This window comes from Nonomuraea sp. NPDC049750 (assembly GCF_040659625.1).
Taxonomy (GTDB): Bacteria; Actinomycetota; Actinomycetes; order Streptosporangiales; family Streptosporangiaceae; genus Nonomuraea.
Genome location: NZ_JBFANB010000014.1, coordinates 227,559 through 285,229 on the forward strand (window position 1 = coordinate 227,559; position 57,671 = coordinate 285,229).

General features: G+C 67.6%; 48 protein-coding genes (2 of these 48 cut by a window edge). 22 read left to right on the plus strand and 26 right to left on the minus strand.

The window, feature by feature from the left end; all coding sequences use genetic code 11:
- The 6 genes in view from brxD to AB0J16_RS32470 are tightly spaced (at most 17 nt apart) and all read right to left on the minus strand, a layout consistent with a single transcriptional unit that may run on beyond the window.
- Nucleotides 1-924 carry the 5' portion of a BREX system ATP-binding protein BrxD gene (gene brxD, locus AB0J16_RS32445; RefSeq protein ID WP_358546245.1) on the minus strand. The gene continues 420 nt to the left of window position 1, outside the view, so the window shows 924 of its 1,344 coding nt (coding positions 1-924); it begins with the start codon at nt 922-924; the stop codon falls past the left edge of the window.
- A complete protein-coding gene (locus AB0J16_RS32450) occupies nt 921-2,369 on the minus strand; it encodes a hypothetical protein (RefSeq protein WP_358546248.1) in 1,449 nt (482 codons plus the stop codon). The genes brxD and AB0J16_RS32450 overlap by 4 nt, the downstream gene beginning before the upstream one ends.
- A 1-nt stretch (nt 2,370) precedes the next feature.
- A complete protein-coding gene (locus tag AB0J16_RS32455) occupies nt 2,371-3,228 on the minus strand; it encodes a protein phosphatase 2C domain-containing protein (protein ID WP_358546251.1) in 858 nt (285 codons plus the stop codon).
- A 17-nt stretch (nt 3,229-3,245) separates the two neighbouring features.
- Nucleotides 3,246-3,923, minus strand: coding sequence for a VWA domain-containing protein (locus tag AB0J16_RS32460; protein WP_358546254.1), 678 nt, complete (start codon nt 3,921-3,923; stop codon nt 3,246-3,248).
- Nucleotides 3,924-3,933: 10 nt separating this feature from the next.
- Nucleotides 3,934-4,431 (minus strand): hypothetical protein, encoded by a 498-nt coding sequence (locus AB0J16_RS32465; RefSeq protein ID WP_358546257.1) that lies wholly within the window; start codon nt 4,429-4,431, stop codon nt 3,934-3,936.
- Nucleotides 4,432-4,448: 17 nt separating this feature from the next.
- Nucleotides 4,449-6,053, minus strand: coding sequence for a hypothetical protein (locus AB0J16_RS32470; protein WP_358546260.1), 1,605 nt, complete (start codon nt 6,051-6,053; stop codon nt 4,449-4,451).
- 311 nt (nt 6,054-6,364) lie between these two features.
- Here AB0J16_RS32470 and AB0J16_RS32475 point away from each other — a divergent pair, with 311 nt between their 5' ends.
- The 3 genes from AB0J16_RS32475 to AB0J16_RS32485 are packed head-to-tail and all read left to right on the plus strand — an operon-like array spanning nt 6,365 to nt 19,565.
- Complete coding sequence (locus AB0J16_RS32475) at nt 6,365-12,589, plus strand: protein kinase (protein ID WP_358546263.1); 6,225 nt, start codon at nt 6,365-6,367, stop codon at nt 12,587-12,589.
- Nucleotides 12,589-15,459 carry a DEAD/DEAH box helicase gene (locus AB0J16_RS32480; protein ID WP_358546266.1) on the plus strand — a complete coding sequence of 957 codons (2,871 nt, stop codon included), beginning with the start codon at nt 12,589-12,591 and terminating at the stop codon, nt 15,457-15,459. The genes AB0J16_RS32475 and AB0J16_RS32480 overlap by 1 nt, the downstream gene beginning before the upstream one ends.
- Entirely contained in the window at nt 15,459-19,565 is a 4,107-nt protein-coding gene (locus tag AB0J16_RS32485) for a DNA methyltransferase (RefSeq protein ID WP_358546269.1), read from the plus strand. The genes AB0J16_RS32480 and AB0J16_RS32485 overlap by 1 nt, the downstream gene beginning before the upstream one ends.
- A gap of 252 nt (nt 19,566-19,817) precedes the next feature.
- On the opposite strand, the gene AB0J16_RS32490 is transcribed toward AB0J16_RS32485, so the two are convergent.
- Entirely contained in the window at nt 19,818-20,021 is a 204-nt protein-coding gene (locus AB0J16_RS32490; protein ID WP_358546271.1) for a DUF397 domain-containing protein, read from the minus strand.
- An 11-nt stretch (nt 20,022-20,032) separates the two neighbouring features.
- Complete coding sequence (locus AB0J16_RS32495) at nt 20,033-20,839, minus strand: helix-turn-helix transcriptional regulator (RefSeq protein WP_358546274.1); 807 nt, start codon at nt 20,837-20,839, stop codon at nt 20,033-20,035.
- A 402-nt stretch (nt 20,840-21,241) separates the two neighbouring features.
- Here AB0J16_RS32495 and AB0J16_RS32500 point away from each other — a divergent pair, with 402 nt between their 5' ends.
- From AB0J16_RS32500 to AB0J16_RS32525, 6 genes are all read left to right on the plus strand, one after another.
- Complete coding sequence (locus AB0J16_RS32500) at nt 21,242-21,733, plus strand: hypothetical protein (RefSeq protein WP_358546277.1); 492 nt, start codon at nt 21,242-21,244, stop codon at nt 21,731-21,733.
- A 117-nt stretch (nt 21,734-21,850) separates the two neighbouring features.
- A complete protein-coding gene (locus tag AB0J16_RS32505) occupies nt 21,851-22,390 on the plus strand; it encodes a hypothetical protein (RefSeq protein WP_358546279.1) in 540 nt (179 codons plus the stop codon).
- Nucleotides 22,387-22,671 (plus strand): hypothetical protein, encoded by a 285-nt coding sequence (locus AB0J16_RS32510; protein ID WP_358546281.1) that lies wholly within the window; start codon nt 22,387-22,389, stop codon nt 22,669-22,671. Before AB0J16_RS32505 ends, AB0J16_RS32510 begins: the two co-directional genes overlap by 4 nt.
- An 80-nt stretch (nt 22,672-22,751) precedes the next feature.
- The gene (locus AB0J16_RS32515) at nt 22,752-23,159 is read left to right on the plus strand and encodes an ATP-binding protein (protein WP_358546283.1); all 408 of its coding nucleotides are present in this window, start codon (nt 22,752-22,754) and stop codon (nt 23,157-23,159) included.
- Between the two features lie 67 nt (nt 23,160-23,226).
- The gene (locus AB0J16_RS32520; RefSeq protein WP_358546284.1) at nt 23,227-24,063 is read left to right on the plus strand and encodes a hypothetical protein; all 837 of its coding nucleotides are present in this window, start codon (nt 23,227-23,229) and stop codon (nt 24,061-24,063) included.
- Between the two features lie 73 nt (nt 24,064-24,136).
- Nucleotides 24,137-24,415: a hypothetical protein gene (locus tag AB0J16_RS32525; protein ID WP_358546286.1), complete on the plus strand. Its 279-nt coding sequence runs from the start codon at nt 24,137-24,139 to the stop codon at nt 24,413-24,415.
- Between the two features lie 120 nt (nt 24,416-24,535).
- Here the strand turns inward: AB0J16_RS32525 and AB0J16_RS32530 are convergent, their stop codons facing one another.
- Nucleotides 24,536-24,682, minus strand: coding sequence for a hypothetical protein (locus AB0J16_RS32530; RefSeq protein ID WP_358546288.1), 147 nt, complete (start codon nt 24,680-24,682; stop codon nt 24,536-24,538).
- A 48-nt stretch (nt 24,683-24,730) separates the two neighbouring features.
- Here AB0J16_RS32530 and AB0J16_RS32535 point away from each other — a divergent pair, with 48 nt between their 5' ends.
- Entirely contained in the window at nt 24,731-25,939 is a 1,209-nt protein-coding gene (locus AB0J16_RS32535) for a hypothetical protein (protein WP_358546291.1), read from the plus strand.
- A 74-nt stretch (nt 25,940-26,013) separates the two neighbouring features.
- Here the strand turns inward: AB0J16_RS32535 and AB0J16_RS32540 are convergent, their stop codons facing one another.
- The 3 genes from AB0J16_RS32540 to AB0J16_RS32550 all read right to left on the minus strand — a co-directional run bounded on the left by AB0J16_RS32540 (nt 26,014) and on the right by AB0J16_RS32550 (nt 27,131).
- Entirely contained in the window at nt 26,014-26,403 is a 390-nt protein-coding gene (locus AB0J16_RS32540; protein ID WP_358546294.1) for a hypothetical protein, read from the minus strand.
- Between the two features lie 112 nt (nt 26,404-26,515).
- A complete protein-coding gene (locus tag AB0J16_RS32545; RefSeq protein ID WP_358546296.1) occupies nt 26,516-26,893 on the minus strand; it encodes a hypothetical protein in 378 nt (125 codons plus the stop codon).
- Between the two features lie 82 nt (nt 26,894-26,975).
- Nucleotides 26,976-27,131 (minus strand): hypothetical protein, encoded by a 156-nt coding sequence (locus AB0J16_RS32550; RefSeq protein ID WP_358546298.1) that lies wholly within the window; start codon nt 27,129-27,131, stop codon nt 26,976-26,978.
- A gap of 160 nt (nt 27,132-27,291) precedes the next feature.
- Between AB0J16_RS32550 and AB0J16_RS32555 the strand changes: the two genes are divergently transcribed.
- Both AB0J16_RS32555 and AB0J16_RS32560 read left to right on the plus strand, forming a co-directional pair.
- Nucleotides 27,292-29,439, plus strand: coding sequence for a UvrD-helicase domain-containing protein (locus AB0J16_RS32555; protein ID WP_358546300.1), 2,148 nt, complete (start codon nt 27,292-27,294; stop codon nt 29,437-29,439).
- A gap of 128 nt (nt 29,440-29,567) precedes the next feature.
- The gene (locus tag AB0J16_RS32560; RefSeq protein WP_358546303.1) at nt 29,568-31,535 is read left to right on the plus strand and encodes an N-6 DNA methylase; all 1,968 of its coding nucleotides are present in this window, start codon (nt 29,568-29,570) and stop codon (nt 31,533-31,535) included.
- Here the strand turns inward: AB0J16_RS32560 and AB0J16_RS32565 are convergent.
- On the minus strand, nt 31,522-33,012 hold the full coding sequence (locus AB0J16_RS32565; RefSeq protein WP_358546305.1) for a serine/threonine-protein kinase: 1,491 nt from the start codon (nt 33,010-33,012) through the stop codon (nt 31,522-31,524). The genes AB0J16_RS32560 and AB0J16_RS32565 overlap by 14 nt on opposite strands.
- Nucleotides 33,013-33,083: 71 nt before the next feature.
- Between AB0J16_RS32565 and AB0J16_RS32570 the strand changes: the two genes are divergently transcribed.
- Genes AB0J16_RS32570 through AB0J16_RS32585 form a run of 4 tightly spaced genes read left to right on the plus strand, consistent with a single transcriptional unit; the run spans nt 33,084 to nt 42,365 of the window.
- The gene (locus tag AB0J16_RS32570) at nt 33,084-34,706 is read left to right on the plus strand and encodes a PD-(D/E)XK nuclease family protein (protein ID WP_358546307.1); all 1,623 of its coding nucleotides are present in this window, start codon (nt 33,084-33,086) and stop codon (nt 34,704-34,706) included.
- A complete protein-coding gene (locus tag AB0J16_RS32575; protein ID WP_358546309.1) occupies nt 34,696-35,844 on the plus strand; it encodes a hypothetical protein in 1,149 nt (382 codons plus the stop codon). The genes AB0J16_RS32570 and AB0J16_RS32575 overlap by 11 nt, the downstream gene beginning before the upstream one ends.
- Nucleotides 35,837-39,409, plus strand: a complete 3,573-nt coding sequence (locus AB0J16_RS32580; protein WP_358546311.1) for a hypothetical protein — start codon at nt 35,837-35,839, stop codon at nt 39,407-39,409. The genes AB0J16_RS32575 and AB0J16_RS32580 overlap by 8 nt, the downstream gene beginning before the upstream one ends.
- A gap of 7 nt (nt 39,410-39,416) precedes the next feature.
- Nucleotides 39,417-42,365: a DUF3962 domain-containing protein gene (locus tag AB0J16_RS32585; protein WP_358546314.1), complete on the plus strand. Its 2,949-nt coding sequence runs from the start codon at nt 39,417-39,419 to the stop codon at nt 42,363-42,365.
- A gap of 56 nt (nt 42,366-42,421) precedes the next feature.
- On the opposite strand, the gene AB0J16_RS32590 is transcribed toward AB0J16_RS32585, so the two are convergent.
- Complete coding sequence (locus AB0J16_RS32590) at nt 42,422-43,399, minus strand: hypothetical protein (protein WP_358546317.1); 978 nt, start codon at nt 43,397-43,399, stop codon at nt 42,422-42,424.
- Nucleotides 43,400-44,058: 659 nt separating this feature from the next.
- Here AB0J16_RS32590 and AB0J16_RS32595 point away from each other — a divergent pair.
- Nucleotides 44,059-44,358 carry a hypothetical protein gene (locus tag AB0J16_RS32595; protein ID WP_358546239.1) on the plus strand — a complete coding sequence of 100 codons (300 nt, stop codon included), beginning with the start codon at nt 44,059-44,061 and terminating at the stop codon, nt 44,356-44,358.
- Nucleotides 44,359-44,512: 154 nt separating this feature from the next.
- Here AB0J16_RS32595 and AB0J16_RS32600 read toward each other — a convergent pair whose 3' ends face one another.
- Nucleotides 44,513-45,736, minus strand: a complete 1,224-nt coding sequence (locus AB0J16_RS32600) for an oxygenase MpaB family protein (RefSeq protein WP_358546320.1) — start codon at nt 45,734-45,736, stop codon at nt 44,513-44,515.
- 180 nt (nt 45,737-45,916) lie between these two features.
- Between AB0J16_RS32600 and AB0J16_RS32605 the strand changes: the two genes are divergently transcribed.
- Nucleotides 45,917-46,564: a TetR family transcriptional regulator gene (locus tag AB0J16_RS32605; protein ID WP_358546416.1), complete on the plus strand. Its 648-nt coding sequence runs from the start codon at nt 45,917-45,919 to the stop codon at nt 46,562-46,564.
- A gap of 93 nt (nt 46,565-46,657) precedes the next feature.
- On the opposite strand, the gene AB0J16_RS32610 is transcribed toward AB0J16_RS32605, so the two are convergent.
- The 6 genes from AB0J16_RS32610 to AB0J16_RS32635 all read right to left on the minus strand — a co-directional run bounded on the left by AB0J16_RS32610 (nt 46,658) and on the right by AB0J16_RS32635 (nt 51,127).
- The gene (locus tag AB0J16_RS32610; protein WP_358546323.1) at nt 46,658-46,990 is read right to left on the minus strand and encodes a hypothetical protein; all 333 of its coding nucleotides are present in this window, start codon (nt 46,988-46,990) and stop codon (nt 46,658-46,660) included.
- Entirely contained in the window at nt 46,987-47,397 is a 411-nt protein-coding gene (locus AB0J16_RS32615) for a GNAT family N-acetyltransferase (protein ID WP_358546419.1), read from the minus strand. Before AB0J16_RS32615 ends, AB0J16_RS32610 begins: the two co-directional genes overlap by 4 nt.
- 327 nt (nt 47,398-47,724) lie before the next feature.
- A complete protein-coding gene (locus tag AB0J16_RS32620) occupies nt 47,725-48,465 on the minus strand; it encodes a sulfite exporter TauE/SafE family protein (RefSeq protein WP_358546326.1) in 741 nt (246 codons plus the stop codon).
- 99 nt (nt 48,466-48,564) lie between these two features.
- A complete protein-coding gene (locus AB0J16_RS32625; RefSeq protein ID WP_358546422.1) occupies nt 48,565-50,172 on the minus strand; it encodes an AMP-binding protein in 1,608 nt (535 codons plus the stop codon).
- A gap of 116 nt (nt 50,173-50,288) precedes the next feature.
- Complete coding sequence (locus AB0J16_RS32630) at nt 50,289-50,663, minus strand: hypothetical protein (RefSeq protein ID WP_358546329.1); 375 nt, start codon at nt 50,661-50,663, stop codon at nt 50,289-50,291.
- A gap of 53 nt (nt 50,664-50,716) precedes the next feature.
- Nucleotides 50,717-51,127 carry a hypothetical protein gene (locus tag AB0J16_RS32635; protein ID WP_358546332.1) on the minus strand — a complete coding sequence of 137 codons (411 nt, stop codon included), beginning with the start codon at nt 51,125-51,127 and terminating at the stop codon, nt 50,717-50,719.
- A gap of 241 nt (nt 51,128-51,368) precedes the next feature.
- Between AB0J16_RS32635 and AB0J16_RS32640 the strand changes: the two genes are divergently transcribed.
- Nucleotides 51,369-52,457 carry a hypothetical protein gene (locus AB0J16_RS32640; RefSeq protein ID WP_358546335.1) on the plus strand — a complete coding sequence of 363 codons (1,089 nt, stop codon included), beginning with the start codon at nt 51,369-51,371 and terminating at the stop codon, nt 52,455-52,457.
- An 8-nt stretch (nt 52,458-52,465) separates the two neighbouring features.
- Here AB0J16_RS32640 and AB0J16_RS32645 read toward each other — a convergent pair whose 3' ends face one another.
- On the minus strand, nt 52,466-53,551 hold the full coding sequence (locus AB0J16_RS32645) for an alpha/beta hydrolase fold domain-containing protein (RefSeq protein WP_358546338.1): 1,086 nt from the start codon (nt 53,549-53,551) through the stop codon (nt 52,466-52,468).
- Between the two features lie 51 nt (nt 53,552-53,602).
- Nucleotides 53,603-53,872, minus strand: a complete 270-nt coding sequence (locus AB0J16_RS32650; RefSeq protein WP_358546341.1) for a helix-turn-helix transcriptional regulator — start codon at nt 53,870-53,872, stop codon at nt 53,603-53,605.
- A gap of 88 nt (nt 53,873-53,960) precedes the next feature.
- Here AB0J16_RS32650 and map point away from each other — a divergent pair, with 88 nt between their 5' ends.
- The 3 genes from map (at nt 53,961) to AB0J16_RS32665 (ending at nt 55,941) form a co-directional block, all read left to right on the plus strand.
- Entirely contained in the window at nt 53,961-54,740 is a 780-nt protein-coding gene (gene map / locus AB0J16_RS32655) for a type I methionyl aminopeptidase (RefSeq protein ID WP_358546344.1), read from the plus strand.
- A 120-nt stretch (nt 54,741-54,860) separates the two neighbouring features.
- Entirely contained in the window at nt 54,861-55,223 is a 363-nt protein-coding gene (locus AB0J16_RS32660; protein ID WP_358546347.1) for a hypothetical protein, read from the plus strand.
- Between the two features lie 19 nt (nt 55,224-55,242).
- Nucleotides 55,243-55,941: an endonuclease V gene (locus AB0J16_RS32665; RefSeq protein WP_358546349.1), complete on the plus strand. Its 699-nt coding sequence runs from the start codon at nt 55,243-55,245 to the stop codon at nt 55,939-55,941.
- A gap of 22 nt (nt 55,942-55,963) precedes the next feature.
- Here the strand turns inward: AB0J16_RS32665 and AB0J16_RS32670 are convergent, their stop codons facing one another.
- From AB0J16_RS32670 to AB0J16_RS32680, 3 genes are all read right to left on the minus strand, one after another.
- Nucleotides 55,964-56,335: a hypothetical protein gene (locus AB0J16_RS32670; protein WP_358546352.1), complete on the minus strand. Its 372-nt coding sequence runs from the start codon at nt 56,333-56,335 to the stop codon at nt 55,964-55,966.
- A gap of 209 nt (nt 56,336-56,544) precedes the next feature.
- Nucleotides 56,545-56,715 (minus strand): hypothetical protein, encoded by a 171-nt coding sequence (locus AB0J16_RS32675; protein WP_358546355.1) that lies wholly within the window; start codon nt 56,713-56,715, stop codon nt 56,545-56,547.
- Between the two features lie 236 nt (nt 56,716-56,951).
- Nucleotides 56,952-57,671: the 3' portion of an HAD-IIB family hydrolase gene (locus AB0J16_RS32680; RefSeq protein ID WP_358546357.1), read on the minus strand. 78 nt of this gene lie beyond the right edge of the window; 720 of the gene's 798 nt are visible here — the last part of the coding sequence; its start codon lies off the right edge, out of view — the gene reads right to left on this strand; the stop codon is at nt 56,952-56,954.

A 57,671-nucleotide genomic window follows, 5' to 3' on the forward strand; every position in this document is an offset into this window, starting at 1 on the left:
CTGTGCCAGCGGGGCGCTCTGCTGCACGCCCTTGGAACCCTCGAAGAAGGCGGGGGTTCCGGTGATGACCAGGTGCAGGCCGGGGAACCTGCCCTTGTCGATCTCGTCGATGAGCTGCCTCAGCGTGTTGAGGCTCTTCTCCCGCGAATCCGAGCGCATCCGTTGCAGAGTCTCGATCTCATCCAGGACGACGAGCAGTCCGGGATATCCGCAGTCGCGCAGCACGACCAGCAGGCCGCGCAGGAAATCGAGCGCACTGGTGGAGTCGATGTCACCTCGGAGGTTGGCGTAGCGGCGGATCGGTGCCGCGACGTTCGGCTCACCACCGGTCCAGGCCAGCAGGCCGTCTGCGATGTCGTGCTCCCCTGTGAGCCGAGCCCGGCGATAGCCCCGCAGGGCCGCGGCGAAGGCCGGCGACGTCTTCGAGACCTCGGCGAGCCTGCGCTCGATGAGCTGGTCGACCGCATCGGCCACGCCCGCCCGGTCATGCTTGTCCATATCGCCGGTGGCCAGCACGGCGTCTTCGAGCGACAGCAACCAGGAGTCGACGACCTCTCTGAACGCACTGTGCTGGCTGCTCGCGGTGGACAGAGCGCCGATGAGCCTGCGGTAGACCGTCTCGGTCTTGTACAACGGCGTCTCGGTCTCGGAGATCTGGATCTCGCTGGTCGCCATCCGCATGCGTTTGGCGCGCTCGGCGAGCCAGCGCGCGAAGAAGGTCTTCCCCGAGCCGTACTCGCCGCGCACGGCCTTGAAACCGCTCCCACCAGTAGTGACGGCGGCGAGTTCTTCGTCGAGGCCCTTCTCGAACCGGTCCATGCCCACCGCGAACAGGTCGAGACCCAGCCGGGGGACAGTCCCACGGCCAAGGGCATCGATGATCTCGCGCCGTTTGGCGCGGCTGACCTTTCTGGTCGCCGTCATTCCTCGTCCTCCAGAAACTGCTCCGCGACCAACGCGATGTTCAGGTCGAGCATCCTGTCACCGTCCTTGAGCATCAGTACGGAGATGCCGTCGACGTCGAGAAGCTTCCTGGCTTCCCCGATCAGCAGCCGCGTGCGGTCCTCGGGCTCGGCGATCAGCCGAGCCGCCTGCTTGACCGGCAGGACGCCGGCGGCATGGTCAAGGCCGTCGAGCAGCAGCGTGATCTGCTCATCGGTGATCTTCGCAGCGATGCTCGCCCGCTGCTCGGCGTATGTGGCCGACGCGACGACCTTCCCCCCGAGCCCGATCCCGCCAACTGGAACTGGGACAGGTTCCGAGACACGCACCATGTTGCTCGGCTGGGTGGTCCTGGCCTGAGGAACCGGCCGGGCGGCCCGGGTCTCGCCGGCCGGCCGGGGAATGGCGCCGGGCGGAGAGACCGGGATCCATTTGCGCTCCGCAACAGGCGGTGGGGCAGGGAACGGCGTTCTCCCCGTGATTCGTGGCAGCGTGGGCTGACTGGAACGCTGCTTCGGTGGCGAACTGGCATCCGCACCAGGCCTGGGCCGGACGGGCGGCCGTGACACGGCGATCCATTCACGCCCCTCGATGGCCCGCACCCATTCGCGGGCGGACGGCCTGGTGCCGGCTGGGCTCGCTGCTCGCGCGAACGTGGACCGCACCCGTCCCGCGAGGTCGTCCGGCAGCCCGGCGAGAAGCGGCAGCTCGCCACCGGGCCGCACGTAGGCATTCCTGGCCAGGATTCTGCCGATCAGCATGGCAAGCTTGTAGCGATCTGTATCGAGGTCCGGGCCCGTTGGCGGCTCGAGGGGGTCCTCCCAGTCGGGGCTGTGCGCCTGCTTCAGCACTGATTCCGCGCCGAGGCGGCGGAAGCCATCGCAGTCCAAAATGTGGACCTTATACGGCTCCTGGGCAGACCAGAGCAGGTTCCGCGCGGAGACGTCACCGATCACGTACTGGTGTCCGTGCAGGAAATCGACCAGTTCAGCGAATCTCCGCACCAGTTGGATCCGCCCCCTGAGATCCGGCAGGCGCAGGTCCTGCCAGGCTCGCTTCTGCGGGAACAGCAGGAACTGCAATTCGACCAGGCGCGGCCGACCCTGAATGAGGTCGTGGAAGTCGTCGGGAACCTCGGGCATGAGGAAGCCCACCGCCCTGTTCCCTTCGACGACCCGTGCGATCGGCCAGGCACAGGAGGAGAACAGACGCTCTTGGTCATCGCGCGGCAGCCCTGCTCCGAACTCGACCAGGTCCGCCAGCGCCTGACCGTTCACAGTCCCTGCCGACTTCAGGTACTCCTTGTACACCACGTCTTGCGGGCCGATCAGGCGGGTGACCACCCCCTGCCCGCCGTCGTTCAGCGGCACGGGTTCCAGCTGAAGCGAGGAGCGCGGGCTATCCAGCGGGTGCGGAACGAAGGCCACCTCAGACGCCCCACACGCAGATCGCGGTCCGGTCGTCGTCATGGGTTTTGACCCGGAAGCTGAGCTGCCACAGGAACTCCGTCAGCGACGGCGGCGCTTCCTCTCCCCACCATGCGGCCAGTTGTTCCCTCACCGCCTGACCGGCCATCGGCTTGGCCAGCCCGTCCGTGCAGAACAGCAGCATGTCTCCGGGGGTGAGGACGCACGCGGTGACCTCCACGCGTGCCGCGTCACCCGGCAACGCGTACGTGGCCGAGGAGGCGAGGGTCTGGTCGTTGTCTTCTGAGAAGCAGGAGGTCCACACCCCACGGTGTAGCTGCATGGCGGTACTGTCGCCGACGCGCATGATCTGGCATAGGTGGGCGCCCCTCCGCGCTTGAATGTCGATCACCGCGACGGTCAACGTCGTGGCCATTTGCGCCGCCGCGATGCCCTCGTCCCTGGCCAGGTCCGTCATCGACTCGGCGACCGCGGTGAAATAGGCCACTGGATCGGAACGCGTTTCATAACCGTCCAGCAGGCTCGCGGGAAACTCCTCGAACGCGGCCCGGCAGGCCTCGGCCGCACCGAGATGCGACATGTCCCGGCTTCCCAGCCCATCCGCCACCGCCACCAGAACATGGGACTCCCCCAGCTTCCTGATCAGCATGGCGTCCTGCCGGGGCATTCCGTCGTAGCGATGGGAGTCACCTCGTACCGACGCGCCGCGGATGACGAGTCCGTCCAGGTCGGCACCGTCGATCTCGGTGTCGGGGCCCGGCCGGTTCGCCGTGGTCAGAGGACCGGGCGCGGATTGCAGTCGAGGAGTCTTGCCAATGATCAGCGGCTCCGGGAAGCGCGGCGTCATCACCTTGTCCACGTGTGAGTTTCTCCAGGTCAGACCGGGTCGGCAGCTAGCACGGTGAAGCCTGGGACGTTCTCGTTGGGCAGAACCAGTTGTGGGGCGTTGGCTGGGTTCGAAGCCGAAAGAGTCGCTGAACGGACGATCGACTTGGTCAGTTGCCGGGCGAACTCGGTGAGGGCCTGCGCAGGCGACACGCCGGCTTGGGCGACGAACGCCTTGAAGGTCGCAATGCGGGTGAGCGTCTGCTGTTCGACGTCTCCGAAGCCGAAGGCCAAAATGTGCGGCCGGGCGGAGAACCCCGGAGAGACGAGCTCACCGTAGGCGTCTTCCCAGCTGTAGTCGTTTGGCTGTCCATCGGTCAGGAAGAAGACCGTCGGCCGGAACGGTGTGTGCCCAGCCTGCTTGAGTTCGGCGATGTCGGTAGTGATGGTCTGCTTCAAGACCGAGAATGCCGCGCTGTACGAGGTGAGCCCCCGTGAGGAGAGCATCGGCAGACGATCGATGTCGCCCAGGTCGGTCAGGGGGAGCAGGACTTCCGCGGTGTCGCTGAACCCGATGATGGAGAACCGGGCCTTGTCGGCGACGATCGGGTTGCTGGAGATCTCCTGGTGGATCTTGGGTAACTCGTTGTTGATCGCGTCAAGAGGTTCACCGTGCATGGAAGCTGACTCGTCACAGACCAGGTAGAAGGGCAGTACCTGCTCGCTCATCTCATCCTCATCACTTGTCGGCGCAGCCTTCCGTCACGAAATAGATCTCCATGGAGATCGATCCGCTCGGAGCTGCGAGGTCATGGAAATTGCGAGTCGCGGCGGCCTTGAAGACGCCGGGGTAGGCTCGCCGCGCTGCCTCGTTCACCCGGCCGGCCAGCTGCACCCCATCGCCTGTGGCGCCGTTCGCGCCGAAAGTGAGGACCATGCCCGCGTGCCGCCCGGCCAGCCGACCGTTGTGTGTCCGCAGTGCTGTCTTCACCTGGGTGACAAGTTGCCTCCCACTCGCCGAGGGATCGACCCGGAACGAGATCTTCAAGGGTTTCGAACTCACCCCGGCGACGCGTACGGCGCATCCTGACGAACTCGGGGACGCGGAAGGCGAGGCTGCCGGCTCCGGGGACGGCTCGGGGGACGCCGGTGCGGCCGCTTGCGCTCCGAGCATGATGATGGTCAGACCGAGCAATAGATCCGCGAAGAGCCAACCGGCCAGCGCGATCAGAGACATCGATCCGCGGCGGGGCTTCACACCGAATCCCTTCCGTCGCGAACCGCGCTCGCGGCGACGACCTCACCGACCTGATCCACCGCGTTCTGCAAGCGACCGATGGCCTGACTCAGATCGATGAGCTCGGCCTCCGTCGCCTTCCTGATCACAGGCGAGATCTCGGCCACGGTCATCGAGACCGCCAGCGGGAGCTGGCCGACGGCGCTACGCAGATTGTCCAGTTCGACACTGGTGACGTCGCGGATCGAAGCAGGAATTTCCTCGATCGCCTCGGTGAGGGCGGCGGGCAGTTCGCGCAACTCCTCCAGGAGCCGCACCGTCCTACCCGAGGCGTCAGAGGCGATCTCGATGCGGGACGCGTGATCCCCGACCGCGTTTGCCCAGCCCTCCAGTGCGTGGCGCACCTCCTCACCGGTGTCGCCAAAGGTGCGGGTGAAAGCACTGGTCGTGTCATTGAGCGTTCCCGTGATCTGCTCTCCGACCTGGTTCATCGTCGCCTGCGTCATGGAGGTGACATCCGCCACGGCGCGATGCAACCCGTCCAGCGCGGACGAGATGCCGTTGCCGACCGCGGCCAGCTCACCTACGCGTTCGGTCAGCTCCCCGACATGCCCGTCCAGTTCCCTCGTGGTGTCACGAACAGTCGCGCCCGCCCGGGTGGTGGCCTCCTCCATCGCGGCCCGGACCCTGTCCGTCGAGTCGGCTACGAGGACGCCCAGACGATCCCCGACCTGGTCCATGGCCGATTCCGCTTTCTCCCCCACCTTGTCGATGGCGTACGTCGTCCTATCGACGGTCTGGGTGAGATCTGCGGTGGCGGCGGTCACGGACGCCAGGTGCTCATCGAGCTTCCACGCCGCCGCCTGGACGTCGGCCGTGGCCTCCGTCAAGCTCTCCATCGCCTGTCTGGTGCTCTCCAGGGATACTTCAAGGGATCGCACCACTTTCTCCTGAAGCTGGCGCAGGGTCGATCCGACCTCGCTGATCTCGATGGCGCTCTTGGTGAGCTCTGCCTGGAAACGGGCAGGGCTCGCGAGTCGTACCTGCCTGAGGGTCAGGGTCGCCTCCGTCAACGCGGCCCGTAACTTGATACGAAGCTCCTCGGCCCGCAGTTCGGCCCTGTTCTCCTCCCTATGCCGTAAGAGCCGTTCAAAAAGAGTGACAGTGATGAGAAGGATGATCGCCGTCAGTGTGGCCAGCGCTACGCTGTCGAATTGCCAAATACCGGACAAACGCCCATCAAAACCCTGCTGCCACATCTCCAGAAAGGGGCGGCGGGCAGTCTCAGCTCCACCGGCTTTGATGGCCTCACCGTAAGCAGTGGTGGCGCGCTGGAGCCCGAGCCAGGTGATCACAATGGGCAGGAAAACCAGGACAGGCTGCACAAGGTCCATGACGCTCAGCAGGCCCGCCCACCTGGACCCATGGGACACAGGCCGGACCGTTTCCTCGGGAGGGAAGGCGGCGAACAGGTCCACCTCGCACCAGCGCTTGCCCTCGGTCGATTCCTCGATCGACCCAGCTAGAGAACGGAGCTGGTCGGCACGTGCCTTCAAGAACGGTTCTGCGGCAAGCTTCCGGAGCTCCGCAGCGAGCGCATGATTCATCACGAACAGCCGCATCCTTTCTTGACAGGGCGGTGTCCACAAACGTCAGAAAGGCCAGTGGATCGATCCAGCGAATGGCACCCGTCATTACCAACGAGACAGGAAGTGTGTAGCGTAATAGATGAGCAAGCAGGTGTCATTATCGGACAATATTTAGCCTAGGATGATCACCCGCGCTTCAAGCCAGCCGGACAACTCTCGACCAGAGAGCCCCGGCCCCCATCACCATATCCGTTGACTCTGTTAACACTCAACCTATATCCAAGCCAGGGCAATGCGTGTACGGTGGCGCTAGTGATCATCGCGCACAGGGCGAGGAGCTTACGGTGAACGTAGACGTGGTTGCGGACCGGTTCCGGCTGCTGGCTCCCCTCGGCAAGGGCAACATGGGAGAGGTCCACCGGGCGCAGGATCTCGATGACGACAACGCCACCGTCGCCGTCAAGCTGATCCTCCGCAGCAGGTCTGGAACGGTCCTGAACTCACGTTCCGATGCCAAGGCCGTGCAGCGGTTCGACCGCGAGGTACGCATCATGCGCAGGCTCCGGCACCGCAATCTGCCCCGGACAATCGCCGGAGGCGTCGACTCCTCCGGTCTGCCGTACCTGGCGATGGAGCTCTTCGACGGCGAGTCCCTCAGCGACCTCATCACCGAGCATCCACAACTCCCCGTCTCATGGGCCGCAGCGTTGGGCGCACAGATGGCGGACGCGCTGTCCGCCGCTCATGCCGTCGAAGTCGTCCACCGCGACCTCAAGCCCAGCAACGTGATGCTGCTGCGCGGTGGCCTGGTCAAGGTCCTCGACTTCGGCGCCGGCCGGATCATCGGGGACATCGAGCACAGCAAGATCACCAGCACGGGTGTCACGGTCGGCAGCGCCCGCTACATGGCCCCTGAGCAGTTCCGCGCTTCGACCGTCACCCCGGCGGCCGACCTGTACGCCCTGGGCTGCGTGCTTTTCGAAATGCTCACCGGCGTCCCACCGTTCCACAGTGAGTCCGCCTACGAACTCGCCGAGAAGCACCAGACAGAACAACCGCCGCCCATCAGCCTGCTCCGCTCCGACGTCCCGCAGGACCTCACGCGCCTGGTGGAGCGGTTACTCGCCAAAGACCCGGCCGACCGGCCCGCCGACGCGGTCACCGTCCGGGAAGCGCTGCTGCCGCTCATAGAAGGGGCGGCGAACGTCCCCGGCTGGTCGGACTTCGACCCGGTGGCCTGTCTCAAGGCCAGGCCGGCCGATCGGGTGCAGGCTCCCGCCCCGGCAGCGGAGCCCCGCCATGCGGGCTCCGGCATGGACGTTTTCGGTGTCCACCAGCAACTGCTCAAGGACTACAGGGCGTTCACCGAGGGCGGCACGATCATCCGCGACGGCCGGATCGCGGCCTTCGTCGAGAACGACCTGGACGCCAAATCGCAGTGGCCCGACCCGTGGGTGTCGCTGAACCCGTTCTTCAAGTCGGGCGGAACGGTGCTGGAGGCGTCCCAGAACGGGACCCTGCACCCGGAGTGCGCCCGCATCTTCCAGGTCGGCAAGACCGAAGACGGCGCGGAGTGCGATGGCCGGCCGCTGACGCTCCACCAGCACCAGCTAGAAGCCATCAAGACCGCACAGTCCGGCAGCTCGTACGTGCTCACGACCGGCACCGGCTCCGGCAAGTCACTGGCCTACATCGTGCCGATCGTCGACAGAGTGCTCAGGCAGCGGGACCAGGAGGGCCCGAAGGCACGTAAGCGCGTGCGCGCGATCATCGTCTATCCCATGAACGCCCTGGCCAACAGCCAGCTCAAGGAGCTGGAGAAGTATCTGAGAGACGGTTACGGCACCGGCCGGGAGAAGGTGCGCTTCGCCCGCTACACCGGTCAGGAGGACGAGGCCGCCCGCAAGAAGATCCGCGACGATCCGCCGGACATCCTGCTCACCAACTACGTGATGCTGGAGCTGATGCTCACCCGGCCCGAGGACCGCAGGTCGCTCATCAGGATGGCCGAGGGGCTGGAATTCCTGGTCTTCGACGAGCTTCACACCTACCGCGGCCGGCAGGGCGCCGACGTCGCCCTGCTCATCCGCCGGGTGCGCGACGCCTGCCGCGCCGTAAGCCTGCAGTGCATCGGTACCTCGGCCACCATGGCCACCGAGGGCACGGCCCAGGCCCGCCGCGACGAGGTGGCCCGTATCGCGACGACGCTCTTCGGCACGGCCGTTGACGCCTCGAACATCATCGGCGAGACGCTGGTCCGCGCCACCGGGGAGCCGCCACAGACGGTTCCAGTCGAACGGCTGACCGCGCCGGGGGCGCCCCGCGCGTACGAGGACCTGGTCAAGGATCCGCTGGCCCGGTGGATCGAGACCCGCTTCGGGCTCACCGTCGACGAGGAGGGGCGGCTGGTCCGGCAGCAGCCCGCCAAGATCGAGGAGGCCGCGACCGAGCTGGCCGAGACGAGCGGCCTGGACGCGGAGACGTGCGTCGAGGCGATCCGGGCCACGCTGAAGGCCGGTTCGGAGGCGTGCCATCCGCTGACCGGCCGCCCGCTCTTCGCCTTCCGGCTGCACCAGTTCCTGTCCAAGGGCGACACGGTACACGTCACGCTCGAGGACGAGTCGAGCCGTCACCTGACCCGTGACTACCAGCTCTACCAGCCGGACACCGACGGCAAGATCCTGCTGCCGCTGGCCTTCTGCCGCGAGTGCGGTCAGGAGTACCTGACCGTGTGGCGCTCGGAGAAGAACGGCAAGGTGGTGTACGAGAACCGCCGCGAGACGGCCGCCACCGGCGGCAGCGGCGAGGACGGCTACCTTTACGTCGACTCCACCCATCCGTGGCCGTCCACCGTCGAGCAGGCGATGAAGGATCGCCGGCTGCCTGAGTCCTGGCTGGAGTTCGACGCGCATGGCGAGGAGATGGTGCGGGACTCGTACCGGCCGAGGATCCCCCGCCTCGTGACAGTCGACCCGTACGGCGTGGAGGGGCAGGGCGAGCTGAAGGCCGCGTTCATCCCGGCGCCGTTCCTGTTCTGCCTGCACTGCGGGGTGAGCTACGAGCAGGTGCGCGGGAAGGACTTCGCCAAGCTGGCCCGGCTCGACCAGGAGGGCCGCTCCTCGGCGACCTCGCTCGTCTCGGCCTCGATCGTCCGCTCGCTCAAGAAGGTGCCGGCCGAGGCGTTGAAGAAGGAGGCGCGCAAGCTGCTGACGTTCGTCGACAACCGGCAGGACGCCTCCCTGCAGGCGGGGCACTTCAATGACTTCGTCCAGATCACCCAGCTTCGCAGCGCGCTCTACCACGCGGCGACGGCGGCGGGCGAGGAGGGCATCCGGCACGAGGACCTGGCCTCCCGGGTCTCCGGAGCGCTGGGGCTCAGCCCTGCCGACTACACATCGGGCGATGACCCGCCGCCGATGATGGCCGCGAGCGCGGCGAAGACCCTACGGGACGTCATCGCCTTCCGCCTCTATCTGGATCTGCAGCGGGGCTGGCGGGTCACCATGCCCAACCTGGAGCAGACGGGTCTGCTGGTCATCGACTACGCAGACCTCGACTGGCTGGCCAACAGGGACGAACGGTGGAGCGACGCCCGTCCCGAACTGCGCCAGGCCGAGCCGGGGCAGCGCGCCGAGATCATGCGTGCGCTGCTGGACGAGATGCGCCGGTCGCTGGCCATCGACGTCGAGTACTTCCGGGAGGATTTCGACAGCCTGCAGCGCGCGAGCGAGGAGCGGCTGAAGGATCCATGGCGGCTGGCCGGCGGCGACCGGCCGAAGGTGAGTACCGCCTACCCGCAAGGGTCCCGCCCCGGCGTTGATCGTTCGGGGTTGTTCCTGTCCGGGAGGGGCAAGTTCGGCAAGTACCTGCGACGGATCCACTTCCCGCAGGTGTCGGCCGACGATGCCCAGCGGATCATCGCGGACCTGATGAGGGTGCTGGCCAAGGCATACCTGCTGACGACGGTCGAGGTCGCGCCACAGCGGGCCGGCCGCTACCGCCGCCCTTCCGGGCCGCCCGTCACCGGTTACCGCATCGCCGCCGCCTGCCTCATCTGGCGGGCGGGCACCGGCGAGAGCGGTACGCACGATCCACTGACCCGCACCTACGCCAGCGGCGACGGTCCACGCGTCAACGTCTTCTTCCGCGACCTCTACCGCGACACGGCCGCCGCTCTCGCAGGCCTGTCGGCCCGCGAGCACACCGCGCAAGTGTCACCGCAGGACCGGGAGCAGCGCGAAGAGGACTTCCGCAAGGCGGAGCTCAAGCTGCTCTACTGCTCCCCCACCATGGAGCTGGGCGTGGACATCTCCGAGCTCAACGCGGTCATGATGCGCAACGTGCCGCCCACTCCCGCCAACTACGCCCAGCGCAGCGGCCGCGCCGGTCGGCAGGGGCAACCGGCGCTGGTCACCACCTACTGCGCCACCGGCAACAGCCACGACCAGTACTACTTTCGCCGCTCCGACCGCATGGTGGCCGGGGCGGTCCGTCCGCCACGGCTGGACCTCGCCAACGAGGATCTGGTCCGCTCGCACGTTCAGGCCATCTGGCTGGCCGAAAGCGGGCTCAGGCTGGGCAACAACATCCCGACGCTCATCGACCTGAGCTACGACGAGGGTGCCCGCCGCCCCAACCCTGATCTGCTCCTGCACGCCTACGTCGAAGCCGACGTTCGTGATCAGGAAGCTCGTCGGCGCGCGGTGGCGGCGGCCCACAATGTGCTCGCCGGGGTGCTGCCCGGTTTCGGTGAACCGCCCACCTGGTGGCACGACGAGTGGATCGAGGAGCAGGTGCGCCGCGCTCCCGAGGGGTTCGACCGATCCTTCGACCGCTGGCGCGACCTGTTCAGGGCGGCCCTCGCCGACCAGGCCGAGCAGAACCGACGGCGCCTGGACCACACGCTCACCGACCGCGACCGCAAGATCGCCGAGCTGCAGCGCAAGCAGGCCGAGACCCAGCTCGACCTCCTGAAGAACGAGAGCGTGGACAGCCGCTCGCTGCTGTCGGACTTCAACCCGTACCGCTATCTGGCCAGCGAGGGATTCCTGCCCGGCTACTCCTTCCCCCGCCTACCACTGGCGGCGTACATCCCGACGACGGGGCGGCGCTACGGCGACGGTGACTACCTGCAGCGTCCCCGGTTCCTGGCGATCAGGGAGTTCGGGCCCGGTGCGCTGATCTATCACGAGGGCAACCGCTACCAGGTGGACCGCATCCAGCTGCGGCCCGACGCCTCGGGCGAGGTGGTGACCACCGAGGCGCAGCGCTGCGCCGGCTGCGGCTACCACTATGACTCGGCGGACCGAGCTGACAAATGCGACGTGTGCGACGCGGCACTGCCCACGCCGACGCGCGGCCTGCTCCAGCTGCACACCGTCTACACCCGGCGGCGCGAGCGGATCTCCTCCGACGAGGAGGAGCGGCGCCGTGCGGGCTTCCGGCTGGTGACCTCGTACCGCTACAACGATCACGGCCAGCGGACGGGCCGCCGTGACGCACTCCTGGCCGACGCCGCCGGGAAGCTCGCGACGCTCTCGTTCGGCGACTCCGCCACCGTACGCATCTCCAATATGGGACGCCTGCGCGCCAAGAAGGACGAGCCTGACGGTTTCTGGCTCGACCCGGCCGACGGCCGCTGGCTCAACGAGCAGGCGGCGGCCGACGCCTCCGGCGACTCCAGCGAGATGCCGGTGGTCGACGCCGACGGCAACGAGAAGCGTCAGCGCAAGCGCGTCATCCCGTACGTGCAGGACACCCGTAACATCCTGGTGCTCAAGCTCGATGAACCCCTGCCCGTGCCGGTCGCGCTCTCATTGATGTACGCGCTGGAACGCGGCATCGAAGCCGCCTTCGAGCTGGAGGACTCGGAGTTGACCAGCGAGCTGCTGCCGCCCAACGAGGGGCCGCGGGATCGCATGCTCTTCACCGAGGCCGCGGAGGGCGGCGCCGGTGTGCTCCGGCTCATGCAGTCGGAGCCGGGCGCGCTCGCCCGCGCCGCCGCCGAGGCGCTGGAGATCTGCCACTTCGCCCCTGACGGCACCGACCGCGGCGGCCCTCGCCCCGACCGGAAGTGCGCCCGCGGCTGTTACGACTGCCTGCTCACCTACGGCAACCAGCTCAACCACACCGACATCGACCGGCATTCCATCCGCGACCTGCTGCTGCGCCTGGCCGCCGCCGAGGCTAGGCCGACCGGGCGTGGTGAGAGCCGTACCGAGCAGCTGCACCGGCTGTCCGGCCAGTCGGAGAGCGGGCTGGAGCGCGACTTCCTCGCCTGGCTGAAGCAGCAGGGGCTGCGTTTGCCCGACGAGGCGCAGACGTTCATCACCGAGGCGCTGGCCAGACCCGACTACGTCTACCGGCTGCCCGGCGTCAAGCTGGCGGTCTTCGTCGACGGCCCGATCCACCAGGACGCGGTGGTCGCCGAGCGGGACACCGAGGCCGAGGAACGCCTCTTCGACCAGGGCTGGGACGTCATCCGCTTCTCGCACGACGCCGACTGGGCGGCGGTCGCGACCCAGAACGAGCGCTACTTCGGAACCATGACGACACGAGGAAACAGCTGATGCCCGCCTACTCCGCCGGTTCCCTGGTCTCAGCCAGGGGCCGCGACTGGGTGGTGCTCCCCGAGAGCGCCTCCGACATGCTGGTGCTGCGCCCACTCGGCGGCTCCGACGACGACGTCGCCGCCGTCTTCCCGGCGTTCGAGGACGTGGTCAGCGCCACTTTCGCGCCGCCCTCCCCGAAGGATCTGGGCGACCAGCACGCCGCCGGGCTGCTGCGGTCGGCGCTGCGCATCGGCTTCCGCTCCGGCGCTGGGCCGTTCCGGTCGCTGGCGGGGATCGCGGTGGAGCCGCGCGCGTACCAGCTGGTTCCGCTGATGATGGCGCTGCGACAAAGGACCGTCCGCCTGCTGATCTCAGACGACGTGGGCATCGGCAAGACCGTCGAGGCCGGGCTGATCGCCTCCGAGATGCTCGCCCAAGGCAGCGCGGACCGGCTGGCCGTGCTCTGCTCGCCGGCACTGGCCGAGCAGTGGCAGGAGGAGCTGCGCACGAAGTTCGGCATCGACGCGGAGCTCGTCTTAGCCTCCACGGTCTCCAAGCTGGAGCGGGGCCTGGACCTGGGGCAATCACTCTTCGACCGGTACCACAAGGTGATCGTCTCCACGGACTTCATCAAGTCCACCCGGCACCGCGACGACTTCGTCCGCCACTGCCCCGACCTCGTGATCGTCGACGAGGCGCACACCTGCGTCGCGTCCGACGACACCACCTCCACCCAGAACCAGCTCCGCTTCGAGCTCCTGCAGCGGATCGCCAAGAAGCCCGAGCGGCACCTGCTGCTGGTGACGGCCACACCGCACAGCGGGAAAGAGAGCGCCTTCCGCAACCTGCTGGGCCTGCTCAGCCCCGAGCTGGCCTCGGTCAAGCTCGACTCGGACGCCGGGCGGCGACTGCTCGCCCAGTACTTCGTGCAACGTAAGCGGGCCGACGTACGCCAATTCCTCGGGGTGAACGACGGCCTGGCCGACGACAGCCAGCGCGAGGACACCTCCTTCCCCTCCGACCGCTACTTCAAGGACGAGACCTACCGCCTCTCCCCCGCCTACCGGGCTTTGCTGGAGGACGCCATCGCCTACGCCAGCGAGCGAGTGTCGGCGGCGGGCGAGCAGGGCAAGCGGGAGTCCCGCATCGCCTGGTGGTCGGCGATCGCGCTGCTGCGCTCCATGGTCTCCTCGCCTCGTGCCGCCGCCCAGACCCTGCAGACCCGCTCGGCCGCCGCGGTGGCCGCGAGCGCGGAGGAGGCGGACCGGCTGGGCGCTCCGCTGACCAGCGACGCCTCCGACAGCGACGTCATGGAAGGTCTCGACGTCGCGCCCGGCGCGGAGACCGACGAGGCGGGCGCGCGGCTGGCCCAGCTCGCCGAGCGCGCCGCGAAGCTGGAGGGTCCGGACGAGGACCTGAAGCTGTCCGCCCTGGTCAAGCACCTCAAGGTCCTGATCCGCGAGGGTTACAACCCGATCGTCTTCTGCCGCTACATCCCCACAGCCGAGTACGTCGCCGAGCACCTCGACGGCAAACTCGGCAAGAAGACCGTCATCCGGCACGTCACCGGCACCCTCTCCCCGCAGCAGCGCCTGCAGCGCATCGAGGAACTGGCCGACGAGAGCGCCGACTCCCCGCGCGTCCTGGTCGCCACGGACTGCCTGTCGGAAGGCGTCAACCTCCAGCACCACTTCGACGCCGTCGTCCACTACGACCTGGCGTGGAACCCCACCCGCCACGACCAGCGTGAGGGCCGCGTCGACCGCTACGGCCAGAAGCGCGACGTCGTCAAGGTCATCACCCTGTACGGCAGCGACAACGGCATCGACGGCAAGGTCCTCGAAGTCCTGATCAAGAAGCACCGCCAGATCCGCAAGGACCTCGGCATCTCCGTCTCCGTCCCGGACGCCGCCTCCACCGGCGTCACCGACGCCATCGTCGAATGGCTGCTCATGCGCGAGCGGCAGCCCGACCAGGAGGCGCTGTTCGAGCTGGAGGAGCTCGACCGCAAGGCCGAGGCGCTGGAGACGGAGTGGAGCTCGGCCGCCGAGCGCGAAAGCACCTCCCGCTCCCGTTTCGCCCAGCGCTCCATCCACCCCGAGGAGGTGGCCCGCGAGGCCGCCGCCATCCGCGACACCCTTGGCCGCTCCGACGAGGTGCGGCGGTTCGTACGGAACGCGCTCGACGCGCTGGACGGCGTGATCCGCGAGAATGGCGTCCCGGGCGACTTCACCGCCGACATCAGCGGAACCTCGGCCGGCCTCCGTGACGCCGTCGCCCCAGTGATCGGCGGCGAGCTGAGCCGCCCGATCCCGTTCCGTACCACGCCGGCGGTAGCGCGGGGTGAGGCCGCTCTCGTCCGCACCGACCCGGTGGTCGGGGCGCTGGCGGGGTACGTGCTCAACACCGCCCTGGAGACCGAGGGCAGGCGGCCGGCCAGGCGCTGCGGGGTGATCCGCACCGACGCGGTGCAAACTCGTACGACGTTGCTGCTGGTCCGTTACCGCTTCCATCTCACGCTGCCGTCCCGTTCGGGCGAGAAGCAGATCGTCGCCGAGGACGCCCGGCTCCTGGCCTTCCAGGGCTCGCCCACCGGCGCGCTCTGGCTGCCGCCGGAGGAGGCGCTCCAGCTCACCGAGGCGACCGCCGACGCCAACACCGACCCGGTCTTCGGGGAGCGCACCATGACCCGCGTCCTCGACGGCCTGCCTGCTGTCGCCGGTCAGCTGAGCGAGTACGGCAAGCAGCTCGAAGCCGAGCTGGAGGACTCCCACCGCCGGGTGCGCAGCGCGTCCGGCGAGATCGTCCGAGGTCTGGACGTCACCGTGCAAGAACCCGCCGACATCCTCGGCGTGTACGTCTATCTGCCCGCCGGAGGGGTCGCCTGATGTCCGCAGTCACCCGCAACCAGGTCTTCTCCGCCGTCCACACGGTCGGAGGGTTGCTGCCCGCCGACATGCTGCTGCGCATCTCGGAGGGCAAGGACGTCAGGGGAACGGCTCCCGCCGACTACCGCGTCATCGGCTCGCGCTCCGTACGGGACGACGCCGAGCGGCATTGGGACTACCTCAAGTCCATTTGGACGGAACTCCGCCAGAAGCTTCCCGTCGCTCCCGAGGCGGAGATCCCCGCCGATCCTACGGGGCTTGCGCTGAGCCAGTGGTTGGAGCCGTTCTTCGCCGAGCTCGGGTTCGGCGACTTGACCGCGATCGGCAAGTCAGGAATTCCTTCGGACGACGGCAGCAAGACCTTCGCCATCAGCCACCGCTGGAACCACGTCCCCATCCATCTGTGTGCGTGGAACGCCACCCTCGATCGACGCCCGGGCGGTGCCGGCACCATCCCGCCGCAATCGCTTGTCCAGGAGTGCCTGAACCGCACCGACTCTCACCTGTGGGGCGTTCTCACCAACGGTCGCCAGCTGCGTCTGCTGCGTGACTCCAGTGCGCTGGCCACCGCCTCCTACATCGAGTTCGACCTTGAGGCCATCTTCGACGGAGAGCTGTTCAGCGAGTTCGTCCTGCTGTATCGGCTCCTGCACGTCACACGCTTCAGGGTCGAAGAAGGCGAAGCGCCCTCAGCCTGCTGGCTGGAGAAGTGGCGTGCGGACGCCATCACGTCCGGCATGCGCGCGCTGGACCAGCTGCGCAAGGGCGTGCAGGATGCGATCACCGCACTGGGCACCGGTTTCCTCCGTCACCCCGCCAACGCCGCCCTGCGGGAGAACGTCGACGTCAAGGCTCTTCACAACGCCCTGCTGCGCCTGGTCTACCGGATGCTGTTCCTGTTCGTCGCCGAGGATCGCGACGCCCTGCACGCACCGGCCGCGAGCGAAGAAGCGCGGCAGAGATACGACAAGTACTTCTCCTCAGCCCGGCTCCGCTCCCACGCCCGTCGTCGGCGAGGCACCGGTCACAGCGACCTCTATCACGCTCTCCGCATCGTGCTCGACGCTCTCGGCGACGAACGGGGGCGACCGGAGCTCGGGATTCCGGGCCTCGGCGGCATCTTCGACGAAACCGAAGCCGATGCCCCGCTCAAGGGGTTGCTCCTGTCGAACGAGTACTTGCTGTCCGCCGTCCGCCACCTTTCGGAAGTCCGTGATGCCGGCTCCCGCCGCAGGCGCTCTATCGACTACCGTCACCTGGACGCGGAGGAGCTGGGCTCTGTCTACGAATCCCTCCTGGAACTCGTGCCGCGCCACAGCGCGGTGGATCGCACATTTGAGCTGGTCGAGATAGCGGGCAACTCCCGAAAGACCACGGGCAGCTACTACACGCCCTCCTCGCTGATCGAATGTCTCCTCGACTCCTCGCTCGATCCCGTCATCGATGATGCGGTGAAGCGTGGTGAGCAAAGCGCCAGCGCGGCCGGGCAACCGGACCCCACCGACTCGATCGTCCGCGAACTCCTCTCACTCACCATCTGCGATCCAGCCTGCGGCTCCGGCCATTTCCTCGTCGCTGCGGCCCGCCGGATCGCCAAGCATGTCGCCGCCGTACGGGAACGCAACCCCGAGCCCACCATTGACGCCGTACGGCGCGCTCTTCACGAGGTCATCGCCCGGTGCATCTACGGCGTGGATCTCAACCCGATGGCGGTCGAGCTCGCCAAGGTATCCCTCTGGCTGGAAGCCCTGGAGCCCGGTAAGCCGCTGAGCTTCCTGGACGCCCATATCAAGTGCGGCAACGCCTTGATCGGGGCCACGCCTGCTCTCATGCGGGGAGGCATTCCAGACCAGGCGTTCATCGCCACCGAAGGCGACGACAAGAAGCACGCCAAGACCCTTGAAAAGCTCAACGCCGAGGAGCGTCAAGGCATATTCAGGCTCTTCGACACTGCAGATGACGCCGTCAAGGTAACCAACGCATCCTTTGCATCAAGCATCCGGCGCATCACGGATGCCCCCGCTGACGACCTTCGCGACGTTCACAAGCAAGCGGCGGCATACGGCGAGTGGGAGCAGTCCGCAGAGTATGTCAACGCCATGCACCTCGCAGACGCTTGGTGTGCGTCATTCATGTGGATCAAAAACCCCGACATGCCAAGGGCTGTGACAGACGGACTGTTCCGTTCGTTGGAGGACCCGGAAGCCTCAGGAGCCACACAGGCGACCCACGACGAGATCATCCGTCTTCGCAACCAGTATCGGTTCTTCCACTGGCACCTTGAGTTCCCCAATGTCTTCGCTGTGCCCGAAGATGACCAAGGCGTGTCCGCCGCCACCGGCTGGGCGGGCGGATTCGATTGTGTACTCGGCAACCCGCCGTGGGACAGCGTGGAGCTCAAGGAGCAGGAGTTCTTTGCCCAGCGAACCCCGGAGATCGCCGCAGTCGGCAAAGCTGACGCCCGTAAGAAGCTGATTGCCGATCTCAAGAATGACCCCAGTACTCTTCCGTTGTACGACGAGTATGCTGCGGCGAAGCGCGCAGTCTACGCCGAGAGTCACTTCCTGCGCCGGTCTGGCCGTGTGCCACTTACTGGTCAGGGAAACCTCAACACGTACGCGGTTTTCGCAGAGACGGCCCGCCTCCTGATGGGAGCGCTTGGCCGAACGGGTGTCATCGTGCAGACCGGAATCGCTACGGACGCCAGAACCCGATTCTTCTTCAAGGATCTTGTACAGAATGGATCTATAGCAGCTCTATATGACTTCGAGAATCGTAACGGACTTTTTCCCGCAATTGATTCTCGCACAAAATTCTGCATTCTGTCCCTTGCCGGCCATGATCGCCCTGAACCAGTCGCGACGTTCGCATTCTTCCTTCATGACCCAGCAGAACTCGTCGACGCAATGAAGTCGTTCACGCTTACCCCAGACGAGATCACTCTTCTCAACCCTAACACCGGCACGTGCCCCATCTTCCGTTCTCGACGGGACGTAGAGATCACTCTAAGCATTTACCGCCGAATCCCTATCCTCATCAAAGAGCCGAATGAAGTGACCCAGGAAGGGAGCAATCCATGGAAGGTCTCATTTATGACCCCATTCCACATGGCACACGACTCGAACCTCTTTCATGCACGCGAAGAACTCGAAGGCCAGGGATGGACCCTCCATGGCAACATATTTGCTAGAGGCAGCGAAAGAATGCTACCTCTATACGAGGCAAAGATGGTAAATTTGTTCGACCACCGCGCAGCTGATGTCGTGAAGAGTGAAACGGCTACAAAACGCCAGAATCAGCCAAGATATCTTTCCCTCCAAGACCACCAATCACCCAACCGTCTCGCACAGCCGAACAGCTGGGTTGCAGAATCGGAAGTAGCAAAGAAGCTCAGAGCAGCACACTGGGATCACGAATGGCTTGTGGGTTACCGGGAAGTTACTAGCCCTACAAATGAGCGGACAGCAATTGCGGCATTCATTCCCCGGACCGCCGTTGGCCACAAATTTCCCCTCATGCTTCCTCGCGTCTCACCCACCTACGCCCTAGCGCTTATCGCTACTCAAAGCTCCCTTGTCTTTGATTACGTGTGTCGTCAGAAGCTCGGCGGAACCAGCATTGCACTCTACACATGGAAGCAACTCCCCGTTCCGACACCCCAAATGCTTGAGGCCCATCTCCCTTTCCTTGCTTCCCGAGCCTTCGAACTCGTCTACACCGCTTACGACATGGTCGGACTGGCCCGCGACCTGGAGTATTTCAGCCCACCCTTAAAGTGGAACGATGAACGCCGCTCCCTAGTCAGGGCCGAGTTAGACGCATACTTCTTTCACCTTTACGGAATCTCGCATGAAGACGCGGAATACATTCTGGAGACGTTCCAGACCGACTCCGGGGGACTCAAGAACAACGAGATCGCCAAGTACGGCACTTATCGCACCAAGGACCTCGTCCTCGCCGCATACGACCGTATGGCACTCTGCGGCGTAAGCCTGTACACGCCTCTCATCGACGGCGAGAACTACACCTCCACGCTCAATCCACCCCCTGGTCATGGGCTTCTCCATCCTGCGAGGGGTGAGACGGGAGGCAAGCGTGAGAGGTAGGAGATAGTGTCGAATTCGCCGACTTTCACGCCGCCGATGAATGCCTTCCACTCACCACTAGTAATGATCAGCTCGGAGGCACCCAGGTCCCTACTATGAGGAACAACGACCACGTCCTGGAAGATTCATCGCGACCTCGACACACTGGCACGGATTGCCCTGTTGTCCCACCGATTGGCTCGAGCAGGCGAGGGCCTGCCCTGCCTGCTACCCTTCACCGGCCCCCTGATACGAGTCCGCATCGGCTTCCGGTCAGCCGAACTCACCGTCCTTGGTCCCCTTGATGAACGCGTTCCACTCACTCGCGCTGAACGTCAGAACGGGCCCGTCGGGGTGCTTGGAGTCGCGTACGGCACGCCCTCCATCAGGAAGCGAAGCCACCTCGACACAGTTCTGTCCCTCCGCGGAACTGTAGGACGCCTTACGCCAGACAAGACCGGATTTGGGGTCGTTCATGGGCTCCGCCCTTATATGAGGTGCTTGGCCAGATATTCAATGTACGCCACCGACGCGTCCGTGCTCAGCGCGGACGCACGGAGGTGGCTGTAACTCTCGCGGTAGTGAGCCACGTCCTCGGGTTTCTCCAGGAAGAGATCACCGGCCGCCCCGACTTCCACGTAGACGATGCTGGGGTCCTCCGATGCTCGGTAGTCGAGGATCGCGAAGCCGCCGGTCATCGCGGTGTGCGCGCCGACCACGTCCTGCAGCACTTGGATCCCGACGTTCTGGCGTTCGGCCATGCGACACAGATGGCGGAGTTGGTCACGCATCACAGCGGCGCCACCGACATACTTGCGAAGTGCAGCCTCGTCGATCACTGCCCAGAAGCGCGGCGGGTCCTCACGATCCAGCAATCGTTGACGGGCCAGACGTGCCTCGGTCAGGCGTTCGATGTCGCTTGTCTCCATCACTCGCCCTCCCTTGAAGACCGCCCTGGCGTAGTCGGCGGTTTGGAGCAAGCCCGGGATGAGCATTGCCTCGAAGGTCTGGATCTCTGATGCCTCCCATTCCAGGCCGACGAGCGCTCCACCCAGAATGTCCTTGAACTCCTCTTCCCACCAGCCGCGCCGACGGCTGTCGCGGGCCAAGGCAATCATGGCGGCCCGCCTGGTTTCGTCCGTCACGCCGTAGACGTCCAGCAGGTCCATGACGTCGTTGATGGTGGGCCGACGCCACTCGTCGCGTTCGATGCGGGTTACCTTGCTGGGCTGCCATCCGAGACGCCGTGCGACCTCTTTGGAGTCCAGGCCGGCGGTCTCACGGAACTGGCGCAAGGCATTAGAAAGTCGCCTTCTCCTCACCGTTGGGCTATATGCCACGCAGTTCGCTCCTCTTCGCGTAGGGGGTGAATGCACATATAACACAGATTCAGGTATTGCCGAATTTGGGTATTGCGATTCTTGGCTGACTGAGGGCACTATGAGGCTAGCCCGCTTCGGTGACTTTCAGTACACGCTGTGGCACCGAACGTTGACATGGCGGCCGTCATGCAGATGGCCAGGGTCAAGAACACGGGCTACAGCATGCGAGGGGCCGCCACTCGCTTGCCAGCGACCGACATTGCACGTCCGCCGACCGGGCATCCGGCAAGCGGGAACTGCCCCGGCGTCCTCGGGCGTGGTGACGCAACCACCCCGCCCGAGGACTGGATCAGGAATTTGGGAGCTCCCTGACCTATGAGGAACCTTAACTCCGTCGTCCCACACCCCGTACACGACGGCACCGGGGAGACATGCTGGGACCAACCCGGCACTCCGGAAGCGGCACAAACCACGCGCCGACTCGTACGCGAAGCCCAGCCCATGGAGGGCCTGTCCGGCCTGGCAGAGGAGATGACACCCACGCCGCTCCGGGCGGTGGGGTACATCCGGCTCCGGCCCACCGATCCACCCAGTCACGCCGACCAGCTCGCCGAGCACCTCCGCGAGGTCGCCGCGCGGTCCTGGCTGGAGCTGATCGACATCTACACCGAGCCAGCACACACCCATCGGCGGACAGCGTTTGGCAGCCTGCTCCGAACGCTCCTCAGCCCCGACGTGCACGCCGTCATCATTCTAGCCCTGTGGCACCTGTCGGAGTTCGACGGCATCCACCGAGGCATCCGCATGGTCATCGAGAAGGAAACCCAATCCATCGTCGTCGTGGCCGATGAGGAAACCGCGCCATGACCGACCTGGCCAGGATGTACGACATCCGCAACTGTGAGATGCCCGGGATGATCGTTGACCAGGCCACGGCCGAACGCCGGCTACTGCCGGTGTTCCTGCGCGCGAGTGGGGGTCGCCATGGGCAGTCGGTATAAGGCCGTTCTGTGCCCGGCGGCCGAGCTCACGCTGCTGGCGCTGCACACCGCGATCAGTATCGGCGCAACGCTTGCGCGCATCGCCGCCCGCAATTGGGACCTTGCCGCCGTCGAGCACGCCGCCGAACAGGCCGCCGCCCACCTCATCGCCCGCGCGGTGGAAACCACCGGCGACCCTGACCTCAGCCCTCGCTATCCCGGCATCGACTTCAACCGCATTCCCGTACTCGGCATCCGCGCCCACCGTCGCGCCGACGCGCTGATCATCGATGTCTGGGACACCGATCCCATCCCACCGAACCCAGTGACCCTCGACGAACACATGGCGGCCATGGTCGTGCTGGCTCGCCGTTGGGCGACCTATCCCGCGCAGTGCGGCGGCAAGGTGATCTGGGCCGAAATCGCCGGTCCGCCACACCATCCCGCAGCCCTCGCCACCGTCCACCCGCTCCAGCCGCAGGCATGCCTCGCGGTGGTAGCCAACGCCGACAATGCCGCCCCGTACGTAGAGCGGCCGGCATGAGCGCGGGGGATTTCCACAGCGCACATCTCAAACCAGCCAAGAACGGTCTCACCAAGATCAGCTGGTCTGCCTCCACAGGCAGGGCCGTGTCCATCAGGGTCAGGAGTCACACCTGCGGCTGCGTCCCCACGTCATACGAGCTGTGCGAGGCGGCCGGCCTGGCCTTCATCCGCCGCACCGTACGCTCGCCCACGAGCACCCACGTCAGCGAGAGCCCCTGGCTGCAAAGGGCAGCGGCGATCAAGCTCTGGACAGCTCTACTGGAGGGGTGGGCGCGGTGAACGAGCCTGACTTTCCCGATCGAGGCGCGCGCCATCCGGTTGCAGGACATCTCGACGGCTCTCCGCGAGAAATCCCGCCGATGCTCGCTCCGTCCCCCACACGAGACGGCAAGGAGGCAAGCTGGGACCTGCCCGCCGTACCTGAAGCGGTAGCCCTAGCGCGCCGGCTCGTGCGCGAGGCCCTCGCGGTGTGGAGCCTGTCCGCTCTGGCCGACAACCTGACGGTGGTCGTATCGGAGGTCGTGACCAACGCGATCGTGCACGCGAAGTCCGCGGTGACCTTTTCCCTGCACCGGCAGGGCCGAAGCGTCCGGGGCGAGGTGGCCGACCACAGCCCCGTCTGGCCGACTCCGCTACCTGCGGGGCCGGACGAGGAGCACGGACGCGGACTGGCCATCGTCGCGGCCTACTCCGAGCGATGGGGTGTCGATCCGACGCCGGATGGCAAGATCGTCTGGTTCGTCTTCGAGGGACGGCAGGCCCCATGAACGAGTCGTCGGCGTCAGAGAGGGCTTGTCCCCGGCGCGACACCCAAGGAGATGGCAGGCTGTGACCATGCGAGCACCCCAAGCGAAATTCTTCAACACCACCGGTCCCTGCGATCCGCAGCGCCACTACATGCTTCCCCCCACACCACGGCTTCCCGAAGCGCGGACGCTCATCGAGATGGACCGCTACTTCGTCCTGCACGCCCCCCGGCAGACCGGGAAAACCACCGTCCTGGACGCTCTGACCTCCGACCTGACCGCCGAGGGCGACACCGCCGCCCTGATGTTCTCCTGCGAGCGCGCCAAGGCGGCCGGTGACGACGTCGCCTGGGCTGAGTCGCTTCTGCTGGACTCCCTCCGCGAGGCCGCCGATCTGTCGGGCTGGCCGAAGAAGCTGCTACCGCCGCGTTCCTGGCCGCAGGTCACGCCGGGCAGCCGGTTCGGTGCCGCGCTGCGGGAGTGGTGCCGACGCTGCCCGCGCCGGGTGGTGCTGTTCCTCGACGAGATCGACGCCCTGGAGGGCAACAGCCTGGCCAGTATCCTCGGCCAGCTCGGCGACGGGCACAGCAAGCGATCGAAGGGCTATCCGTTCCCCTCGTCGGTGGTGCTGTGCGGGTTGCGCGACCTGCGTGACTACAAGGTCGCCTCCGGCGGCGCCCCCGGCCGGTTCAACGCGGCCAGCTCGTTCAACATCCTCGCCGACTACCTGGGCGACTTCACCGCCGACGACGTCGCCGAGCTGTACGACCAGCACACCCAGGCGACCGGCCAGGAGTTCACGAAGGACGCCGTTGACCGGGTCTTCTACCTGACCCAGGGCCAGCCCTGGCTGGTCAACGCCCTCGCCTACGAAGCCACCTTCGAGATGGGGACGAGCGGCGTAATCACTTGCACAGGTCGATGAGGCCAAAGAGCGGCTGATCCAGAAGCGCTCCGTCCACCTGGACGCCCTCAGGGCGCGACTCTACGAGCCTCGGGTGGAGCAGGTGATCCGCGCGATCATGGAGGGCACACTGCCGGGCACGGACGCGTCCTTCGACGACGACGTCTCCTACGTTCGCGATCTGGGCCTAATCCGGAGAACCGGAGCACCGGAGATCGCAAACCCGATCTACCGACAGTTCCTGCTGCGGCACTCGCCCCTGTGCGCCGACCTGCTACGCCGGGAACAGCAGGGACCTTTCACCGACGAGAAGCTGGCCGAGGTCCGCATGAGGATCTTTGGATCCCCAGACTCAATTGGTGGCAGACTGTGACCATGCTGCCACCCCGAGCAAGATATTTCAATACCACAGGTCCCTGCGACCCGCAGCTCCACTACATGCTGCCCCCCGCACCCGGCTTCCCGAGGCGCGGGCGCTCATCGAGATGGATCGCTACTTCGTGCTGCACGCGCCCCGGCGGACCGGCAAGACGACCATCCTGCGCACCCTGGCCTCCGAGCTGACCGCCGAGGGCGACATCGCCGCCCTGTCGTTCTCCTGCGAGCGCGCCAAGATCTTCAGCAACGACGTCGGCGCCACGGAGACGATTCTGCTGGACTCGCTCCGCAGGGCCGCCGTCTTGTCGGGATGGCCCGAGGAAGTCGCTGCCCGCGCCGGGTCGTGCTGTTCCTCGACGAGATCGACGCCCTACAGGGCGAGAGCCTGGTCAGCATCCTCAGCCAGCTTCGCGACGGTCATAACATACGGCCGGACGGCTATCCGTTCCCCTCGTCGGTGGTGCTGTGCGGGCTGCGCGACCTGCGTGACTACAAGGTCGCCTCCGGCGGCGACCCCGACCGGTTCAACGCGGCCAGCCCGTTCAACATCATCGCCGACTCACTACGTCTGGGCGACTTCACCGCCGACCAGATCGCCGAACTGTACCACCAGCACACCCAGGCGACCGGCCAGGAGTTCACCAAGGACGCCGTGGACAAGGTCTTCGAGCTGACCCAAGGACAGCCCTGGCTGGTCAACGCCCTCGCCCATGAGATCACCTTCAAGATGGGGGTGACAGGGACAATCGGCGACGGGCAGGTGGAGGACGCAAAAGAGCGGCTGATCCGGGCACGCGCCACCCACCTGGACTCCCTGGCGGCCCGGCTGCACGAGCCCCGGGTCAAGCGGGCCATGGAACCGATCGTGGCCGGCGGCCCCTACACCGACCGCCACAACTCCGACGACCTGTCCTACGCCCGCGATCTGGGCCTGATCACGCAGAAACCTCCGCCGCAGGTGGCCAACCCGATCTACCGGGAGCTCATCCTGCGCGTGCTGGGCGACCTGACAGAACAGAACATCCACGCCGACCCGCGCAGCTTCGTGCTCCCCGACGGCCGCTTCGACCTGCCACGCCTGCTGGAGGAGTTCGTGGTGTTCTGGCGCGAGCACGGCGAGATCCTCATCCAGCAGGAGGGATACCACGAGGCCGCGTGCCAGATCATCCTCATGGCCTTCCTGCACCGCCTCGTCAACGGCGGCGGCTACCTCGACCGTGAATACGCCGCCGGCACCAAACGGCTGGACGTGCTCGTTCGCTGGCCGTACAGCGGCCCCGACGGCGAACGGCTGATGCAACGCGAGGCCATGGAACTGAAGGTGTGGCGACCCGGCGCAGACGACCCGAAGCCCGAGGGCCTGGCCCAGCTCGACCGCTACCTCGACCGGCTGACCCTGCCCACCGGCGTCCTGGTCATCTTCGGCCGCCGCCCCGAAGCCCCACCCTGGAAGGAACGCGGCGGCTTCGACCAAGCCACCACCCCATCCGGCCGCCAGGTCACCGTCCTGCGCGTGTGACAGCTGTCCGAGTTTCGAGCAGAACCGATTCTGCTACTCGAACGATGTGCTGGTTTCCGGCCCACAGTATTGAATCACTCGGTCGCAAGCCTCTGTAGCAGGCGATCAAAAGCGGTGATATCGGCGCATACGACTCCACGAGCGAAATTGATCTTGTCTTTGCCGCCGTTCAGTCTCTTCGGAAAACGGCGCATATTGGCATGGTGGAAAAAGTTAGGCTCGATACTCAGACCCTGGATGGCCTCGATCGCCTCTAGCATCTCACCGGAGGTTTCCGGATGGATCTTCACTCTGATCGCCCGGCGGAGGTCGCGCTGGCGGTCGAGATAGATCGTCACGCAGCTTGCCGGATGGTGTAATTCGCAGACCTTCACCAGTAAGTGAGTCAGTTCATATTCCCGGTCGGCCGCGACGTTGACGAGGCGCTGCTCGAAATCCATCAGGGGGTGCTGGGTGAGATTCACTCGAACTCCTCAATCGACGCCAATGCACACGCTACCCGCAATCAGCGCGACTCGTGTGATTCCGGCTCAGTAAACGGCACACCCACGGTGCTAAAAACGCCCCTGACGACCGTCAGGCTCTCACCTTCAATTGGTGGACACGCTGCTTGGACAAACCCATGACCCGAGCTGTATCCGGCTCCGACCAGTGGCTCGTCAGTACTCTCGCGGCCTTGACCGCGAGTTCCGCGGCACGCTTGGCATGCGTTTCGGCTAGTTCCTTCTCGCGGCTGTATTCCGCCACCACTCCCGCCACCTCTTCGGGAAGATCGAAGACGAACTCCACTGCGGGAGTCTCCTCGGGCCATGCCCAGGCGTGAATCTCCGCCAAGTCGCGCTCCAGTTGGGACAAGGAGCTTGCCACACCGACTCCTTCGACCTCACCGGTAGGGCAGCGCGACACCCACCGCCGGTTTTCATAGGTGACGACATACGAAATCGTCTTGCTCATCGACTCATCCTCTCTACGACCGCCTCCAGCCGCTTGACGGCTTCGCGAAAGAGCTCCGGGTCGCGATCCGGGTTGGCAGGAATCATGACGGGACCGAGATGACGCCATCCTTGATCACACGTAGCGCGCACATGTCGCCTTTGAGGTGGTACTGCCAGTCAGCCGTGGCGCCTGCGGCCGCCACGATTGTTGCCACCTCGGCGAGCTGCCGCATGTGCGGGGGAAGGATCTCGGACATGACGATGAGCATACCGCACTAGGAAGCATGTTCCTAGTGAGGTAGGAGCGCCCCTCCTAGCGCGCAGCCCTTCCTTGGCCGCAATCGTCCTGGATCGCTGGCTCCGCCGAACGGCTCGGCCATACCCTGGTGCCTCAATATTCGCCCCGGGAGGTTCCGCGTGCCGCAGCTCGCCTTCGCCAATAGTTTCTGGGAGAGCTTCGACGCTCTGGAGAAGCCGGTCAAGGCGGGCGTGCGCAAGGCCATGAAACGGTTCCAGCAGCTGACCATCGCCGAGCTGTACTCCGACAAGGGCCTGCACCTGGAGTCCGTGGTGAACGCGCGGGACCCGCGGATGCGGACCATCCGAGTCACCGAGTTCTGGCGCGGCGTGGTGCTGGCGCCGGACGACGGCACTGACACGTTCCTGCTGCTGAACGTAGTCCCGCACGACGAGGCCTACGGGTGGGCGGCCAAGCGGCTCTACACCGTCAACTCGGCCACGCACGCCCTAGAGGTGCGCAACGTCGTCGCCATCGAGCAGCTCACCCCGGCCCTTGAACAGGCGGCAGCCGAGGCACCAGCACTGCTGTTCGCGAAGCACTCCGACACCGTGCTGCGCGATCTCGGCATCGACGACCAGGTGCTGCGCGCTGTCCGGACCATCATCGACCAGCCTCAGCTGAACGCGTTCGCCTCGCTCCTGCCCGAGGACCAGTTCGAGGTGCTGCAGTATCTCGCGGAGGGGTTCTCGCCCCAGGAGGTCTACCAGCAGGTCGTGGCCGAGCGCCGCCCCGCCGATGCCTCTGCCGACGCGGACCGGAGCCTTGAGCGGGCGATCATCAACACCACCACCCGCATCACGCTGGTCAGCAGCGCGGACGAGCTGACCGACGTGCTCAGCAAGCCGTTCGCCGCGTGGCGGGTCTTCCTGCACCCCTCGCAGCGACGCGTCGCGTACCGCCCCTCCTACAACGGGCCGGCGCAGGTGACGGGCGGTCCGGGAACGGGCAAGACGGTGGTCGCGCTGCACCGGGTCAAGCACCTGCTCACCCGCTCGCCCGGCAGCCGGATCCTGCTCACGACGTACACCACTGCGCTCGCGGCGGCGCTGCGGGAGAACCTCGCGCTGCTCCTGGAGGACGGGAAGCAGCTCGCGCGGGTGGACGTCACCACGGTGAACGCCTTCGCCTACCGCACAGTGCGGGAGCTGACCGGTCGCATGCCGAAGATGATCGGGGACGCCGACGAGCGGCAGGTCTGGCGACGCGTCATCCGGCGGCTGGACCTTCCGTGGACCGAGCAGTTCCTGCACCAGGAGTACCGGCATATCGTCCTCGCGCAGCGGATCACCTCGCGGACCGAGTACCTCCAGGCGCCCCGGCGGGGCCGGGGCACGGCGCTCGGGCCGCGGCAGCGGGAGCAGGTATGGGACGCGGTGGAGGCGTTCACAGCGGACCTCCGCAGCGGCGGTGTCAGCACCCACCTGCAGCTCTGCGCGGAGGCGACCCTGCTGCTCGGCGGCTCCAATCTGAGGCGCTACGGCTACGACCACGTCATCGTGGACGAAGCGCAGGACCTGCATCCGGCGCAGTGGCGGGTACTGCGCGCTGCCGTCCTCGACGGCCCGGACGATCTCTTCATCACGGGCGACCCGCATCAGCGGATCTACGACTCCAAGGTGTCACTCAGCTCACTCGGCATCTCAGTGGCCGGGCGAAGCGGCCGGCTGCGCATCAACTACCGCAGCACGGCGGAGATCCTGACCTGGTCGACCGGCCTGCTCGACGGGTCGCTCGTTGAGGACCTGGGCGGACAGGGCAACGAGAGCCTGTCCGGCTACCGGTCCCTGCTGCACGGCAGGCGCCCTCGCACGGCCGCTTTCCCGGTCGAGCAGGCCGAGGTCGCGGCGGTCGTGGACCGGGTCCGGGATTGGCTCGGGCAGGGAGTGCGGCCGGGCGAGATCGCCGTGTGCACGCGTTTCAACATCCTGCTGAACAAGGTCCACGACCGGCTGGTGGCCGAGGGCATCCCGGCGGTCAAGGTCAAGGACCAGCCGTCGGCGAACGCCGAGGGGGTTCGCCTGGCGACCATGCATGCCATGAAGGGGCTGGAGTTCCGCTGCGTGGCGGTGGTGGGGGTGACCGCCGGCGCGGTGCCGTTCGCCAAGGAGATCACTCCGGTGGAGGTGGACCGGCTGCAGCACGAGAGTGACATGCTGCGTGAGCGCTGCGTACTCTTCGTCGCCTGCACGCGGGCGCGCGAGGCGCTCTACGTGTCATGGAGCGGCGCGCCCAGTCCGTTCGTCGCTCAGCAGTCTCAGCAGTAGATTTAGAACACGCGTGCGAGCTTTCTGGTCACTGAACCTACTGAAGGGTATGATGAAAACTGCGTCAACAGAGTCACACCTAGGTCTGGAGACCTGAGCGGGCTGGTTTCAGGAAGGGCTTGATATTCATGGGCGAGCGCCCTGTCGTGGTGACACTCGCCGAGATCGCGCGCATCGCAGGGGTCGGACGGGCCGCCGTCAGCAATTGGCGGAGACGGCATCACACCTTCCCCTCACCTGTCAGCGGTACGGACACCAGCCCACAGTTCTCCATGGTCCAGGTCGAGGAGTGGCTGCGTGAGCACGACAAGCTCGGGTCCTCCACCGGTTCACTCGAACGCCTCTGGCCGGCTTTCGAGGCCCTGGGCGATCGTGATCGCATGGGGCGGGTCATCGCCGAGTTCGGCGCCCGGCTACGAGACGCGCCTCATCGCGAACTCGATCCAGGCGAAGAGCATCTGGTCGATCAGGCTCTTGAGTTCTCCCTGCGTGAAGGCCGCCGCGAGACTTTCCAATATCTCCTCGACCGTTGGCTCGGCACGCACATACGTCAGATCACCACTACACCGGCTCCGCTCGCCTCGTTCATGGCGGAAGTGGCGGCCCGGGCCAGACCGGGAAGGATCAGCACACTGCTCGATCCCGCCTGCGGTGCCGGCGGGCTGCTCCTGGCCGGCGCGGAACGTTGGAAGGGTGCCTGCCGGCTTCTCGGCCATGAACGAGATCCCGTTCTCGCCATGCTGGCGAAATCCAGGTTGTCGCTGCTGGCCGAGACACCCGAGATCGAGCTCAGAACGACCGACACCTTGCGGAGCGAATCCCCGGCCGCTACCGCTGATGTGATCCTCTGTAATCCGCCCACCAATGAACGCGACTGGGGACACACGGAACTGGCCACCGATCGACGATGGCTGTTCGGCCTGCCACCACGCACGGAGTCCGAACTCGCCTGGGTGCAGCACATCGTCTCCGCGCTGGGCGAGGACGGCGTCGCCGTCGTGCTTCTGCCGCCCGCCGTGGCCTCACGCCGCGCGGGCCGTCGCATCAGGGCGGCGATGCTGCGTGCCGGGTCGCTCAGAGCCGTCATCGCCCTGCCGCCGGGCGCGGCTCCACCCTTCGGGGTCGGCTTGCATCTGTGGATCCTGCAGCCGCCGGCTCAGCGCAGAACCGCTCCCTCGGTCCTCATGGTGGACACGGCCGACTGCCGGGCCACCTTGTCAGCCGCCCGTGCTCAGGCTGTCGACTGGGACGCCGTCCGAGATCGGGTATTCGGCGCGATGGCCGGCAAGGCGCAGGAGAGCAGCATCGAGATACCGGTTCTTGACCTGCTGGGCGAGGAAACCGACCTGACTCCCGCACGGCATGCGCCCACCAGCATGTCGGTATCGGTCGTCAATCATCGCCGTGCCTGGTGCCAGTTCGACTCGAACCTGCAGGAAGCTCAGGATCTGGGCAAGGTCCTGCGCGATCTCGAGGTGGTGCGGGAAGTGTCGGACACCCACGCCGTCGCGGTCGCCGACCTGGAGCAAGCCGGCACGCTCGCGCTGGCACCAGGGCAGGCGATTCCGGACGGATACCTACGACGGGGTGAGCGGCCGGAGGACGGGGTTCCGATGCTCACCGTCGCGGACCTGCGGGAAGGGCAGCCACCTCAGTTCTGGATAGCCGCCGAGGACGTCGAGCAGCTCGAACGGGACAAGGGCATCACTGTGACATCGTCCAACGACGTGGTGGTGGTCGTTCCGACGGCCGAGTTCAGCGCATGGGTGGACGTTGCGGCACCCACGGTCCTGGGGCCGCACATCCATCGGCTCCGGCCCGACACCGAGCGTCTCGACTCATGGTTCCTGGCCGCCTGTCTGCGTGCGCACTTCAACGCACGGCAGGCCGGTACACACGCCACCGCCACCTCGCGAGTGGATCCGCGGCGTCTCCTGGTACCTCGTATCCCCATCGACGAGCAGCGCCGATATGGCGACATCCATCGTCGGCTGGTGCGCTTCGAACAGGCCGTCTTGGAGGCGGGCAACGTGGGTGCGACGCTGAGCCGGACACTCACGGAACTTCTGGCCGCCGGGCGGCTCAGAGAGAGCTGAGCAACGTCTCGACCTCATCGCGGTGGCCCCATTCGGCGAGTTCCGCGGCGAACTCACGACAGCGCCGATGCACTTTGAGGGACGCGCGGGACAGGCCGCGAAGCTCGACGACCACCGCCTTCCACATGTTGAAGGCCGCCTCGGTGTCGTCCTTCTCCGGCACCAGGCATTCGGCGACGCCGACGCGGGCTTCCAGGAGAAGGTCCACGTCCTTGGCGCTGAGAGGCGTCCGCTCCACGGTGCGGTACAGCCTGCCGGCTCCGGGCCAGTCCCCTTCGAGCCGCGCACGATCCGCGCGGACCAGCTGAGCCCGTACGACGAGGCGCTCACGTGGACCCCACGCCGCTTCCACCTCCCTCAGCCGCGCCACCACCCGCTCCGCCTGCGTGCCAGGCCGCTGCGCCATCACTTCTCGCTCGGCGGCGTCGAGCAGGTCGCCCAACTCGCGGCGGCTCGGCATGGGCCTGCGCCTCACCGAGGGGCGCTGCCGCTGCACGGGCGTCGGCGCCACGGGCACGGGCGGTGATTCGCGGCCTTCCCTGAACGGCAGAGTGGGATCCGGGTACAACCGGGGCGAGGGGGCGGGGTCCCCGAGCCGGGGAAGGTAGCGCCGCAGCACCTCGAGCCCGTCGACCAGGCTCGGCCTGCCGGCGGCCTCCTTCTGCAGCAGCCCCCAGGTCAGGTCGGCCAGGTCGGCGCCCACAGGGTGCCGCGCGGGGTCAAGACGCGGCGGAAGATCGCTGCGGTGCTGGTCCTCGATGCTGCGGTCGGGAAGCTCGCTGAACACCTGCTTCGCGGTGACGAACTCGTACAGCATGCAGCCGAAGCCGTAGAGGTCCGCAGCGGGGGTCGGGGTCTTCACACCGCGGATGATCTCTGGCGCCATGTAGCCGGTGCTACCGGGGGTGTGGCCGTGGCGGGTGTAGCGGGTGGCCTGCGGGTCGGTGGGCAGGGCGATGCCGAAGTCGATGATGTGGACGGCGCCGCTGTTCGCGAGCACCACGTTCTGCGGCTTCAAATCGCGGTGCACGACACCACCCTTGTGAATCCTGTCGAGGATCTCCAGGATCTGCACGCCGATCGCGGCGGCCGCGACCATCGGCGGCGGCTGGTGGAAGGAGAGGAAGTCACGCAGGTTCTTCCCCGAGATCAGCTCCATCACCAGGCACGGGTCCCCACGGAAGAAGCCGTAGTCAAGCAGGCGCGGGATGCCAGGGCCTGCGAACTTGTCCAGGAGATCCCGCTCTCGCTCGAAGCGGTTGAGTGCCTCGCTGCGGACACTCCGCTCATCGACGTCGTACAGAGAGGACCAGTGGTCGCGACCGAGCGCCTTGACCGCCACCGTCTCCCCCGAGTGCAAGTCTTCGGCCAGCCAGACGCGCGCCATCCCGCCCGTCTTCAGGCCGGCGCCGATCCGGAACCTCTCGAAGAGCACGTCTCCCGGCCGCATCGCGTCCTCCCACTGCGTGGTGTTCACGCTCATACGTTACCAAGATGGAAGGCGTACTGTCGCTTGACTAAGTTCACAGGGTGCGGTTCTCTGGAGTCGTGAGCACTCTCCCGATGGCTTCCGGCCTCAGCGGCCGATCCGACGTGGTCAGGATCGGCCTGCCTCTGCTGCGCTCGGAAGCGGACGCCTGCGCCTGGGGAAGGGCCCTACGGGCCCGCCCGCTGCTGACGCAGACCCCCGAACGCTCCCGCAGGAAGCCCGTCCAGGACTTCTTCTTCACACCGGTGCAGAGCATGCTCGACGCGATCGAGCACAATGGCAGCAGCGTGGAGGCCGCGCTGGCGGACAGCCGGCACACCCGCAACTGTCACCCCGTTCACCGCGCGTGGGCACTCGACGCCGTGCCGGCCTACCTCGCCGCTCGGGCACGGCACGAGGCCGCCGGATACCCGGTCACGTTCCCCGTGGCCACTGAGTGGGTGGGACTGAGTCGGCTGCGCCAGCCGGACACGAGAGGGGTGGTGCAGTACGAGCGCACCGTCTGGTGCCGAAGGTACGCCACGCGGGACGGCTCGGTGCGGGAAATCTGGATTCCGTCCATCGGTTCGGCCAAGGAGAACCGGTCGGAGGCGGAGATCGCCGCCGCCGCCGCGATCGCGGCGACCGGAGTACCGGCTCGCGGCTCTTTCGGCGAGCCTTACCGGAAGGTCGAGACCGATGCGGTCAAGCCGCAGCGGGTTCGCGTCATCGGCGTCGGCCTCGCCGGCGGCAAACCCCTCGTCCTGGCGGACTGGGATGCCGAAGAGGCAGTACGGCAGTTCGAGGAACATGCCAAGCAGCGCTACGCCGGCGTCCTCGACGGGCGGGCCCTGCGCCCGGGGTCGGACTGCACCACCTGTGAAGGACTCCTCGGCTGCACAGCTCTTCCCGAAGTTCCAGGGCTGCTCGGTGTCCCCGCCCCTCGCCGTCCTCGCAAGCGGCGCAGCGTCTCGATCAGCGACCTGCGCGCCTACAACTCCTGCCCGGCGCGCTTCCATCTGACCCGGGCCCTGTACATCAAGGACGGCCGGACTGAGAACGAGGCGATCCGTCGCGGTCGCGCCGTCGACGCCTGGCTCAACCACCGGCACGGCCAGCACCCACGTATTCCTTGCCGGGACGTGCCACTCCCCACCGAACTACCGGGCCTGACGGAGGACGAGGTGGGCCCAGCCGTTCACATGATCAAGGAGCATCACGCCTTCTGCCCTCTCGACGGGCTGCCGGAGAAGGAACTCGTCCGTACGCAATGGCGTCTGGCCGCCTACGACCCGGTCGTCGATGCGGTCGTCATCGCCGATCCCGACCTGCTCTACACCGAATCGGGCGGGTGGGTGTGGCGTGAGACGAAGACCGCGTCGCGACGTACCTGGGAGGGCCGTTCCCTGCTCCGCGGATATCCGCAACTCGCGCTGGCTGTCTTGCTGATGGCGGCCGGCGTACCCGGCGGCGATCCCCGCCGCTCACGAATCGAGCTGGAGATTCTTCGGGACAACGGATCGGTCTGCGAGGAGATCGACCCATTCGACCAGGCTGCCCGCGACGAGGCACGCGAGATCGTCGCTGAACTTGCCGCCGGATGGGCGCACGATGAGACCTACTCCCACACCCCCGGCGACCACTGCGCTGATTGCGAGGTCCGCCGCTGGTGCGCCGCTCCAGGAGAACCCGATGACCGCTGAGACGCTGCCTGACGCCGCCGCGAACTGGGCCTCTCACCAGGGCATGCCACTGGTCCGTACATTGGCCGGCGCCATGCTCGCGCTCGACGCGCAGACCGGCCTTGACGCGTTCGCCCTGCCCTATCCGCCGGAGGCCCAGCGGGCACTGGACCGCACGGTCCTCGCCTGCCTGCTCAGGGAGGCCACGCCTCCGGCGAGCCTTCCCGAACTCGTGTCATGGTGCAAGGAGGTGCCCCTCGCCGACTGGCCGGTCGACGTCCCCGCGGACGCGATCGGCCCGGAGGACCGACTGCTGGACGCGGACTCCGGGCGACCGACCGAGCTCTGCCACGAATGGGCCGAACGCACCCGCGACAGCGCGCTGGCCTTCCGCGACCGCGAGATCATCCACACCGCTCTGCGCCTGTGCCGGGCGTTCGGGGAGGAGGAGGCATACACCGCCTTCCGCGGGCTGCTCGTCAACCGTCCGGTCCTGACCGCGCCGGAGAGCTTCGAGGTCCTCAACGATCTGGTCCTGGAGCCGGTTCACGAATTGATCCGGCGCATCTACCTGCCGGTTCCCGACAGCTATCGGTACGACGGTGAATACGTCTGCTGCGGGCGCTGTCTAACACTGCTCACCCCCGTCCATGACGGGGGGTGGTGGTGCGAGCGCGACCACTGCCGCCGCCAGGGACCGGCTCCCCTGGGCAGGCGACTGCGTCCGGAGGAGATGGGCGAGGTACACCAGGTCGAGCGGCCGGTGCGGCAGTTCGTCACCGGGCCTGGACGTGCCGAGGCGGCTTTGGAGGAGGAGTTGGCGGCATTGGGGCTGGCGGTGCGGATGTGGCCAGGCTATGACGCCTACGACCTGCTCGTCACCTTTTCCGACGGGCACCGCTGGGCCATCGACGTGAAGGACTGGGCTAACCCGCTCTTTCTCGGCCGTTCGGCCCGACCGGTGCCGCAGGAGCCGCCGTACGACGAGGCGTTCTGGGTCGTACCCCACCACCGGGTCGCGGCCAGGCGGGACTACATCTCCGTGTACGAGCGGAACCGCCCCTCCCAGGCCCGCGACCTGCCTCTCCTCACCGACACAGACCTGATCAGACGGGCCCGGGCCCGGGTCCGCAAGCAGAAGGGGGACACTCGTGCGTGACCGCGAAAGCTGGCACCGACCGGTCAGCCGCGAACTCGGTCAGGTCTGGAACGGCCTGACAGTAGCGCTGCAAGGCATGAAACCGGCCCACCTGTGCCAGGTCGAACTGGCCCTGCGGCTCCTGCAGCGGCTGACCCCGGGAGAGCCCGCCGAAGGCGTATACACGCTGCTCGGCGGCTACCCCTTCGCCCGCGCGGCCGGCCTGGCCCGCACAGCTGAGCACGACACGATGCTCATCGCCGCCCGGCACCTGCTCTGGACGCTGCGCCGACGCCGCGCCTGGCACCAAGCCCTGGACCTGTACCGCCAGGTGCCCGCGAGGTTGCGCGCCTACGACGTCCCGGAGGACGGCGGCCCTGCCCTCCAGCTGACCCCGACGATCGCGTTCGACCGCGTCACGATCTACGACGACGCGCTCGCTCGGCTGCCGCAACACGCGCGCAAGCCACTTCCCCTCGCCCCCGCAGGGCGCAGCGGGTTCATGGACCGCCGCCGTCCCACGTCCGTCACCATCCCCGAGACACTGATCTTCGATCCTGTCCCCGGTCACGACCTGGCGCAGGGACGTCCGGGCGGAGGTGCCCCGCTGACGATCAAGCGCTCCGAGCTGCTCGCCACGGCCGTCTGGATGGATGAGCGGGAAAGGGAGCTGGGTGTGGAGCGGCCCGGTAACTGGGAGGAGCGCTTCAACGAGCTGCGGTTCGCGCCTCGCGATGCTGACGGCCGGAACTTCAGCGAACGGGACGACATTCATCTCAACGGGCTCATGCATCTGGCCGGCATGGTCGGCGCGGGCAAGAGCACGCTGATGACGCTCGTCGCGGTCTGGGCCGCCCGGCGGGACCTGCGCGTTACCCTCGTCGTCGGCGACGTTGCCGAGCAGCTGCGGCTCTGCGAGCTGCTGAACGACCTGGAGCTACCCGCCGTGCCGGTGCTGGGACCCACCACGCGTGAGACCCATGTGCAGCGGCTGCATCGCCGGCTCGCCTCGCGCGGCCTGGACAACCTTCTCGATCACGACGCGGCGGGCTTCGACGACCTCAGCACGGCGTGTGTGATCGATGCGCTGCGGGGCACGGAGGCCATCCAGCCGCTGCGGTACGCCGACGCGCCGTGCACTGCTCTCTACCCGGAGCAGCGGAAGGTCCAGCACACTGCCGACATCGTCCTGCCTGAGCCGTACCGGCCGGGCGAGGCCACGCAGAAGCGTCCGACCGACGAGCTGCGGGGCAGCCAGCGTGGCTGCCCCGTGTGGGCAAGGTGCCCGCGCCACCGCGCGGCGCGCAATCTCGTCGACGGGCTGATCTGGGTCGCCAACCCGGCGAGCCTCGTGCAGAGCGCCGTCCCGCAGCACCTGAATGAGGAGCGGCTGCGCTATCTCGAACTCGCCTGCCTGCTCAGCGACATCGTCATCGTCGACGAGGCCGACTCGGTCCAGATGAAGCTGGACGAGATCTTCGCCCCCTCGGCGACACTCGTCCGCCCGGATCCCGACTCCTGGCTCGACCAATTGCACACACACAAGATCGAGGAGCTCTCGCGGCGCGGTCGACTGCCTCTCACGGACCAGGACATCGAGCGGTGGAACTCGGCGCTGACCGTCGTCACCGCCGCCACCGACCGGCTCTACCGGCTGCTCATCTCTGGTGAGGAGCTGCGTGACTGGGCGGACATCGAGTACTTCAGCCCGTGGACCCTGCAGGAGAAGCTACTCGGGGACTGGTTCGGCGAGCAGCACCCGGGCCCCGAAGGTGTGCATGACGAGCGGCAGCTGTACGAGCCCTACGACGACGATTCGTCAGACGCCGACGAGAGCCACCTCTTCCTGGGCTCCCTCCGTTCACAGCTCACGGAGCTCCTGGATGCCTTCCGCGACGATCCGCTGGGCGACTCCGGCCCGTACGATACGAGCACCGACGACCTGATCGACACCACGCGCGACCTCCTGCACACCCTCAACACGGCCCGTACCCGCGCCCGCGTCAAGGCTCTGCTGAACAAGCTGATCCAGAGCACACCTGCCTCCGCGCGGGACGACGCCTGGCGCGACCTGACCTGCCGGCGGCTCGAGTTCCTGCTCGTGCTGTCGGCTCTCCACCAGCGGCTGGAGCGCCTGACATTCCTCTGGCCCCAGGTCGAGGCCGCCCTCCGGCTGGACTCCACTGGCAACGAACTGGCGAGGCGACCGCCGCTCGACTACGCGCCGCTGATCCCAGAGGCCCCGATGGGCAACGTCCTCGGTTTCCAGTACCTCCCGGACGAGCGGGAGCGCGACGAGGACGGCAACCACAGCGGCACCCTGCGCTTCTTCCGGTGCGCGGGCGTGGGCCGGGAACTGCTTCTCTCCCTCCACCAGCTGGGCGCGGACCCGGGTCAGGGACGCCCGGGCCCGCACGTGGTGCTCATGTCCGGCACCAGCTGGGCCGGAGCGTCGACCCGCGCCCACGTCCTGGCACCGGTGGCCGCCGTGCTCATGCCGTCGGAACGCTCGCTCGACGCGGTGGGAAAGTCGCGGTTCGCCACGCGCTTCCTCTATGACGCCGACGGAACGCCCATGAACCTGTCCGGCACCGACCCCAAGGTCCGGCCGGCGGCCGCCCGGGCCCTCGCCATGCGCCTGGGTAGCCCCGGACGAGGTGGCGGAGCGAGCCCGCTGGAGGAGGAGCTGGCCCTCGTCGGAGACGACAACCGACGCCGGGCGATCCTGCTCGTCGGCAGCTACAAGGAGGCGAACGCCGTCGCCGACACTCTGCACGGGCTGGACCGCTGGCGAGGCAGGGTACGGGTCCTGGCCGCCGACGACGCCGATCTCGATCAGTCCGTACGCGGCACGGATCCGGCGGTCGCGGAACACGCTACCACGTTGCGGCGGGGCGACCTTGCCATGTTCGCCGAGGACTACGATGCCGAACTGCTGGTGGCGCCTTTGCTGGCGGTCGAGCGCGGGCACAACATCCTCAACACCGATCGCAACGCGGCCTTCGGCACCGCCCTGTTCCTGGCCCGGCCGCATCCCCGTCCTGATGACCTGGCGCTGGCGATCTTCGCCGTGAACGACTGGGTCTGCCGTTTCGTCCGTGACCAGAGGCGGCCCGACAACCGCACTGGTCCGGCCACGTTCGGCGAGCTCGTCGCCAAGGCCGCGGGGCTCGACCGGGCCGGGCTCGACTTCCGCCACGAGGCGCGGCAGGAATGGCGTCGCCTGCTGTCCCGACGCTACGTCTACTCACGGCTGTCGCCCTGGGAGAAGCGGGCTTTCGCCTGGGATCAGCTGGTCACCATGTGGCAGGTCATCGGCCGGCTCGTACGGGGCGGGGTGCCTGCCCGGGTCGTCTTCGTCGACGCCAGTTTCGCCCCGAAGACAGCCCGCGCACTGTCCCCCGGCGCCACGGGCCCCGTCCCCCTGGACGACGGCCTCCTCGCAGCCCTCCGCTCCATCCTCACCCCATACTTCGACGCCGGAGCCGACTCTGCGGCATTCCCGGACCCGGCGGACCCGGCCCTCGCCCGGCTGCTCTACCAGCCGCTGTACAACGCCCTGTCCAACCTCGAACACCACCGCTGAGGACACCGTGCCTGTCAATTACGACTCCATCCGCACCTCCTCCTGGCAACCCGTCTCGCCGGACGCCACTATGGTGGGCCGCTACCGCGCGCTACGCTTCCCCGAGAACTGGCGCGAGGCGATCCTCGCGCTATGCAACCTGAGCGGTCCCGACGGAGCCGAGCTCTACCGCACGGTGCCCACCTACCGCTTCGAGCAGGTGATCCAGGCCTTCGCTCCCGACCTCCTGGTGTTGCCCCGTCCGTCCGAGCACTGGCTGTACGTGCCCGAGGAGGTCACGGACCCGCTGCCTGCCCCTGTCTTTCGCGCGCTGCTGGACCGCTGGCTGGCAGACCTACGGCCGGAGCCGGAACACCGTGCCTTCCTCAAGGATGTCCGCGCCGAGCTGTCGGCGTCCCCGCCCGTCTGGGAACCAGTCGAAGGCGAGCTGCTCCGCTGCCCTACGACCCCGGTCGGCGGCACAGCCGCACCCCTCGCACACCAGTTCCCGCTCAGCACCGACTGGCTGGCAAGACGCGTCCTGGCCCTCGGCCCGTACGAGCACGCGGCCGGCCGGCTCCATTTCCGCGCCGTGCCGCGCGGTCCTCGCGACCAGGGCGCCGAACTGGTCTCTCAACCGCTTCCGTCACCCTCCGGCACACGTACCTGGTGGTATTCGGTCATTCTCAACATCACCCTACACACCGTTCCTTTCGACCCTCTCCCCCGTTTTCACCTGCACTTCGGCATCCGTCGCTGGGCGACACGAGTCAGCTCGGCGACCGGCAGGGTCCACCTGCCGTACCGGCGCAGAACGACGGTGCTGTTGCGACCGCGGGTGCCGTATCTGCCGGGCGCCCCGCTCGGTGAGCGCTACGCGCTGGCCAAGGTGGAACGCCGCTGGGACAAGGAGCGAGGAGAGTGGATCACCGGCTGGGTGAACGGCGGGCCGACCGGCATCCTGCGCGGGATCTCGCTGGCCGAACCCTTCCCTGGCGCGGACGACATCCTTTCCCATCCAGAGGAGTGGCTTGACCAGGGGCTGCGCGCGGGCATCGTGTACAGCACGGCCATGGGTGGCCACCAGATCAAGGCGGGCCTCATGTCGCACCAGCGTTCCGAGCTCACCGAGTGGGCTGAGCAAGCCCTTCCGCCCGAGGTGCGGGCGACCTCCGCATTGGTCCGCACGCGGCGCGTGAGGTCCGCCAAGCCGCTAAATGCTCCTCCCACCGGCGTGAAGAAGGGGGACAAGCCTGAAGAAGACGCCCGCAGGGCGGAGGAACGGCGGGTAGGCGCAGCCTTCGCGATGTCCTGGCTCACCCCAGAAGCCGATCCGGGAACGCTTCCCACACTGGAGGCACGACTTCTTTGGCAAACCCGTGAGCTACGCGAGGCAGCGGTCACGGGACTCGTCGAACGCCTCGGATTGAAAGGCGAGGGCGGCGTCTTCACCGAAGCGCAGTACGAGGCCGCACGCCCCGGCGACCCGGTGACCCTTGAGTGGCGATCCGCCGAGCTCACCGTGCGGCTGCGCTGCGTCAAGCTGACGGCCGGCCTCGGAGAAGGGCTCGCCCTCCCGCCGAGGGGGAAGGCCCGTACCTCCTCGGCGATCGGCGCGGCCGTCCGTGACCGGCGTGCCGGCGCCCGTTCCTGGCTCGCCGATGACATCACGGGCACGGCGCCCACGCTGGCGCTGGTGGAACTCGACCGCAGGGCCGACTTCGAGACCGGCGACCACGACCCCAAGTTCGCACTCAGGCTCGGCTTCGCGGACGCCGGCGCGGTCACCCAGTTCGTGACGGTGCCCAAGAAGGCCGGGCGATACGACTCGGTGAAGACCGTCGATCACCGCGTTTCCATGGCCTGGGACGACGGTCTGCGACAGCTCGGCATCCGGGTGCACCCCGAGCATGGCCTTGGTGAGAAACTGCCCGTAGGCCTGCGGTACGCCGCGATCTGGCTCGTCAGAAAGAATCGCACAGCACGCAATCGGTGGGCGGCGTACGTCCCGATCGCTGTGCTCGTGACTCCGCAAAGATCGGGCAGCGGCATCGCCAGTGTCCAGGGGTGGGACCCTGAGGCGAATACGTGGGTCCCGTACCCCGCGTTGCTGCTGAAGCTGACGCGGCTCGCGGAGGTCGCCGTGCCCGGCGCCGGGAACAGAGAGCCGGGCAGCTACTACCGCGCCATGGACAAGCAGCGGCGCGACACGGAGGAGTGGCTGCAGAAGATGCTGCGCTCCCTGCGCGGCGCTCCCACGCTGCTCCTCGTACACGGGCAGAACGCCCGCTCGCACTGGACGTGGCTGCAGGACGGCCACGTGGAACCAGACCGCATCCGCGACGGCCACGCGCCGGCTCGCCGACTGCACCCGGACCTGCGGCTCGTCCGCGTGCGAACCGTGCAGGGCCGGGAGACCCCTCAGTGGTGGGGCGTCAACCCGAAGGACGAGGCGAACGGACTGCCGTCCCACCTGTGGGTGCCGCAGTGCGACGGGTCGAGCCGCGTCTTCTACAGCACCACCCCTAAGCCCGTCCAGTTCCAGACCTCGGCCATCAAGGCTGACAAACTGGCCCCCCGCGCTGGCGAGCACGAGGGCGATACCAGGATTGACACCAACATCCCAGGTTGGAATCCAGGGCTGGTGGAGATCGCCGTTCTCGGATGCCATCAGGACGACGGTGACGATCCGGAATCGCTGGCGCTCGCCGTGCATCAGCTGCGTCAGCCGCCGGACTACCCGCAGGCCCTCGCTCTGCCCCTGCCGCTACATTTGGCGGGGCTTGGCCAGGAATACGTCCTGCCGACGCTCGCGGAAGAGGTCGAGGACGAGGTTTCCGCTGTCGAGGGTCCGCAATCCACAGATGCCGAGGTGATCCCAGCGGGTGATGGCGCCCTGGATCCGACCATGGCAGCAGGACTCTTCACGGAGCCGGATCCCGAGGAGGATCGGCAAACGTCACCTCTTGACGCGTGAGGTGCCCGACTGTTTGCGTTTGGCGGCAACGCGCTCTTGCTCAGCGCCAACGGCTGTCAGACCGCCCGGGCGATGCAGATGCGTGCGTTCAGTCGTGGTCCCGCCTCGTAGAACATGTACTCCACACCGTCCTGGGTGCCGAACGACGGCGCCGCCACCCTGCCGTTGTCCGAGGGGATCGGAGAGTGGAAGACGCCGAGGTGCGTCTCCCTGTCGAAGGCGTTGCCGACCTCGGTGATCCGCATCCTGCCGTCGTTGCCGTGATAGGCCACGTAGGTGGTTGCGTTGCGCTTGACGAGGGTGGCGCCGGAGATGTCGGTCACGCCGTCGGGCTCGGGGTTCACCAGCGGGGTCGCGCTGAACTGCCAGCCGTCCCAGCCGTTGGGCGACCAGCCGTAGAAGATGCGACGGCCGTTGCGCAGCCCCATGAAGATCATCACGTACTTGTTGTTCCGGCCGGGCAGCTGATGCTCGAAGACCCGCGCGTAGGAGGTCTCGGAGGTACCGGGCACCAGGCGGGTGCTCAGGATCGGGGTCTCGTTGGTGAAGGTGACGCCGTCGGTGGAGCGGGCCACGCGGGTGGTGAAGTTCTCGCCGTGGAAGTAGCAGAAGAACTGCCGGGTGGCGGCGTCCCAGGTCACGTGAGGTGAGGACACGTGTGAGACCGTGGTGGTCGGCAGGCGGTTGTCGATGAGCGGGTTGCCCGAGTAGTCGTCGAAGGGACCTGCCAGGGAGTTGGCGAAGGCCACGCAGATGCCGCCCGGATCCTCGTGAGGGGCGTAGTAGAGGTAGTAGCGCGCTCGGGGATTGCTGAGCTTGTCGTACACCCCTCTGATGCAGGGGAAGATGAACTCCCCCGTCGGGTTGTGGCTGAGCGGCAGGGCCAGCGCGTCGCGCAGGTACCGGTAGGTCGGCATACCCGCCGGGCCCGCCGCCGCGCTCGCAGCCGGTCCGAGACCCAGGCCCGCGGCCACGCCCGCCGCCGCGCCCAGCAACACAGTTCGCCGTCGGATCAATTGGTGGGGGGTGTCCACTTCGACTCCTTCACGCTGCGTCTTGGTGCGGATTCACACGCTCGCTCCCAGCAGAAGGCTGCGTCAAGATGATAATACGAATTACCACAAGAAGATCCACTCCTGACAGCACGCTCGTGGTCGGGAACGCCCCCTCTCCGGCAAATCCGTACTCTCCCGAAACACCAGTCGATGCGACACGGGCGATCACGGGGTGGCCTCCTGTTCGAGCAGGCGAAGCGCGGTCTCGGCGGCAGCGAGATCCTGGACGCCCAGGCCGACCAGCTTGGCGACGGTGATCTGCGAGGCCGACGTCCGGGACCCTGCCCGAGGCCCGCAAGGTCTCCGGCGTGCAGCGGGGTGCTCTCCCTGCTGTCCACGGCCGGCGCATGGGCGCGGTGGAAGCAGGCCGGGTCGAGTTCGGCCTTGGTGACGTGCTGTCCCGGCCGCAGCCAGGAGCCCTCCAGGGTGGGCGGGCGGCTGCCGGTCGCGGTGACGATCACGTCGGCCTGCCCACCGATCGCGGCGTGTGCGGTGCGGCTCGTCCGAGGTACGGCCCGACACCGATCCCACCCTCGCCCATTGAGCCGTTCGCGGTCTTGACGACGCGGGGAAGGCCAGGCATCTTTCTGTAAGAAGCTTTCCTAAAAGTGCACTGCCCACCTGCTGGAGGACAGCGAATGCGCACGAGAAAGCCTGCGGCTCTGGCCGCCACAGCCCTCCTCACCGCCGCCCTCGTCGGCATCGCCACCCCCGCTCACGCCGCGCCCACCGACTGCACCACCGGCCGGGACGGCAAGACCGTCTGGGTTTACTGCAGCGGCGGCTACGGCCAATACCGCGTGAGCATCTACGTCATCAACCCCCCGACCGGCTCCTGGCCCGAGTACGGCCCCTGCGTGTACCCCGGGCAGCAGCGCTCGGAGTACACCCCCTACCACAACTACTCCTTCCTCGGGCCGGCGGTCGCCTACTGCTGACAGGGCCAGGGCCGCCCAGCGTGGCGTTCGATGACCGGCACCCATCGATAGGGCGGCGTCCAGCACCTCGTCGCCGCGTTCGATCTCGGCGACGACCTCCATGTCGTCCTCCAGCGGCTGCCTGGTTGATGCCAGCGGCACCCCTGGACCGTGATCAGCTGGGCCGGTTGCCCGTCGGAATCACGATCTTGGTTTGTGCCCCCTTGGTGAGGTAGTAAGTGGTCCACTTCTTGACCATCTCGTCGAGGAGCCAGGCGGCGGCGGGCACCAGCGGCAGCCCGATCAGACCCTCCCGGAACCGCACCAGTAGCGGCCAAGCGGTCTTGACCGCCGGGTCCCACAGCGGCTCGCGCCGGATGCCGTTCCAGTCGGCCACCTGGTCGCCGGTGAGGTACCTGGAGAACACGTTGACCAGAGGCTTGTCGAGGCCGCCGGGGCTGGTCAGCTCCGCGAGCATGCCCCGCAGGATGGCGTTGAGCTCCACCCCTTCCGAGGTCGGGCCCATGTTCCTGGGCAGGACCAGATCCGACTGGGTGTAGGAGGAGTCCCAGGTGGCGGGGAGGAACTCGTCCCTGATGCCGAGCATGTGCCCCAGCATCTGTACCGAGTGCAGGTACGCCGCGGCCTCGGTGGAGGAGATGCGCACCTGCCACTCCCGCATCCCGCGCATGGAGTAGGTCGCCAGGGTGTGCCACGTGACGAGCATGTCCTCCTGGCTGATCGGGACAGGGCCGGACCAGTGGGGAGAGGACTTCAGCAGGTGCCGCACCGCCGCGTGCACCAGCCGGGTCTTCACCGCCTCGACCACGGCCGTGCCTCCGGCACCCCAGGCGTTCTGGGGTCTGACCGCGTACGCCAGGATGTTCGTCTTGGCGATCCGGTCCTTCAGATCCGCGCCGCCCGCGGAGTAATAGACAGCGCGTGCCTCCTTGGGGATGGCGGTGGCCAGCATCCCGGCGCCGACGATGGTGAGGACGACGATGTAGTTCCCCTTGAGCGCGTGGAAGCGCCCCGCGGCGTCCAGCTTTGCCGGGTCGGCCCACGATGGCAGCTGACGTGCCTGCTCGATGAAGGCCCGCAGATCCTCCGGCAGCCCCGCGGGCAGGGGCTGGTCGTTGCGGTTCCAGCCCTCCAGCAGCCGGTTGACCTCGGGTATGACCCCGCGGTCGAGCAGGGAGGCGAGGAGCGGATCGGCCACGTCGTCCCACACCCATCGGGGGTCGGCGCCGCTGCCGGAACCCGCGATCGAACCACTGGCCGGCCAGCCCCAGCCGCCGGACAAGGAGTCCGCCTGGGCCGGGGAGACCATCCCTAACGCGCCGAGCGCCCCCAAGGCGGTGCCCGACATCAGTACCTCGCGCCTGCTCAACTCTGCCATGCTCCGCACTCCTTCGAGGTGGGGGGTTCTGCTCAGGGCATGCGAGAAATGGTTGATACGGAGAAACAAGTCATGAGTCTGTGTATCATCATCAGAGCACAGTGTGACGGGCATCACAAGACGGCGTTTGAGGCAGAATTCCCCTAGGAGGTGATCGTGGACTCTGTGCTGTCCGGATTCATGGCTCCGTCGGACTCCGATTCGCTGCTGGAGCGCGCCTATGTCGATGCCGTCGAGCGCGCCGACGACAGCGACGAGCTACGGGCGCGCATCCTCGACGCGGCGTACGAGCAGTTCTGCCGGATGGGCATCAGGCGCTCCACCATGGAGGATGTCGCCCGGCTGGCGAAGGTGTCGCGGATCACGGTCTACCGCCGGTTCGACACCAAGGACACGCTGATCGAGCACGTGGTGCGCCGGGAGTTCCGCCGCTATTTCGACCAGTTCCTCATCGACATAGAACAAGCCGGCACCGCTGCCGACAGGGTCGTCCTGGGCTTCGTAACCTCATTGCGGGCAATTCGCGGCAACCCGCTGATCGGCGGACTCATCGCCACGGAACCGGACCTGCTCGTCCCCTCCATGACGGCCGACGGGGGTCAGACCCTCGCCACCGTGCGGCATTTCGTCGCCGGCCAGCTCCGCAGCGAGCAACGCGCGGGCAACGTGTCGAGCGGCCTCGACGTCGATCTCGTGGCCGAGATGATGGTGCGGATCTCCACCTCTTTCCTGACGATCCCCAGTGCCATCATCAACCTGGATGACGACCAGGAACTGGCCGCGGTGGCCCGGCGGTTCCTCGTACCCATGCTGGAGCCACCAGCCTGAGCTTCAAGACCACAGGTCAGAGCCGTTGTGACGATATTCGACGCGGTACAGGGCAATCTGTCCCGTGATCCGGAGGGGCCGCCACATGAGGGGTCAGGACGTGGGGATCGTGCCGTTGATGTAGTGGGTCTTCACGGTCTGCGCGATCGACTGCTGCCAGGCGGCCAGGTCGATCTTGAGCTGCGCCGGCGTGCGGGTGCCCGTACGCAGGTCGGCGATGAAGGCGTCGTACTTGTCGAAGGCCCAGTTCTCGATCCCGAAGGCGTACTTCTGGATGCCGCCCTCGCCGTGGTATCCGGCGGCCAGGGCCGCTGTGTTGATGGAGTGGTCGGCGTTGCGACCGCAGCTGTAGCCGCACGAGTCGTCGGTGTAGTCGTAGACGAGGTGGCGCTTGGCGTTGGTGGCCTGGTAGCCGGAAAGCGTCACGGCGTGTGGAACCCCCGGAAGGTCACGGGCTTGCGGGTCTCGAAGCCGAGCCGCTCGTAGAGGGCGATCGCGCCGGTGTTCGCCTCGGCTACGTGGATGAAGGGCCGTTCGTCACGAGCCACGATCCGCGCGACGAGCGCACTGACCAGGCGGGCGGCATGGCCTCGCCCGCGTGCCTCGGGGGTGGTGCAGACGGCGCTGATCTCGGTCCACCCCGGTGGCCGGAGTCGCTCACCCGCCATCGCCACCAGGGTGCCGTTGTCGCGGACGCCGAGATAGGTGCCGAGTTCGCGGGTACGCGGCCAGAACGGCCCCGGCTTGGCCCGCGCGACGAGGTCGAGCGCTGAACATGTCGGCGAGCTCGCCTCGGCCGAGCAGCCGGGCGAGGTCGGCCCACTCCTGCGGATCCGGGTCGGCGCTCACCGCGGAGAGGCTGGACAGCCCTCAGGTCCGGCCGGTCATCCTACGGGCATAAGGCTCATCAGCGACCATCCACAGGGAGAGCACTCATCAGGCCGACCGGCTCGCACGGGTACTTCCGCACCTGAACGATGAGGCGGCTTCAGCGGGCCTCGGGCGCTTGACCCAGCTGGCTGCTGATCGGCAGGCGACCACACCGTCCGGCCGTCAGGTCACCGTTCTGCGTGTCTGACGGTGCCTTGGTCTCTGGCGGGGCCAGCAGGCACATCACGACGGCGAGCGACATCAACCGAGGATTCTCGCCCCCAAGCACGTCAGCCCACGTACGAGTCGTAGCCGAGTTTGATCGCCACCGCCACGCCGCACGCAGCCGCCAGATAGCGCAGGCTCTGGCCGGGCATCCGGCGGACGATCTTCGGTCCGAGCCACCCGCCCAGCAGGAACCCGGCCGCCAGCGGCACCGCCGCCCCCCAGTCCACCGGCCCGAACAGCGCGAACCCCAGCCCGGCCACCGCGTTCGCCAGCCCGGACAGCATGTTCTTCGCGGCGTTCAGCCGGGCCGGCGACTGGTCGAGAAAGCCCGCCAGCACCGCGAACATCAGGATCCCGCCCGCCGCCCCGAAATACCCCACATAGATCGACACGACGAACAGCGCCACCCGCAGCAACACCCCGTGCTCACCGCCCGGCTTGACGGTCGGCCGCCGGACCAGCAGCAGTGAGGCCCCCGCGATCAGCCATGGGGCGATCAGCTCGAACGCCCGCGCCGGAGTCACCAGCAGCAGCAACGCGCCCGTCGCCCCACCGAGCGCGGTCACCCAGCCCAGCCGCAGCACCCGGCCGCCCTGCCCCGCCAGCTCCGGCCGCGACCCGACCGCCGCGCCCACACTGGTGAACATCAGCGCGACGGTGTTCGTGACATTCGCGGTCAGCGGCGGCAGGCCGAACGCCAGCAGCGCCGGGTAGGAGACGATCGACGCCAGGCTCACCACCGTACTGACCACGCCGGCGACCACGCCTACCCCGAGCAGGCCGAGCACCTCACCGACGATCACCGGACCATGCTAGGCCGTGCCCGTTCTGTCCAAACAAGCCGGGTATGCGCCGCCCGATGCCAGGCGCGCGCCGCGCCCCTGTAGTCAGGACGTCCGTGGTCAGGGCGCCGTTTCGCCGTCGCCCAGCCCGAGCAGGTCGACCGACCGCCTGCGCATCTCCACCTTGCGGATCTTCCCGGTGACGGTCATCGGGAAGGCGTCCGCGACGTGGACGTACCGCGGGATCTTGAAGTGCGACAGCCGCCCCGCGCAGAACTCCCTGACCGCCCCGGCCGTCAGTGGCTCGGCGCCCTCCCGCATGATGACCCAGGCCATCAGCTCCTCGCCGTACTTCTCGTCGGGCACCCCGATCACCTGCACGTCCGCGACGTCCGGATGCCGGTACAGGAACTCCTCGACCTCGCGCGGATAGACGTTCTCCCCGCCACGAATGACCATGTCCTTGATCCGCCCGACCACGTTGACGTAGCCGTCGTCATCCATGGTGGCCAGGTCACCGGTGTGCATCCAGCGGGCGGCGTCGATGGCCTCGGCGGTCTTGTCCGGCTCGTCCCAGTATCCGAGCATGACCGAATACCCGCGCGTACACAGCTCACCGGGCTCGCCGCGCGCCACGGTCAGCCCGGTCTCCGGGTGCACGATCTTCACCTCGACGTGCGGCAGCACCCGGCCGACGGTCTCGGTCCTGCGGGCCAGGTCGTCGTCGGACCTGGTCATCGTGGACACCGGGGACGTCTCGGTCATGCCGTAGCAGATGGCGACCTCGCGCATGTTCATCTCGCTGACGACGCGCTTCATCACCTCGACCGGGCAGGGCGACCCGGCCAGGATGCCGGTCCGGAGCGTGCTCAGGTCGTACCCCTTCGCCACCCCCAGCTCGGCGATGAACATGGTCGGCACGCCGTACAACGACGTGCATCTCTCGTCCTGTACGGCCCGCAGCGTCGCCTCGGGCTCGAAGCTCGGCGCGGGGATCACCACGCAGGCCCCGTGCGAGGTGGCGCCGAGGTTGCCCATGACCATGCCGAAGCAGTGGTAGAACGGCACCGGCAGGCAGACCCGGTCGGCCTCGGTGTAGTGGATCAGCTCACCGACGAAATAGCCGTTGTTGAGGATGTTGTGGTGCGACAGGGTCGCGCCCTTGGGGAAGCCGGTGGTGCCGGAGGTGTACTGGATGTTGATCGGGTCATCGCACGACAACTCCGACATGCGGGCCCGCAACCGGTCCTCCGCGACGGTCTCGGCCAGGAGCGCGTCCCAGCCCGGATCGTCCAGGTAGATGGAGTTCGCGAAGCCGATCTCCTCGACCATCGCGCGATAGTCGCTGCTCTTGTGCGTCTGGGCGCTGATCAGCAGCCGCATGCCCGACTGCTTGACGACGTACTCCAGCTCGTGGCTCCGGTAGGCCGGGTTGACGTTGACCAGGATCGCGCCGATCTTCGCCGTGGCGTACTGCACGAGCACCCACTCGGCGCGGTTGGGCGCCCAGATGCCCACCCGGTCGCCCTTCGCGATGCCCTTGGCCAGCAGGGCGAGCGCGAGGCGGTTCACGTCGGCGTCGAGCTCGGTGTAGGTCCATCGGCGTCCGGTGGGGACATCGACCAGGGCCTCCCGGTCGCCGAAGGCCGCGACGGTCCGTTCGAGGTTCTCGCCGATCGTCTCGCCCAGGAGGGGGGTCGGCGCGGTGGCGCTGGAGTACGACTGCATGTCCACAGTGTCGGTCCCCTTCCGTCGTACGCACCAGACCCACCCGCGCACCACCACGGCGGCGGTCACGTCGCCGTGGTGGTGGTGCGGCGCTTACCGGTTCAGGTGGAGCGGGTTCAGCACCTGCGCAGGCCGTACTTGCCGGGGTCGGCGTCGAAGGCGCTCGGTGTGTGCACCACGGAGGCCGGCACGTACCCGAAGGCACCGAACCTGTCGCCGACGGTTCCGTACCAGGTGGTGTTGCCCCCTGGATGAAGCTCTCCCCGCGTCCAGCAGGTGAACCAGCTCTGCGTGGTGTCGAGGAAGTCCACGGCGTCGACGGGCCGGGGCTCGTGGAACACGGGGAGTCCGCCCTCGTCGTTGGTGCAGTGCAACCTGCCGTCGTGCGGGTCGACCCCGCAGGCTTCCGCGGAGGCGGCGGGCGAGGCCAGCCCACACAGCGCGAATGCGGTGGTGGCGATGGTCGTGGCGATGACCTGACGCTTGTTCATCTGTGTTTCTCCTTCAGTGTTGTTCTCTTGGAGGGTCCGGAACCTCGGCGGCGTCACGGTCCGATGAGGTCGTAGTCGGCCAAGGTGCACTCGCGCAGGCCCGGCGCGGGGTCATGGGCGGTGGCCACATGAACGGCGGGCAGGAAGCCCCAGCCGCGGTAGGGCGGCACCGCCTTGTCGCCCGCGGCGAGGTACCAGACGTTGTTGCCGCCGGCATGCGGGCCGCCCTCGACCCAGCACTGGAACCAGCTGAAACTGCTCGTCAGTACGCCGGTCTCCGCGGTCTGGAAGGAGGCGTCGTAGGACAGGGTGACGTTCGGGGTGTTTCCGCAGTAGAGCTTGCCGTCGCTCCGGACCCCGCACTCCGCGGCCGCCGCCAGGGCCGGGGTGGCGGCGGCCCCCGGGAGGGCACCGAACAGGGCCGCGGTCAGGAGGGCGGTGGCCGTGACATTGCGGATCATCATGGTGGTGGTCTGCCTTTCTGCTCCGTCAGGTGCGGCGGGTTCGCCGCGTTGAGAGCCAGCGAAGCGGCACAGCCCAGGTGTCCAACAGGAGCTCGGACGGACTCGGACGGACTCGAGCCACCCGATGGCCAGGCCCGGACGGCGGGTCGCCGCTGCCGCCATCCCTCGGACACGATGGGTAATCGCTCGTACACTTTGCGGCAGGGAGGAGCGCAGGCCGGAAGGGCGGGGGTTCGAGGCGATGAGCGAGGGTGACGAGGAGTCCCTGATCGTCAGGCAGGCGTCCCGATCCGGAGTGGAGTCGGTGACCTGCCACGAGGATCTGGTGAGGTTGCTGGCCGAGCGGTTCGCGCGGGCCGATACGTCACTGCGGGAGCTGCAGCTGCGGGCGGACAAGGCGGGTGGGACCCGGCTGCCACGGGCGACCTGCGCGGACATGCTGGCCGGTCGGCGCTTCCCCAAGAAGGCGTTGATGATGGCCTTCCTGCGGGCGTGCCGGGTGCCCGAGCATCAGCTCCCGGAGTGGGAAAGGGCATGGGAGCGGGTACGAGTCGCCCGGCTGCCCGCCGCGACGGAGCCGGGTCGCTACCCCGTTGGCGCGATGCCCGGCGCGACGGCGCCGGATCGCGACCCCGGCGGCGCGATGCTCGCCCGCCGGACAGCCGGGCCGGACGAGGCGGGGCCGGCCCCTATTCCCCGCCGAAGCTGGCGCCAAGCCGCCGTGTCGGCCGCGTTGGCCGCGCTGGCGACCGCGGGCGCCCTGAGCGTCATCTTCGATCAGCGGGGAGCGTCACAAGACATCGCGTCCGACGGTCTCGGCAGCCCCGCCGGCAGCCCCTTGGGTCCCGGCCGCATCGTCAGCGATGACGGCCGTGCGTTCAGCGTCGGCGGGTCGAGCCGGTTCACCGCGACCGTCGATCCCGCCAACAGCGGAGTGCGGCTGATCCGCCGCCTGGACGCGGGCGTCGCCCGGCAATACGCCACCATCACCGTCAACGGGGATCCGGCCGGGTCGTGGCGGCAACTACCCGGCGACAGCACCTACAAATGGCGGGAGCAGATCGTCGAAATCCCGCGAACCCTGACTGCGGGTCGCCGCTCTCTCACCATCGTCAACACGTTCGTGTCCTCCTCCTTGGGCTTCAACGAGTTCCTCTACGTCATCGAACAGAAGATCAACGGAGCCTGGTCGATCGCCGACACGGTCGACATCGGCCCTGACCACACCGCCAGCGAAGCCGCGCACGACTACCGCATCGTCGCGCAGGGCTGGGCCGATACCCAGACATTCACCTACCCACCGCGCGAGGAGGATCGGCGAGTCGAGTGAAGTTCGGGTTATCGGAGGGCATCGGTGATGGCGAGGGCGGTGGTGCGCCAGATCGGGGCATGCGGGTCGATCACCGCGAAGTGGTCGCCGGACATTTCCAGATACGTCACGTCATCTCCGGCCTCCCCGGCGGCCCTGGCGTAGCGGCGCGCGAAGTCCACCAGGTCCAGCTCGTCCCCGGACCCTTGGACGATCAGCTGGCGGACCCGCAACGGCAACCTGAGCAGCGGACTCGCCGTACCGACCTCGAGGCCGGTGCTGGAGGCTGTGCCGAGGGCGGCGGCGACCGCGCCGGAGCCGAGCCGGCGCCTGTCGGCCTCGACGAGGTCGAGCATCCCCGCCAGCGACACGACCAGCGAAACCCGCGCCCCGTCGGCCACCGCGCGGAAGGCCAGCTGCGCCCCGGCGGAGTGACCGACGACGGCGACCCGTCCGAGGTCGATCGGCGCGTCCACCGTCGACAACGCGGCCAGCCCAGCGGCCGCATCCGCGGTGGTCGCCCGCCACCCGTGCAGGTCGGGACGCCGGTATTCGAGGTTCCACACGGCGAACCCCCGGCCGACGAGGTCGAGGCAGAGCGCGTCCATGAGATCGGCCGCCCAGTTCGACCGCCAGTTCCCGCCATGAACGAGCACCACGACAGCCGGCCTGTCCACCGCCCCCTCGGGAAGGTACAGCTCACCCCACTGATCGCGATGCGCCCCGTACGCGATCCGCATCCGCGGATGCCGCAGACGGTGTACGGCATGCCGAATCGCCCAGATCAACCCCTCGACGCCACGCCCGTGAACGTGCGTTGCCCCCTCCCCCACCTCAGCCCCGTCCACCCGGGCGAGATCCAGCCACACCAGGGGCCCAAGGCACTGCCCCATGAGCCGTCGCACCTCATCCACCGGCCCCGGAACCACCACGACGGCCGCGGCGGGCAACTCACCGTCGCCGCCCGCCATACACATCATGACTTCGGCCGCGTCACGAGCGTGCACGAGCGCGCCGGAGACCCCGAGGGCGGCGAACTCGCGTTCGGCGATCTCGCTGAGCAACGCGGCGTCGGCGACCAGCCCTGGGCCGACGACCACCAGGACATCCCTCACGATTCCCGACACTACAGAACCTGCCGCCGCTGGTCCGCTATTCGACAGCGGCTACGAGGCGGCTTCCAGCGGTAGGTCGTTGCCGCGCCAGATAGCTGCCAACGCCTGAAGCGGCACGTTGAGTGCCTCGCCGAGGCAGACGATCGTGCCGAATCCGGGTGAGGGCAGCCGTCCGGTCTCGATCTTGCGCAGGGTCTCCGGCGAGATGCCGGCCGCGTGCGCGACTTCCGCCAGGTCGCGTCCCGCTCGCGCGTGACGCAGCAGGGCGCCCAGACGCCTGCCGGCTTCGATCTGCTCAGGTGTGAGCGGTTGACGGACCATGCTCCCAGGATAGAGCTGGTATTACTATACCGGCAAGCTGTTAAGGTGCCGGTATAGTAATACCAGCATCCTGTGACGCGAGGTAATCATGATCGAACTGAAGACGCCTGCGGAGATCCAACGCATGCACGTGGCCGGGCGCTTCGTCGCCGAGGTGCTCTACGAGGTCGGCCGGCTCGCCGACGTGGGCGTCAACCTCCTGGACCTGGAGCACCACGTGCGCGGCATGATCAAACGGTCCGGGGCGGAGTCGTGCTACTGGGACTACGCGCCGTCCTTCGGACGCGGCCCGTTCCGCAACGTCATCTGCCTGTCGGTCAACGACGCCGTCCTGCACGGAATACCCCACGACTACACGCTGCGTGACGGCGACGTACTCAGCGCGGACCTCGCGGTCAGCGTCGACGGCTGGGTGGCCGACTCGGCGCGCACGGTCGTCGTCGGGACCGCCGCCGAGGAGGACCTGCGAATCATCCGCGCCACCGAGGAAGCGTTGGAGGCGGCGATCGAGGTGGCGCGTCCGGGCAATCGTCTGGGTGACATCTCGGCGGCCATCTGGGCGGTAGCCCACGACTACGGCTACCCGGTCAACACCGAGTTCGGTGGCCACGGCATCGGCCGCACCATGCACGAGGGGCCCCACGTTTCGAACAAGGGCCGGGCAGGGCGCGGCCTTACGCTCCGGCCGGGCCTGACCCTCGCGCTCGAACCCTGGTTCGCCCGCACGACCGACCAGATCGTCTACGACGCCGACGGCTGGACCATCCGGTCGGCGGACGGCTCGCGCACGGCCCACTCCGAGCACACGGTAGCCATCACCGAGGACGCCCCCTTGGTGCTCACCCGCCGCATAGCTGAGTGCGGGTAGACGTGCGGAGCTCGATGGTCGTGGCCGCGGCACTCGTTGTGGCCGGAGGTGCGTGCGGTGTCATGTCCCCGCCGAAGGACGGCTTGGTCGGCCGCTTGGATCTGATGAGATGATGCCGGAGTGGCGCGCTTTGAGCCGTTCGTGGAGGAACTGCTTGACTTCCTGCTGACGCGGCTGGATGAGGCGGGGTTCGCGCGACTCGTCGTCCATGAGCCCCGGCGAATGTGTGCCCCATACATCTTCTCGGGCGGCGGCCGTGTGGAGCAGCGGGGAATGTGGTTCACGGGGTGCCGCGCCTGCTCGCGGATCCCCCGAGAAGGGTTCGGCAGTGACATCAACGTCGAGGAATGGCCGTGCCTGCATGTTCGGTCCCTGACGCTGCGGTTCGCCGACGACCCGAACTACTGCCAGGGGTGGAGGCCACAGAACGCGCTATTCGCTTCGGGGAAGCTCATCCATCAGGACGACGTCCCAGGGAGCTGACGGGCATAGGTTGAACCATGTGCGGGTAAACCAGCTTCACCCTTGGCCGACTAGTACCGCGGAGGCGGAGGCGATCCAGGAGCGCCTCCGGCTTCACCTCGAGCTGACCGGCCCGACCTCGTTCACGTCGGTGGCGGGACTCGACGTGCACTACCACGGCGAGGACGAGGTAGCCGCCGCCGTGGTAGTGCTCTCCACAACCGCCGCCACGGACGACCACGCACAGGGCACGGCGGGCGATCTCGTGGTGGTCGAGCAAGTGGTGGTTCGTGGCAAGGCGCGGTTTCCGTACGTGCCGGGGCTCTTCGCCTTTCGCGAGTTGCCCGCGCTGGTGGAGGCGCTCGAACGGCTCACCGTCACCCCTGACCTGCTGATCTGCGACGGGTACGGCCTGGCGCACCCGCGCGGGTTCGGCCTGGCCTGCCACCTGGGCGTGCTCACCGGACTCCCCGCGATCGGCGTGGGCAAGACCCACTTCGTCGGCACCCACGACGCCCCGGACCCCGCTCGGGGCGCGTGGACGCCGATCGAGCTGGACGGCTCGACCGTGGGCCGGGTCCTGCGTACGCAGTCGGCCGTCAAGCCGGTGTACGTGTCCCAGGGCCACCGCGTCACCCTCGACACGGCCTGCGCCGAGGTCCTGCGGCTCTCGCCGTACCACCGCCTGCCGGAGCCCATCCGCAAGGCCGACCACCTGGCCAGACACGGTGACCTGTAACCGTCGATCACCCGTGAGCGACTCAGCGGCGCCAAGCCCAGACCAGGAGCCACACGCTCAACCCGAAGACCGCCATCCCGAGCGGCACGTGCACGCTCAGCACACCCGCCCCGCCCACCGCCGACTGCACGAACCCGAGAAGCAGAATCGCCAGCCCGACCAGCGCGGGCCATCCCGCCCCACGCCCCGGCCGCCACATCAGCACGGCCGCGACGAGCTGCGCCAGCCCCAGCGCATGTACGGCCCCCGCCCCCACGTCATGGGCCCCCGCCGACGCCCCGCTGAGCAACTGGCCGGCCGTCACGGCCTGGAACAGCACCGCCAGCGTGTTCAGCGCGACGATAATCTTGAACGCGGTCAGATATCCGGTCCCCTTGGCGGCCTGAGTTACCACTCGCTTCTCCTTTGACCTCGTGAGGTCTCCAGGATCTTGCCGCCACGACACCGCGGCATCCGACGCCCGTCGTCATCCTCTGTACGCCAGGAGGCGTACACGGCCAGGCCCGTACCTTCGCTGATCTCCCGTAGGCAGACACACCCAGCCCATGCGGATGCGACCGGGCCGCCCGGTCGTGGATCTTCTTCTGAAACTCAGCGGCGTCCTCATCCGCGGGACTCACGGGACCTGCGGGGACAACGGGACTCATGGGACTCGCGGGCGAACTGGACCCGTTCGACCAGCGTCTCGGGCACGGGGTCGAGCACCGAGAACATCTTCCTGATCTCGTCGAGAATGGACTCGTCCGTCGGGTCCAGGTCATCGGGAGGGATCATGACACGCTCCAGCCACGGTCCTCGGCCGGCAGGCGGCGCGGCTTGGCCAGGCAGCGGCCACACGTGGGGCCGATGCTGCCCTTCGGCGCCGCGCCCCTCCCCCCGTGGGGCGTACGGTTCGCTCTGGTAGTCGATGGTCGGCATCCGGTGGCCTCCGTCTCGACCGCGTATGAAGCGTATGGAGAAGAGGAGCCACTGCCCGCCGCAGTGATACAACCTGCGGAGTAACAACCGGGTCACAAGCCGTACAGGCGCTCCAGGACAGCGGCCACCCCGTGATCGTCATTGGACAAGGTGCGCCGCTCGACGGCCGCCATCACCATGTGGTGCGCGTTGGCCATCGCGTACCCCGCCCCGGCGAAGGCGAGGACCGCGAGGTCGTTGGGCATGTCGCCGAACGCCACCACCTCGGCCGCGTCCACCCCCCGCTCCTCGCACAACCGGGCCAGCGTGCCGGCCTTCGTCACCCCGGGAGCGCTGATCTCCAGCAGCCCGCTGCCGCCCGAGTGCGTCACCTCGGCCTGGCCCTCGACGGCCGCGACGGCGGCGGTGAACATCTCGTCCACCGCGTGCGTCGCCGACCAGGCCAGCAGCTTGACGACCGGCTCACCCTCCTCGCAGGCGTCCGTGACCTCGCGGGTGAAGGGCAGGTCCGGGAGGACGCGCCTGGTGTAGGCGGGCTCGACCAGGACGTGCCGGCCCGTCTCCACCGCGAAGGCGACACCGGGCAGGGCCTCGAGGAGCGTCTCCATCAGCTTCCTCGCGGCGGCGAGGTCGAGCGCGTACGTGCTGGTGATCTCGCGGGTGTCCAGGTCGTAGACGATGGCGCCGTTGCTGCAGACCGCTGTGCCGGTGACGTCCGCCATCGCGGCGATCGGGTCCACGCCGCGTGGCGGCCGGGCGGTGACGAAGACGATGTCGGCGCCGGCGTCGCGGGCGCGTCCCAGGGCGCGGCG

Bases quoted from the DNA above. Each gene is read 5' to 3' on its own strand.
- AB0J16_RS32460 (WP_358546254.1), bottom strand. From the start codon at position 3,923: ATGAGCGAGCAGGTACTGCCCTTCTACCTGGTCTGTGACGAGTCAGCT.
- AB0J16_RS32465 (WP_358546257.1), bottom strand. From the start codon at position 4,431: ATGTCTCTGATCGCGCTGGCCGGTTGGCTCTTCGCGGATCTATTGCTC.
- AB0J16_RS32470 (WP_358546260.1), bottom strand. From the start codon at position 6,053: ATGCGGCTGTTCGTGATGAATCATGCGCTCGCTGCGGAGCTCCGGAAG.
- AB0J16_RS32480 (WP_358546266.1), top strand. From the start codon at position 12,589: ATGCCCGCCTACTCCGCCGGTTCCCTGGTCTCAGCCAGGGGCCGCGAC.
- AB0J16_RS32485 (WP_358546269.1), top strand. From the start codon at position 15,459: ATGTCCGCAGTCACCCGCAACCAGGTCTTCTCCGCCGTCCACACGGTC.
- AB0J16_RS32490 (WP_358546271.1), bottom strand. From the start codon at position 20,021: ATGAACGACCCCAAATCCGGTCTTGTCTGGCGTAAGGCGTCCTACAGT.
- AB0J16_RS32500 (WP_358546277.1), top strand. From the start codon at position 21,242: ATGAGGAACCTTAACTCCGTCGTCCCACACCCCGTACACGACGGCACC.
- AB0J16_RS32505 (WP_358546279.1), top strand. From the start codon at position 21,851: ATGGGCAGTCGGTATAAGGCCGTTCTGTGCCCGGCGGCCGAGCTCACG.
- AB0J16_RS32510 (WP_358546281.1), top strand. From the start codon at position 22,387: ATGAGCGCGGGGGATTTCCACAGCGCACATCTCAAACCAGCCAAGAAC.
- AB0J16_RS32515 (WP_358546283.1), top strand. From the start codon at position 22,752: ATGCTCGCTCCGTCCCCCACACGAGACGGCAAGGAGGCAAGCTGGGAC.
- AB0J16_RS32520 (WP_358546284.1), top strand. From the start codon at position 23,227: ATGCGAGCACCCCAAGCGAAATTCTTCAACACCACCGGTCCCTGCGAT.
- AB0J16_RS32535 (WP_358546291.1), top strand. From the start codon at position 24,731: ATGGCCCGAGGAAGTCGCTGCCCGCGCCGGGTCGTGCTGTTCCTCGAC.
- AB0J16_RS32545 (WP_358546296.1), bottom strand. From the start codon at position 26,893: ATGAGCAAGACGATTTCGTATGTCGTCACCTATGAAAACCGGCGGTGG.
- AB0J16_RS32550 (WP_358546298.1), bottom strand. From the start codon at position 27,131: ATGTCCGAGATCCTTCCCCCGCACATGCGGCAGCTCGCCGAGGTGGCA.
- AB0J16_RS32560 (WP_358546303.1), top strand. From the start codon at position 29,568: ATGGGCGAGCGCCCTGTCGTGGTGACACTCGCCGAGATCGCGCGCATC.
- AB0J16_RS32575 (WP_358546309.1), top strand. From the start codon at position 34,696: ATGACCGCTGAGACGCTGCCTGACGCCGCCGCGAACTGGGCCTCTCAC.
- AB0J16_RS32595 (WP_358546239.1), top strand. From the start codon at position 44,059: ATGCGCACGAGAAAGCCTGCGGCTCTGGCCGCCACAGCCCTCCTCACC.
- AB0J16_RS32600 (WP_358546320.1), bottom strand. From the start codon at position 45,736: ATGGCAGAGTTGAGCAGGCGCGAGGTACTGATGTCGGGCACCGCCTTG.
- AB0J16_RS32605 (WP_358546416.1), top strand. From the start codon at position 45,917: ATGGCTCCGTCGGACTCCGATTCGCTGCTGGAGCGCGCCTATGTCGAT.
- AB0J16_RS32625 (WP_358546422.1), bottom strand. From the start codon at position 50,172: ATGCAGTCGTACTCCAGCGCCACCGCGCCGACCCCCCTCCTGGGCGAG.
- AB0J16_RS32630 (WP_358546329.1), bottom strand. From the start codon at position 50,663: ATGAACAAGCGTCAGGTCATCGCCACGACCATCGCCACCACCGCATTC.
- AB0J16_RS32635 (WP_358546332.1), bottom strand. From the start codon at position 51,127: ATGATGATCCGCAATGTCACGGCCACCGCCCTCCTGACCGCGGCCCTG.
- AB0J16_RS32640 (WP_358546335.1), top strand. From the start codon at position 51,369: ATGAGCGAGGGTGACGAGGAGTCCCTGATCGTCAGGCAGGCGTCCCGA.
- AB0J16_RS32650 (WP_358546341.1), bottom strand. From the start codon at position 53,872: ATGGTCCGTCAACCGCTCACACCTGAGCAGATCGAAGCCGGCAGGCGT.
- map (WP_358546344.1), top strand. From the start codon at position 53,961: ATGATCGAACTGAAGACGCCTGCGGAGATCCAACGCATGCACGTGGCC.
- AB0J16_RS32675 (WP_358546355.1), bottom strand. From the start codon at position 56,715: ATGATCCCTCCCGATGACCTGGACCCGACGGACGAGTCCATTCTCGAC.